This window comes from Microbacterium galbinum, from assembly GCF_023101185.1.
GTDB lineage: Bacteria > Actinomycetota > Actinomycetes > Actinomycetales > Microbacteriaceae > Microbacterium > Microbacterium galbinum.
The window spans coordinates 3314179-3369162 of record NZ_CP078077.1; the positions used below are offsets into that span (position 1 = coordinate 3314179).

A 54984-nucleotide genomic window follows, 5' to 3' on the forward strand; every position below is an offset into this window, starting at 1 on the left:
TCGCGACCCTCGAGAAAGAGAGCTCATGACCTCTGCGGCTGCCTCGCGAGGCCGGTGAGCACTCCGCCTGCGAGTGACAGCACCGCGGCGGCGGCGAAGACGAGCCAGAATCCTCCCACCAGCGCCACGAGTCCCGCCCCGAGCACCGGACCGATCAGCTGGCCGAGAGCGGCCGTGACGTTCACGATGCCGAGATCGCGGGCGTGGTCCTTCTCATCGGGCAGCAGATCGGCGGCGAACGCGAGGCCGACGGTCGAGAACGCGCCGTAGCCGAGCCCCATGAGGGCGGCGGCGACCATCGTCATCTCGAAGGTCGGCACGAGCGCGATCGCCACACCGGATGCCGCCTGCACGACCGTGGCGATCACGGCGAGCCGGCGCCGGTCGCCCGTGCGGTCCGACAGGATGCCGGTGAGAACGGATGCCGCGACCACGAACAGCGTGTAGACAACGATGAGCAGCAGCAGGTTGTCCTGCGCCGTCGACGACGGCTGACCGAGTCCGTGCAGCAGAAAGAAGAGGAACAGCGCGGTCCCCAACGCGTTGCCGATGTTGGTCACGAGGCGCCCGGCGAGCATCCACGCGAAATCGCGATCGCGCAGCGAGGCGAGGGACCGACGGTCGCGGGTCGTCGGCCGCACGGCCTCCGACGCGGAGGGATCGGGGAGCAGCAGGGCCACCGCAGTACCGACCGCCGCGATCACGGCGGCGAGCAGCAGATAGCCCGAGACGATGTCGAGCCCGAGGAGAACGACGAGGCCGACGCCCAGCACGATCCCGACGGCCTGACTCGACCCGACCGCCGCGGATGCCGCGCCCCGCTGGGTCGTGGGCAGTTGGTCCGCGATCATCGCGGTGAAGGCCGCCGACGACACCGCGACACCGATCGATACACCGACCCACGCCCCGCCGACCGCCCAGGGCCCCTCAGAGAAACCGGTGAGCACCAGGAAGGCGGCGGTCGTCCACACGCCCGCGAGCGCCCACGGACGCCGTCGAGGGCGCCCCGGTCGAGCACGATCCGACAGCGCCCCGGCGAGCGGGCCGGCGACGATGCCCGCGAGTCCGCCGATGCCGAGGACGAGCCCCGAGGAGACCACTCCCCGGATCCAATCGTCTTCGGGGGTGTCGAGCTGCAGCGGCAGGAGGAGCTGCACGGGCGTGAGCTGCACGGTCCAGATGGCGAGCCAGGCGAGGGTGAACAGCGACATCCATCGCGCGCCGACCCGCGTCGCCGCGGTCATTGCACGCTCCGCTCGATCGCCACCGCGGTGCGCGTGCGGGCGATGGCGTCGCGGTACCAGTCGTACGAAGCCTTGGGTGTGCGCTCCCCCGTGGTGAAATCGACGTGCACGAGGCCGAAGCGCTGGGTGAATCCGTCGGCCCACTCCCAGTTGTCCAGGAGCGACCAGACCGTGTACTCCTCGACGGGAACGCCCGCGGCCATCGCCTCGCCGACCGCCGCGATGTGTTCGGCGAGGTAGTCGATGCGTTCGGCGTCGTCGATGCGGACCGCGCCGTCGGGCTCGGGGAACGAGGCGCCGTTCTCGCCGATGATCACCGGCGGCATGTGCGGATGCCGGCGATGGAGGTCGACGAGCAGATCGCGGAGCGCCCCGGGCACGATCGGCCACTCCGGGCCGAAACCGGTGACGGGCGCCTCGGGCGTCGGCACGATCTCGAACGGCAGTGGCCCCGCCGGATCGGCCGCGGTCACCGTCGTCGGGTTGTAGAAGTTGATGCCGTAGAAGTCGATCGACGCCGCGATGCGCGCGAGTTCACCGTCGAGCACGGGCATCGGCGGCAGGCCGAACGCCTCGAGGTCGGGGTACTCGCCCGCGAGCAGGGGTTCGCTGAACAGCCCGTTGTGGAGCGTGTCGTACATGGTCGCCGCCACGAGGTCTTCCCGCGATGCGGTGAGCGGCAGCACGCGGGTGTGATTGTTGACGAGGCCGACGGCCGTCGCGCCCCGCGACCGCAGCGCCTCGGCGGCGTAGGCGTGCGCCAGGAGCTGAGGGTGGACGGTCGGCAGGGCGTGGAAGAGCAGCGGTCGCGCGGGGGCGAGCGCCCCGGTGCCGTAACCCTGCAGCGTGGTCATCGCCGGTTCGTTGAGCGTGTACCAGTGGGTCACCCGATCGCCGAGCCGATCCGCCACGATCGCGACATAGTCCGCGAAGCGTTCGGCCGTATCGCGGACGAGCCAGCCGCCGTCGGACTCCACCGCGCTCGGCATCTCCCAGTGGTACAGCGTCGGGAACGGGGTCGCGCCGACCTCGAGCAGCGCATCGACGAAGCGGGAGTAGTGATCGAGCGCGGCGGTGCTGGCCGGGCCGCGCCCGTCCGGCTGCACCCGCGCCCACGGAATCGAGAAGCGATAGCGGTCGATGCCGAGGTCCGCCACCAGGGCGACATCCGCCTCCGGATGCCGATAGCTGTCACACGCGCGTTGCGGCGTCGAGGCGTCTCGCACCGCACCCGGCACATCGACGAAGTCGTCCCAGATCGAGCGCCCTCCCCCGTCGTCGGAGGGAGAGCCTTCGATCTGGATGGCGGACGTCGCCGCGGACCAGCGGAGACCTGAGGGCAGAACGGTATCGCGGGAAGCAGAACTCATGTCGCTCCTTGGCGTCTGTGTCGGGTGATCCTGATTCTGCACCCGGTACCGCGTTTCGCGCGACCGAGTTCCGCGATCGCCTCGTCGTGTCGGAGTCCGGACGCCACTCGAGGGGCGTCGTTTCGCGTGATCCGCCCGACTGCTGGTAGAGTTGCTTCTTGGCTTGCGTGTGGGTTCTTCCCTCACGACCGTCGTGCAGCAGCCCTCTTCTGCTGCCGGCACTCCGAATCACTCCTGTACAGAAAGCGTCCACACGTGGCAAACATCAAGTCGCAGATCAAGCGCAACAAGACCAACGAGAAGGCTCACGAGCGCAACAAGGCCGTGAAGAGCGAGCTCAAGACCCTCGTTCGTCAGACCAAGGCAGCCGTCGCCGCAGGCGACAAGGCAGCCGCCGAGGCGACCCTCAAGAAGGCCGCCGTCAAGCTCGACAAGGCCGTCAGCAAGGGTGTCCTGCACAAGAACCAGGCGTCGAACCGCAAGTCGGCCATCGCCAAGTCGGTCGCCGCTCTCTGAGCCAGCACCGCTGAGAAAGGCCCGTCCCGTTCGCGGGGCGGGCCTTCTTCGTGTCGGTGACGCGTGCGGGCTTCTCCCCTGACGCGACGGAGCCGAGTGGCGGACTACTCCTCGCCGAACGGGCGACGGGTGGCGATGACCGTCACCATGCGCTCGAGCGCGAAGATCGGGTCGCGCGATGCGCCCTTCACCTCGGCATCCGCCCGTGCCGTCGCCTGGATCGCGAGCCCGAGCGAGCGCTCGTTCCACCCGGCGAGATCGCGTCGTGCACGATCGACCTGCCAGTCCTTCATGCCGAGGCGCTGGGCGAGCTGACGGCTCGGTTCCCGGTTTCCGGCGACACGCGCCATGGTGCGCAGCTTCATCGCGAAGGCCGCCACCATCGGCACCGGATCGGCGCCCGACGACAGCGCGTGCCTCAGCGAGATGAGCGCCTCGCCGTAGCGACCCGCGATCGCCGTGTCGGCGACGACGAAGGCGGAGACCTCGACGCGGCCGCCGTAGTACTTGGTGACGATGTCGTCGGTCACATCGCCCTCGACATCGCCGATGAGCTGCTGGCAGGCCGCGGCGAGTTCGGTGAGGTCGTCGGCGAAGGCCGAGACGAGCGCCCGCAGCGCGGAGGGCTGGATGCGCTTCTTCGCGGCCTTGAACTCACCCGCGGCGAAATCGACGCGGTCGCCGTCGCGCTTGATGGCGGGGCAGGCGATCTCGATGCCCTCGCCCGTTCCGGCGCGCAGAGCGTCGAGAAGCTTCTTACCGCGCACGCTGGCTCCGGTGTGCCGGAGGATCACGGTCGCGCCGTCCTGCGGCTGGTCGAGGTACGACACGGCCTCCTGCAGGAAGGCATCGGAGCAGCGCTCGACGCCCGAGACCCTCACGAGCCGCGGCTCGCCGAAGAGCGACGGCGACGTCATGGCGAGCAGGGTGCCGGGTGCGTAGTCATCGGCGCGGATGTCGCTGACCTCGAGGGCCGGGTCCTCCGCGCGCAGATAGTCGCGGATGCCGGCGATCGCACGCTCGGCGCAGATCTCCTCGGGCCCGGACACCAGCACGAGCGGGGCGGGACGCGGTTCTCGCCAGGAGACCTGGGGGATCTTCGACGGCTTGGCGGCGGTGCGGGAAGAGGATCGCGGAGCTGCCATGGATCCAGCCTACTCGGGGGCACCGACATCGGATTCCGTCCAGACCGCGATCCGGCCGTCGTCGATCCCCAGCAGGATGCGTCCCTGTCGATCGGTGCGCAGCACGTGCGCCCCGACCGCCGTCAGCAGGTCGAGCGTCTCCGCGCGCGGATGGCCGTAGTCGTTGTCGATGCCCGCGCTGAAGACCGCGATCGCCGGACGGATCGTCTCGTAGATCGCGGGATCCTGATCGGCACTGCCGTGATGGGCGACCTTGACCACGTCGTAGGGTCCCGCGAGACGGGCGTTGCGCGCGAGCATCCGCTGCGCTTCGGCCGACAGGTCGCCCAGGTAGAGCGAGAGCGGCACGCCACCACCGGAGACCTCCATCACGACACTCGCGTCGTTGCCGGAGGGGAACACCGCCGACTCGCGGAGCGGCCAGAGCACCCGCCAGGTCGATGCGCCGAGCGTGCCGCGCATCCCCGCCGTCGCCTCGGTGACAGCCGCACCACCGGCCCCCAGCCCGTCGAGGATCCGCTGTTCCTCCGCCTCGACGACGGGTCCGTGGAGCACCGCGTCGACCCGTCCGCGCACGGCGTCCGCTCCCCCGACATGATCGAGGTCGAAGTGCGTCAACACGAGGAGGTCGATGCGGTCGATGCCGAGCGACCGCAGGCAGTCGCCGAGCGGGCCCGGCTCCGGACCGGTGTCGATCAGTGCGACTTCTCCTTCCGAGCGCACGAGCAGCGCATCCCCCTGACCCACGTCGCACGCCGCGATCGACCAGCCGGATGGCGCCGCCATCGCAGCGAGCGGCCCCTGCAGAGCGAGATGCGCGCCGCCCAGCGAGAGTGCCACGATGAGCACCACCGCCGCGACGCGGTACGTCCAGGAGAACCACCGGCCTCGGCGGCCGCCGACGCCGCTCGTTCCTCGCCGCCCGCGCACGATGATCCCCAGGGCGGCGCTGAGCACTGCGACGAGCACGGCGCTGCCGATGCCGGGAACCAGGGATGCCTGCGCGAGCGGCAACCGCGCGCTCACCGTCGCGGTCACCGAGATCCATGCCGCGGGCAACCAGGCGGATGCCGCGAGAAGATCGGCGAGCATCGGGAACGGCGCGGCGAGGCAGGCGAGAAGACCGATCACGGTCGCGATCGGCGCCGCGGGAGCGGCGAGCAGGTTGGCGGCGATCCCCACCAGGGACTGCTGCTCGGCGAACAGCGCGATGATCGGGCCGCAGGCCAGTTGGGCGGCGAGGGGCACCGAGATCGCGAGAGCGAGTGGCTGCGGCATCCACCGAGCGAGTCCGCGCGCGAGCGGAGGCGCCAGCAGGATGAGCGCTCCCGATGCCGCGACCGACAGGGCGAACCCGGCCGTCGCGGCCAGCCAAGGATCGGCGACGAGGATGCCGGTCGCGCACAGGGCGAGCATCCCCGCGCCCGCACTCGGACGTCCGAGGAGCACCGTGAACATCGCGACCCCGGCCATCACCGCCGCGCGGATCACGCTGGGCTCGGGGGTCACCAGCACCACGAACCCCGCCAGTGCGAGGGCGGCGACGACGACCCGCAGACGGCGCCCGCCCCCGCACAGGGCCACGAGCCAGAACGCCGCCGCGACCACGATCGCGCAGTTGGCGCCGGAGACGGCCGTGAGGTGGCTGAGGCCGCTCGTGCGCATGTCGTCGTTCAGCGCGTCGGAGACCGCCCGGGTGTCACCGACGGCGAGACCGGGCAGCAACCCCGCACCCGGCTCGGGCAGGCGCGTCGCTCGCTCGATAAACGCGCTGCGCGCGCCAGCCGCAACCGCGAAGACGCCCGAAGCCGGGCGCACGATCTCCGGCTCGCTCGCGAAGACGACGGCTGCCGAGCGCTCCCCCGGATCCGTCGCCTCCATCTGCCCCGTCACTCGGATCGTCGCACCGAGATCGACCCCCTCGGCCGGCTCGACACCGATGCGCACCGGCGCCGAGACCGCTGCTGTACCTTTCGCCGATTCGATAGAGCGAGACTGCGCCTCGAACCAGAGGCGCCCGTCCTTCCCGACCGACGCCGACGACGACACGTCCGCGACGACCTCGACCGCGAACGCCTCCCGCTCGCGAACCGCCTCGCGCGCCGGCATGGCGAGGCAGGCTGTCGTCGCCACCGCGGCCGCCGCCGCGAGCACCACGATCACGAGTCCCCCGCGCTCCGCTCCACGAGTGCGGGAACACCTCACGACGACCCCGGCCACAATGGCCGCGAGCATGCAGGCCGCAGCCACCGCGCCCGCGATCTGCGGGAGGAACACGCACAGCAGCCCCGTGGCCCATGCTCCCCCGGCGATCGGCAGCAGTCGGAGGTCGCGTCTCCTCACACCCGCACCCCGTCGCGCAGACCCTCGAGCAGCTTCTCGCCGATGCCCGGCACGGCGAGAAGGTCGTCGACGGTCTGGAAACGCCCGTTCTCGTCGCGCCACGAGATGATGCGCTCGGCCAGCGCGGGGCCGATGCGCGGAAGGGTCTCGAGCGCCGCCTGATCCGCGGAGTTCAGGTCGATCCGGTCGTCGCCCGGAGCGGTCGACCCCGAGCCCGGAGCCGTGCCGGAACCCGGTTCGGGAACGGTCGCGCCGACGACGGGCACGACCACCTGCTCACCGTCGGTCACGATGCGGGCGAGGTTGATCGCGGCGAGGTCGGCCTCCTCGGTCGTACCGCCGGCCGCAGCGAGGGCGTCGACGATCCGTGCATCGATCGCGAGCACATACAGGCCCGGCTTCTCGACGGCGCCGAGGACGTGCACATAGAGCTCCCCGCCCGGCGCGGTGGCGCCCGCGTCAGCCGTCGTACCGGTCGACTCGTCTCCGATCGACACCGTCTCGACGGGGGCGGCCTGTCCGCGGAGGATCCCGAGCCCGACCGCGACCGAGAGCACGACGAGGGCGAGCACGACCGCCGCTCCGATGCTCAGGCGCAGGCGCCGGGGCGCAGACGGAGGATCCACGGGCGGAGCATCCACAGGCAGGGCGTCATCGGGAGGTGCTTCGGTCAGCGGCATCCGCCCACGCTAGGCCGCCCGATTCCGCTGCCCCGCCCCGCTTCCCGCACACCGTGGACAACTCCGCACATCGGTCAGCCGTGCAGAACCACACCCGCCGGAACGCCGAGACCGCCGCCCGGCATCCGGACGGCGGTCTCGACCGAGCGAGCGGATCAGCCCTTGACGACGAAGCTCACGATCTTGGGCGCGCGCACGATGACCTTGACGATCTCCTTGTCGCCGATCGCCCGGATCACGCGCTCATCGCCGCGGGCGAGAGCCTCGAGTTCTGCCTCGCCGATGCGTGCGGAGACCTCGAGCTGAGCGCGCACCTTGCCGTTGACCTGCGCGACGGCGGTGATGGTGTCTTCGACCAGCAGCGCCGGGTTCGCCGAACGCCACGTGACGAGACCCACGGACGGCTCGTGTCCGAGGATCTCCCACATCTCCTCCGCCGTGTGCGGGGCGATGAGGTCGAGCATCACGGCGACGGTCTCGGTGGCCTCGCGCACCGCCGGGTCGGCAGCGCCGTTCGCACCGTTGTCGATCGTCTTGCGGATGGTGTTCACCAGCTCCATCAGGCGGGCGACGAGCACGTTGAACTTGGTCTGCTCGACGAGCGCCGGCGCTTCGGAGAGAAGCTTGTGCGTCGTGCGACGCAGCGCGGCGTCACCGCCGTCGAAGACGACGTCGACCGGGCTCGAGACCTCGCGCGCGATGCGCAGCGCCCGCGACAGGAACTTCTGGGCACCCGTCGTCGAGACGTCGGCCCAGTCCTTGTCGTCTTCCACGGGTCCCGCGAACGCCAGGCCCACGCGCAGTGCGTCGGCGCCGTGCGCGTCGAGCTCCTCCTGGAAGAGCACGAGGTTGCCCTTGCTCTTCGACATCTTCTGGCCGTCGAGGAGAACCATGCCCTGGTTGATCAGGTTCGAGAACGGCTCGGTGAAGTCGATCAGCCCCATGTCGAACAGCACCTTCGTGATGAAGCGTGCGTACAGCAGGTGCAGGATCGCGTGCTCGACACCGCCGATGTAGGAGTCGACCGGAGCCCATCGTGCGGCCTGGGCCGGGTCGAAGGCGACCTGATCGCTGTTCGGCGACAGGAAGCGCAGGAAGTACCACGAGCTGTCGACGAAGGTGTCCATCGTGTCGGGGTCGCGCAGCACGGGCTCACCGGTGGCCGGGTCGACCGTGCGCACCCAGCCCTCGGCACCGCCCAGGGGCGAGGTGCCCTTCGGCTTGAGATCGAGGCCCTCGATGCTCGGCAGACGAACCGGCAGCTTGTCCTCCGCGACCGGGATGATGCTGCCGTCTTCGGCGTGCAGCATCGGGATCGGCGTTCCCCAGAACCGCTGACGCGAGATCAGCCAGTCGCGCAGACGGTAGTTCTTCGCGGCGCGACCGGTGCCCGATGCCTCGAGCTGCTCGATCGCGCGGGCGATCGCGTTGCGCTTGGACAGGCCGTTGAGCTCGCCCGAGTTGATCAGACGCCCCTCGCCCGTGAGCGCGATGCCCGTCGACGCGGGGTTCTGGTCGTCGAGCGCGCCGGTGTCGATCGGCACGCCCTCGTCGTCGACCTCGATGACCGGCATCGCTCCCGTGATGGGCGCCGTCGTATCGACGACGACCTTGACCGGCAGGTCGAACGCGCGGGCGAAGTCGAGGTCGCGCTGGTCGTGCGCGGGAACCGCCATGACCGCACCGTGACCGTAGTCGGCCAGTACGTAGTCGGCAGCCCAGATCGGCAGCTTCTCGCCGTTGACCGGGTTGATCGCGTAGCGCTCGAGGAAGACGCCCGTCTTGGGGCGATCCGTCGCCTGGCGGGCGATGTCGGTCTCCTTCTGCACCCCTTCGAGGTACGTCTGGAAGCGCTCGCGCACCTCGGCCGGAGCATCCGCCGCCAGCTCGGCGGCCAGGTCGGAATCGGGCGCGACGACGAAGAACGTGGCGCCGTGCAGCGTGTCGGGGCGCGTCGAGAACACGGTGACCGGTTCGTCACGGCCCTCGATGCGGAAGTCGACGTCGGCACCGACCGAGCGGCCGATCCAGTTGCGCTGCATCTGCAGCACCTTGTGCGGCCAGAAGCCCTCGAGCTGGTTGAGGTCGTCGAGCAGACGGTCGGCGTAGTCGGTGATGCGGAAGTACCACTGCGTCAGCTTCTTCTTGACGACCTCGTAGCCGCAACGGTCGCAGCGACCGTCGACGACCTGCTCGTTCGCCAGCACCGTCTGGTCGTTGGGGCACCAGTTGACGGCGCTCTTCTTGCGGTAGGCGAGACCGCGCTCGTGCATCTTCAGGAACAGCCACTGGTTCCAGCGGTAGTACTCGGGGTCGGACGTGTGCAGCACGCGCGACCAGTCGAACGAGACGCCGTACGCCTGGAATCCGACCTTCTGCTGCGCGATGTTCTGATACGTCCACTCGCGCGGGTCGGCGCCCTGACGGATCGCCGCGTTCTCGGCGGGCAGACCGAAGGAGTCCCACCCGATCGGGTTCAGGACGTTGTGCCCACGGTGACGCCAGAAGCGCGCCACGATGTCGGAGTACAGGTAGTTCTCGGCGTGCCCCATGTGCAGGTCGCCGGACGGGTACGGGAACATCGCGAGCACGTAACGCCGGGGGCGCGTGTCGTCATCGCCGCCGGTGAGGAACGTCTCGTTCTCCGCCCAGTACTTCTGCCACTTGGCCTGGATGGCATGAGCCGACGACGTCTCGTCCTCGGCGGGAGCGGTGGACAGGTTCTCAGACAACGAACGCACGACCAATCTGAAAGGAAAATCGGGATCAGTTCAGGATATCGGAACCCCAGGCCCCGGGCAGGACAGCGCCCAGCGCCGCGAGCGGCGCACGCGCTTTGGTCGCGACCTCGGCGACCTCAGCTACGGCATCCGATCCCCAGGTGATCCCGCCACCGGCGCCGACGGTCGCCCGCTCGCCATCGATCACGATGCTGCGGATGACCATCGCGAGATCGACGGCGCCGTCGATTCCGATGTAGCCGAAGCACCCGGCGTAGATCCCGCGCGGGCCGCCTTCGAGCGCGTGCAGGCGCGTCATGGCCGACAGCTTCGGGGCTCCGGTCATGCTGCCCGCCGGGAATGCGGCGTCGAGGAGTGAACCGACGGTCGCACCGGGCGCCGCCGTGCCGTTGACGGTGCTCACGAGCTGGTGCACCGCGGGATAGCTCTCCACGACCCACAGCCCCTCCACGCGGATGGATCCTGCGACGCAGACGCGGGAGAGATCGTTGCGCATGAGGTCGACGATCATGACGTTCTCGGCGCGTTCCTTGGGGTTGACGGCGAGCTCGGCAGCGAGAGCGGCATCCTCGATCGGATCCGCGGATCGCGGCCGCGTTCCCTTGATGGGCCGCGTGCGGATGACGCCGTCCGCGGCGAGGAGGAACTGCTCGGGGCTCGCGCTCAGCAGCGCACGCCCCTGGATCCGAACGAAACCTCCGTGGTGCGCGGGCGTCGCGGCGCGCAGTCGCGCGTAGACCGCGACCGCATCGCCGACACCGGAAGCCGAGAAGCGCGTCGTGAGGCAGAGCTGATACGCGATTCCCTGCCGGATCAGGTCACGGCAGCGCTCGATGAGGCTCGCGTACTCCGCCGGTTCGTGCCGGGCCTCGGCCACGACACCGGCGACCGGCGCCTTCGGCAGGTCGGGAAGAGCGGATGCCGCGACCGCCGCCTCCTCGACGAAGGACTCCCACTCGGCGAAGTCTCCATCGGTCTGCACCCACACCCGCCGACGCGCATGGTCGAACGCGGCGAAACGCCGCACACGCATCCACGACGCCCGGTCATCCGCGTCGCCGCCGTCGGTCGGGGCACCGGCCGCGGCCGCCCCGGTCTCGTAGTCGTGCCAGCCCACCCATCCGCCGCGGAACGGCGGTCTTTCATCGTCGGCCGCTCCCCCGTCGGCGGGAGCACCGCGGACCTCCCCGAGCGCCACATCAGCGGGCAGCGCCGACGGCTCGCCGACACCGACGAAGCTCCACCCGTTCGCCGTATCGGGACCCGCGTCGAGCCAGAACACCTCCGGCGACGAGGCCTCGAGAACACGGAAGACGTCGACGGGCTCGACCCAGACGGAAAGGGGACGAGCGGGTGGACGATGGGGCACCTTGTCAGCCTAGAACCTGGCCGCTCCCGTATTCTCGTGCTGTGGATGACCTCTTGACCTGGCTGTTCGAATTCATCCGTTCGATCGACCCCGTCACCCGCACTCTCATCGCCGGCGTCGCCGTCATGCTCGAGACCAGCGTCCTCATCGGACTCATCGTGCCCGGCGACACCGTCGTGATCATGGCCTCGATCGGCGTTCGAGGTCCGGTCGAGGCGACCGCGATGGTGATCGCCGTCGTCATCGGCGCGCTGATCGGCGAGAGCATCGGTTTCGCCCTGGGTCGCTGGCTCGGCCCCCGCATCCGCACGTCGTGGCTCGGGCGCCGGATCGGCGAGAAGAACTGGGTGCGTGCCGAGCGCTATCTGCAACGCCGCGGCGGAATCGCGATCTTCCTCTCGCGATTCCTGCCCGTGCTGCACTCGCTCGTGCCCCTCACGGTCGGCATGAGCGCATACTCCTACCGGCGTTTCCTGGCGTGGACGGCTCCCGCCTGCGTGATCTGGGCGGTCGCGTACGTCAGTGTCACCTCTCTCGCCGCGCTGACCTTCGACGAGATGGTCGATCGCGTGCACTACGCCGGATACGTCTTCGTCGGCATCATCGTCGTCTTCCTCGTCGTGGTCTACCTCGGCAAGAAGCTCCTCGAGCGCTCGGAAGCCCGCCACCTCGAGGCCCACGACGCGGAACCCGAGGCGGACGTGAAAGACTGAGCCAATGGCTTCCGCACCCCCGGCGCCCCGGATCCACTGGTTCGCCCGACTCGAACACCGCTTCCACGTGTGGCGTGAAGTTCGTGCGCGCAAGCGGGGTCGCACCGCGACGGTCGTGCCGTTCCCGGGCTATGGCGGACCCGGCTGGGTGCGCGTCGTCGGGCGCGTCCTGATCGTGCCGCCGCAGCGACGCGGTAAGGACGGGGAGCTCGCGAGCATCCGCGGCTGGCGAAGCTTCGTCGGGATCCCGGTGAGCTTCGCGAAGGTCTCGGTGCACGTCGGCGACACGGTTCACCAGGTCGTCGCCGACCGCGGCGGGGTGGTGGACGCCGTGATCCACGCGGATCTCGACGCCGGATGGCAGACGTTCCGCGTGTCGACGGAAGAGCAGGAGCCGGTCGAGGCGACCGCCTTCGTCGTCGGCGAGTCCACCACGTTCGGGGTCGTCTCCGACGTCGACGACACCGTGATGGTGACCGCTCTGCCGCGTCCGTTCATCGCGTTCTGGAACTCCTTCGTACTCGACGAGCACGCCCGCATCCCCGTGCCCGGCATGGGCGTGCTCCTCGACCAGTTGCTGCGCCAGCACCCCGGTGCTCCGATGGTGTACCTGTCGACCGGCGCATGGAACATCGCGCCGACGCTCCGGCGCTTCCTGAGCCGCCACCTCTTCCCCGCGGGTTCCATGCTCCTCACCGACTGGGGCCCCACGCACGACCGCTGGTTCCGCAGCGGCCGTGAGCACAAGCTCACCAACCTGCGTCGGCTCGCCGACGAGTTCCCGCACGTGCGCTGGCTGCTCATCGGCGACGACGGGCAGCACGACGAGGCCATCTACTCGACCTTCCTCGAGGAGCATCCCGATTCCGTCGCCGGCGTGGCGATCCGTCGTCTGCTCCCCGCGGAGGCCGTTCTCGCCGGCGGGCGCACGGATGCCGAGCCGCACGGCGACGAGGACGTGCCCTGGGTGAGCGCCGAGGACGGCGCCGGGCTCCGCGACCGGCTCGGCGACGCCGGCATCCTGGACTGACATGCCCCTCCCCCTGGACGAGGTCGACTGGCGCGTGCGGGAGCACGCCCACCAGGAGCGCGCCGACGCCCTGACCGCCGAGCACCGCTCACGGGCCGCGGCCGGGGAGAAGCATCCCGTGTGGGACTTCCTCTTCACCTACTACTCGTACAAGCCCGCGCAGTTGCGTCGCTGGCATCCCGGCGCGGGCGTCGAGCTCGCCGATGCCCCGGAGCGCGCGGGCTGGCGCTGGTACGCCGCGGGATCGGCTCCCGGCAGCGTCGTGCCCGATGCTCCGGCTTTCGCGCGCGAGAAGCCGGAACTCGCGGGACTCGTCGAACGGATGCTGCGCCGCACCGCCTCACGCCCCGGACAGTTCGGCTGCTTCGGTCTGCACGAGTGGGCCATGGTCTATCAAGCGGACGAGCACCGCCATCCCGTGCCGCTCCGGCTGGGACGAGAGGGCACCGACGCGGTGGTCGAGGCGCACGATCTGCGCTGCACGCACTTCGATGCCTTCCGCTTCTTCACCCCTGAGGCCGTGCCCCTCAACCGCTCGGCGCTCACGCGCGAAGAGCAGCCGCTGTTCGAGCAGCCGGGCTGCCTGCACGCGGGGATGGACCTCTACAAGTGGGCGACAAAGCTCGGTCCCCTTGTTCCGGGTGAGCTGCTGCTCGATGCGTTCGAGCTCGCACGCGACATCCGCCTGCTCGACATGCAGGCCGCCCCTTACGACCTCTCGGCCTGGAACGTCGAGCCGGTGCCGATCGAGACGAGCGAGGGCAAGGCAGAGTACGTGCGCCGCCAGCGGGTCTTCGCCGACCGCGGTGTGGCATTGCGCGCGGCGCTGCTCGATGCGTGGCTCGGCGATGCGGAGACCGCGGCCGCGTAAGGCGAGCTCAGCCGGCGGGCGTGCAGTCCTCGCACACCGACCAGTCGGCGGTGTCAGCGGCCAGCTCGAGGCGCAGCTCCCTGACGCGGGTCGCCGCGTCGGCGAGTCGCTCGGCCGGCAGGTCGCCGGACTCCACGGCGGCGACCAGTCCCGCGACCATCCGACCGGCGGTCTCGGGCGTGGACCCCGCGATCATGAGCACGAGGTCGTTGCCCGCGGCGATCGCAGCGACGCCGTTCGCCACCGGATCCGCGTAGGCGGGGTCACCCGACGAGAGCAGCATGCCCAGATCGTCGGTCACCATGACGCCCTCGAAACCGAGTTCCTCGCGAGCGATCCGATGCCACTCGGCCGACATCGACGCGGGCGCGGGATCGACCGCGGTGTAGGCGAGGTGTCCGAACATCAGCAGCGAGGCACCCGCATCGATCCCGGCGGCGAACGGGGGCTCGTCGGCCGTGCGCCACTGCTCCTTCGACATCGGCGTCGTCGGGATCGCGTGATGCGAATCCCCCTCCGCCGCTCCGTGTCCCGGGAAGTGCTTAAGAGTCGAAGCGAGGAACCCCTCCTGCGCCGTCGTCGCCGCCGTGACGCGCTCCGAGGCCGACGACGGGTCGGTACCGAGAGCCCGCCCATAGATGAAGGATGCGGAATCCGCGGTGATGTCGGCGACGGTGCCGAAGTTGACATTGACCCCGGCGCGGGCGACCAGTGAGGCCCGTGCCGTGAAGGCATCCGTCGTGTCCTCCACCGGCGCGGACTTCAGGGTCGTCGATGCCGCGAACGCGTCGGACGGCAGACGCGAGACGATCCCGCCCTCCTGGTCGATCGCGATCAGCGGAGGAAGCGACTCGTCGACCGTCAACGCGGAGGTGAGCGCGCGCAGCTCCGGCTCGGTGGCGGGGATGTTCGACCCCATCAGGATGAAGCCGCCGAGTCCCTGCTGCATGTACGCGTGGAGAGCCGCGGGATCCGTCACCGGGATGTGTCCCATCACGACGCTCGCCGCCTGCTCGGCGACGCTCATGCCGCGCACCTCGGCCTTCGCGCGCGCAGCGGGACCGAGAGCCGCGGGGGTCGCGGCATCCGTCTGCTGCCTCTGGGTGGCCGGCCGCGCGGTCTCCGAGGGCGTCTGCGCCGCCGCGGGTGCCGCGACCGCCGCCACCGCGAGGGCGGCGACGGTCGCGAGCATCCAGCGACGCAGCGCTCTCATCCGATCAGCTCAGCGCCTCGGCGATGGGCAGGGCGGCGTCGGCCGCTCCGTTGCCGAACCGGATGGTGCGCCCGAACGTCGACGGCTCGACGAGCGCGGCAGCGATGACCGCGGCGACGTCCGCACGCGACACCTCGCCCTTGCCGTCGGGGTCGAGCACGATGCGACCGGTCGGGTCGTCGAACGTGAGGGTGCCGGGGCCGAGGATCGTGCCGTCGAGGTCGGTGGAGCGCAGGTGCTCGTCGGCCGCCCACTTCGCATCGGCGTAGGCGAAGAAGCCGTCGCTCTCGGGCACGCCGTGGTCGGCGGTCGAGCCGATCCACGACACCATCACGTAGCGGCGGACTCCCGCGACCTCGGCCGCGTCCATCGAGCGGATCGCGGCATCGCGGTCGACCGCATAGGTGCGCTGCGCGTCTCCCCCACCGGCGCCGGCCGACCAGACGACCGCGTCGTGATCGCGGATCAGATCGGCGATCCCGGCGACATCGAGCGACTCGATGTCGGCTACGAGCGGACGCGCGCCCGTGGCCTCGACATCGGCGATGTGCTGGGGGTTGCGGATGACGGCGGTCACCTCGTCGCCGCGGGCGACCAGGAGCGGGGCGAGCAGCAGGGCGATACGGCCGTGCCCTCCGAAGACGATGATGCGGGACATGCGATTCTCCTCACTCCGGCAGCTGAGAGCTGTCGATCACGAAAGCTTGCGGATGGCTCGGAAGGTAGCGTACGACCACACCCTGACCGCCCGGTATGTACGCATCGCGATCGGGGAAGACGGCCGGGCTGAAGAAGTTGCTCTCGAGGGTGTACTCCACCCCGTCGCCCGTGGTGAAGGTGACCCAGTCGCCGTCGAGCGTTCCCACGGTCGGGCGGCCGTTGTCGTAGATGTACGCGCGCGTGACCGGCACACCGGTCAGGCTCAGGATGCCGATGACGAGGTTCGCGAGCATCACGAAGGCGAGGATGCGGAACAGCACGCGCACGGTCGTTCCTCCGATGTCGCGGCGTGTCGCGCCACCCTCCGGGAGGAGGCCCTCGCGCTCCCGCACATGGCGCAGCGCCGCACCTGGACTCGTGCGTTTCGCCGAGATCGCGAACAGTCCGAGGATCGAGAAGCCGGCGATGAAGACCATCGCGTAGGCGTGGGAGGCGGGGAAGTTCAGCAGCCAGAACAGGGTGTCGAGGGGGTTCATCGCCCGGCCTCCTTCTCGATCGTCACGGCCACGGTCTGCGGATCCTCCCGGCGGTAGAACGCCCAGATCGGGGCGCCGACCTGCAGATGCGGGATCGCCTGCGGGTACACGAACACCGTGGTGTCGGCCTCCCAGGTCTCCCCTCCCTCGGGCGCGAGCAGCACCCGCAGCGCGAGTTCGGACTGGCCTTCACGACGGCGCCCGGTGGGCCGGATCTCGAGAACGGATGCCGGGACCTGCGTACCGGTCGTGCGCGCCGGCACCTGGCGCGGGTCGATCAGTCCGCGGTCGATGCGCCACTGCAGCAGCGCCTCGCTCACCGCCGGATCGGACGGATCAACGAGTTCGAGGGCGTCGTGGTCGCCGGGCCGGTACCGCACCGCGAGGGGTTGGCCGACCTGCAGCGCCCCCACATCGGCGAGCGGCACGAGGGTGCGCAGCTGTGCCACGAAGTCGTCGCCATCGGTCGGGGTCACGCGGAGGAAGATGTCGTACTGAGGCACGTCATTGATGGTCGTTCCCGTGGTCTCGACCTCGACGATGCGTCCGATACCGATCCGTGCGTCACCCGCGCGTGCGAGTCGTCGGCGGGCGGGGCCGAGCATCACGCCCCCGAAGGTGAGGAGAAGCCCCCAGGCCACGCCGATCATGATCGGGGCACCGAGGCTGTCGCCCCCGAAAGGGAGGATCGACTGCCGCTGATCGATTCCGAAGAGCCCCTCGCCCGTCCAGATCACCAGCCAGGCGGTGAGCAGCAACCAGACGATCAGCAGTGCGAGGCGAAGCATGCCTTCAGCGTATCGAGGGAACGTTCGCCAGCGCTCGCCGCACTCCGGTCGCGGCAGAGCGCCCTGCACGGTTCGCCCCGATCGTGCTCGCCGAGGGCCCGTAACCCACGAGCTGGATCCGGGGATCGGCGACGGCCGTCGTTCCCCGGCCGCCACGATCGAGCTGGATGCCACCCGCGGCGCTGCGCAGGTGCAGCGGGGCGAGGTGACCGATCGCGGGCCGGAACCCGGTCGCCCAGAGGATCACGTCGACGCGCTCGAACGATCCGTCGGCCCAGCGCACGCCGTCGGGTTCGATCCGCGTGAACATGGGTCGCCGTGCAGAGTATGCCCCCAGGCGCTCGGCTTCTCGCTCCTGTTCGCGGAGCATGAGCCCGGTGACGCTCACGACGCTCTGCGGCGGCAGCCCCTGCGCGACGCGCTGCTCGACGAGTGCGACCGCCGCCGCGCCCGCCTCGGGCGTGAAGTCGTCGGTGCGCCAGACCGGCTCGCGCCGCGTCACCCAGATGGTGTCGGTGATCGGGGCGAGCGCGCCGAGGAACTGGACAGCGGATGCCCCGCCCCCGACCACGAGCACGCGCTTCCCTCGGAAGTGCTCGGGGCCGGGGTAATCGATCGTGTGCAGCTGCTCGCCGAGGAACGTCTCCATGCCCGGGTAGTGCGGCAGGAACGGATGCGTCCAGGTGCCGGTCGCGTTCACCAGGGTGCGCGAGCGCCACTGCCGCTCCCCCGCCCGCGTCACGAGCACCCCGTCCTCGTCGTCCACGCGATCGACCGTGGCGGGGCGGATGATCGGAAGGACATGGGCGCGCTCGTAGGCGGCGAAGTAGGCGGGGACGACGACGTTGGCGCGCTGGCCGTCGCGCGGCGGCGGAGTGTCGCCCGGGAGCTCTGCGACCCCGTGCACGTCGCGCATCGTCAGGGCATCCCATCGGTGCTGCCAGGCTCCGCCCGGCTCGGCGTCGGAATCGAGCACCACGTGCGAGATGCCGAGCCGCGTCAGGTGGTACGACGCCGACAGTCCGGCCTGACCCGCGCCGATCACGATGCTGTCGAGGATGCTCACGCTGACGTGAACGTGCGGGCACCCGCCGTTGTTCCCCCGGGGCTCTCGTACCTGTTCCGCATCACGACGCGCCCGGGCGGCTCGCGCCGATTGGTGTTGAGCTCGCGACCTGTAGTACGCTTTTCGAGTTGCCCCGGTCAGTCCGGAGCGATTCTGGGCCTGTGGCGCAGCTGGTAGCGCACCTGCATGGCATGCAGGGGGTCAGGGGTTCGAGTCCCCTCAGGTCCACCGAAGATGAGAAGCCCCGCGAGAGATCGCGGGGCTTTTCTCATGCCCGGCGCGGCGACGATGATAGCGGGAGTGACAAGAATCCTGTTTCCTGTAGGATTCTTGCGACCATGACCCTCGCAACGACGCAGGAGCCCTCATGAACGCTTCCCCTACCACCCCCACGAAGAAGAACTCGATGCTCGGCGTCGGCGCCGCAGCCCTCGTCGGCTCGGCCCTCGAGTGGTACGACTTCTACCTGTACGGCACGGCCGCAGCTCTGGTCTTCAACCGGATCATCTTCGTCAACTCCGACCCCGTCGTGGCCACGCTCGCCGCCTTCGCGACCTTCGCCGTCGGTTACCTGATCCGCCCCCTGGGCGGTCTCATCTTCGGCCGGATGGGCGACACCCTCGGACGCAAGCGCGTGCTCGTGCTGACCCTGCTGATCATGGGCGTCGCGACGTTCCTGATGGGGCTCACCCCCTCCTACGAGCAGATCGGCATCTGGGCACCGATCATGCTGATCGTCCTCCGCCTCGTGCAGGGCATCGGTGCCGGAGCGGAGTTCGGCGGGGCGGCCATCTTCTCGGTCGAGCACGCCGACCCGCGACGCCGCGGCCTGCACGGCGCCTGGCCGTCGGCCGGCGTCTACCTCGGTCTGCTGATGGCCTCGGGTGTCTTCGCCGTCGTCACCCAGCTGCCCGAGGATCAGTTCCTCGCCTGGGGCTGGCGCATCCCGTTCCTGCTCAGCGCCGTCGTCGTGATCGTGGCGTTGATCATCCGTCTCCGCCTCGCCGAGAGCCCCGCATTCGTCGCGATGCAGGCCGAAGAGCACGCTCCCGTCTCCCCCGTGAAGACCGTCTTCGCGCAGGAGAAGACCGGCATGCTCACCCTCTTCCTCGCTCAACTGCCCCAGAACGTCGTCTCGTCGATCAACCTCGCCTTCATCACCGCGTACCTGGTCGGAAACCTGCAGCTGTCGGCATCCGTCGGCCCCGTCGCCACCACGATCGGCACGGCCGTGACGATGGTGCTGCTGCCCGCGTTCGGCGCCCTTTCCGACCGGATCGGCCGACGTCCGGTGATCCTGTTCGGCATCGTCTTCTCGGGGATCTTCGCGTTCCCTTACTTCTGGCTCATCGGCGGCGGAGAGGCACCGGCACTCGTCGTCATGGCGATCGTGCTGAGCTTGGGCCTCGGGGTGGGCGCGATGTTCGGCCCCCAGGCGGCCTACTTCGCCGAGCTCTTCACCGGCGGCGCTCGGTTCACGGGCCTCGCGTTCTCGCGGGAACTCGCCGGTGCCGTCAGCGCGGGCACGACACCGCTGATCGCCGTGGCCCTCGTCGCGGCGACCGGCGGTGCGACCTGGGCGGTCTCGCTGTTCATCGTCGCGGCCTGCGTCGTGGGAGCGATCGCGGTCTTCTTCGGCGGCGAGACGCGTGGGCGCCGGATGAGCGCGACGACCGTCGCCGATCTGAAGGCGTCCACCGGGTCGTTCGAGCGCTGACGCTGCGGGTCGTCGCTCGGATGCTGTGAGCGATGCCGTGCGGCGACGAGCACGAACGACCAACCGAAGTCAACGACCTCGACCGCCACGCCGTCGGGCGGGACGATGATCTCCCGCACTCGAGACAGGAGATCAGATGAGCACCCCCGATTCGCCCGAGACTGACGACCCGCGCACCTACGACGGCCCGGATTCCGACATCGCCGCAGGGAACATCACCGACGCGGACTTCACCACCGACGCTCCGGAAGGCACCTCTGCCGAGGAGGAGACGGACGCGGACGGCGGAGCATAGGAGGGCTTCGGCTCTGCCTGCCGTACGGGGCGTGCTGAGCGCAAGGGGGAAGACGATGTCGGCGGCACGCCCTAACGTTCACGTTGTGAACGATCCTGATCAGCACCCCGACGACGTCCTCTGGGCGTGCGTCGAAGACGGATTCCATGTTGGCAGTCGCGGTGGGGACTTCCTCGGTTACGTCGACCGGCGGGCGGACGGGCAGTACGCCGCTTTCGATGCGCGATCGCGGGAGATCGGCGCGTTCGCGTCGCTTCACGAAGCGACGGATGCCGTCACCGCTTCGTCGACGCCGAGCACGCCCCTGTCCACCGCGGGCGACGAACTCGTCGGAGGTGACAGATGAGCGCCGACCTGATCTCCGTCGTCTACACGAGTACCGCGTCGCAGCCGTTCCGCAGCTCCGCTCTCGAAGACCTCCTCACGACCTGCCGACGCCTGAACACGCAGAGAGGTGTCACCGGCATGCTCCTCTACCGCGACGGGCGGTTCATCCAGATCCTCGAGGGGGCGCCCGACGTCATCGATCGTCTCATCGAGACGATCCGTCGCGACCATCGCCACCACGACCTCCGGATCCTTCTCCGCGACGGGATCGCGGAGCGTCGCTTCAGCGACTGGACCATGGGTTACCGGCCCCTCCGCGATTTCTCCGGCGGCATCCCCGAGGGGTATCGGGATTCGTTCGACGACCTCGACGAGGGGGCGGATGCCGAGACCGCTCGGCGCGCGCTGGCCGAACTGACGCTGTGGTTCCGCGTGCGGTCGGTCCCCTCCGTCCCCTCCGTCACCGGTGCATAGCGTCGTACCCGGATCGGAACGACGGGAACTCGAGCGGCCCGACGACCCTGCGAAGGAGTGCGCCGTCCAACACATGGCCCGAATCGCGGTGAGCCCCCGCATCCGGCGGCGGCTCCACACCGAGCAGATCGGCGATGTAGGTCACGACCTCGCCGAGCCGGACCGGCTCTTCGTCGACGGCGTGCAGAAGCACGGGTGGAGAGGCCATGCGCAGAAGCGTGTCGATCGTGCGGACGAGATCGCTCTCATGGATGCGGTTGGTCCAGCGCCGATAGTCCACCTCCGCGTGCTCCCGCACGCGGCGGATCAAGAAGTCCCTGCCCGGGCCGTAGATGCCCGCAGGGCGGAGCACGACCGCAGACAACAGCTCCTGCGCGGCGAGCTCTCCATCGCGGATCGCCTGCGCGCGCTCGGTCTGCGGGTGCGGCAGCGTGCGCTCCGTCAGCACATGGTCGGGCTCCTCGCCCGCGAAGACGCCCGTCGAGGACACGAACACCGTGCGCTCCGGGATCGCCGGCAAGGCGCGGACGATATGGCCGAGCGCTACGCGGTACGCGTCGACCCCCTCTCCCGGTGGAAGGGTGACAACCAGCGAATCGATCGCCGGGAGCTCGACGGGCAACGGCGACGCGACGTCTGCCTCGATACCGATCACGCCGGCGGGCAGGTCGGATGCCGAGCGGCGAAGCGCGAACACCTCGCTCCCGTCCGAGATCAACGAGGGGGCCAGCCGAGCGCCGAGCTTGCCGAATCCGACGAGCAGGGTGCGTCGAACCGGCCTCGTCTCGTGAGCGGGGAAGGTGTTCATCCCTCCAACCTGCCACAGAGCGTCAGGGGCGGTTGCTAGGTTGGACACTCACGGTGCGCGAGCGCCGGCGAACGGGAGGAAACCGATGGGACTGTTCCGACGACCGGAGATGCCGAAGCCCGCCGAGCCGGGGCTCTGGTCCCGAGGGTTCGGTGTCGTCGCGACCCGCAGCCTGCAGACCCTGATCGTGCTCGCTCTCGTCGCCGTCGGCGTGCTCGTGATCACGCAGCTCTCCCTCGTCTTCATCCCCGTGACGATCGCGCTGATCCTCGCGAGTGCGATCCATCCGCTCGTCGCCCTGATGCGCCGTCGCGGGATGCCGTCGATCCTCGCCACCTGGATCGCCTTGATCGGCATCCTCGCCGTGCTCGGCGGCGTCGTCTGGGTGATCGTGCTCACCGTGCGATCGCAGTGGGACGACCTCGTCGACTCCGCCACCGACGGCATCGCACAGGTCACCGACTGGCTCGGCACCCTCCCGTTCGACTTCGGGGCCATCGACCTCGACGACGTCTGGGCCAACGCGCAGGACTTCCTCACGAGCGCCTCGTTCGGTCAGGGCGCCCTGGCCGGTGTCTCGGCCACCGCGAGCTTCTTCACCGGCCTCGCGCTGATGATCGTCGTGCTGTTCTTCTTCCTCAAGGACGGCCCCCGCATCTGGGAGTTCCTGCTGCGCCCCTTCACCGGCGAGAGCTACGAGCGGGCGCGCCGGATCGGTGACAAGACCGTCGACGTGTTCGGCGGCTACATCCGCGGCACGTCGATCGTCGCCGCGGCCGACGCGCTGGGTATCGGCATCGGCCTCGCGATCCTGCAGATCCCGCTCGCGATCCCGCTCGCCGTGATCGTCTTCCTCACCGCCTTCATCCCCCTGGTCGGCGCGACGGCCGCCGGCATCCTCGCCGCTCTCGTGGCCCTCGTGACGCACGGCCCGGTGGCGGCGCTGATCGTGGTCGGCATCGTGGTGCTCGTCAACCAGCTCGAGGGCAACTTCCTGCAGCCGGTCGTCATGGCGCGGTCGCTGAAGCTGCATGCCCTCGTCATCCTGCTGGCCCTGACCGCGGGCACGATCCTCGGCGGCATCGTCGGCGCCGTGCTCTCGGTACCGCTCGCCGCGGTCGCCTGGGGAATCATCACCGTGTGGGACGGACCGCACACGCCTGCTCGCCCCTTCCGCAAGAAGCGGTCCGAGACCGTCTGACGCGCGCCTCGACAGCCGACGAAGCACTCCCCGTCCTTCGTCGGATGCCCCGTGCCGGGCGATGTGGGGAGATGGAGGAACGCAAGGACGACACCGGGAATCCTGCGTTGCTCTCCCCTCCACCCGGCACGAACGAAGGATCCCCTCATGGCTGTCACCGTCCGCTCCGACCTGGTGCTCTCCCACGCCGTCGTCACCTCCGATGTGACCGGCAACTTCGACGACGTCGACATCGAGTCCTGGCTCAAGAACCTGCCCACCCACGAGTACCAGCGCTGCGCGCCCGGCGACCACAAGGCGGCCGGCTACACGGTCGACGACGACGGCACGCCCATGTCGATCAACGTCGAGGTCATCGGCACCGGCCTCGTGATCCAGCAGTACCGCTACGAGGTCGCGAGCAAGCACTACTGCAAGATGGTGTCGATCTCCGACATCCTCACCCCGACCGGTTGGACCACCACGCAGGTGATCTGGGAGCTGGGCATGGAGCAGCTGGAGGGCGACCAGCTGCGCTACGTCAACACCGTCACCTCGCACCCGACCGAGGAGTTCCTCGAGTTCATCACGGCCAGCGGCGCGACGTTCGAAGAGGCCGCCGCGGCACGCCAGAAGGCCTCCTGCCAGCACTGCGAGCTCGAAGCCCCGCACTACGCGCAGAGCATCATCGCGTACGCGAAGAGCAACCCGGCCACGGCCGCCGCCTGAGCGTTCCCGCTCTCACCCGATCCGAGAGAAGGCATCCCATGACCTCCGCCGTCCGTTTCACGCATCCGGGCCCGCCCGAGGTGCTGCGTCTGGTGCCGGTCGCGCGGCCCGAACCGGCCGCCCACGAGGTGCGCATCCGCGTGCATGCGGCGGGGATCAACAACGCCGACCTGCTCGAGCGCCGGGGCCACTATCCGGTCCCTCCGGGGGCGCCGGAAGGCCCCGGCCTCGAGTGCGCCGGCGTGATCGACGCGGTGGGCGCGGATGTCGACGGCTGGAGCATCGGCGACGAGGTGTGCGCCCTGCTCGCCGGGGGCGGCTACGCCGAGGAGGTCCTCGCGCCGGCGACGCAGGTCATGCGGAAGCCGCGCTCTCTCACGATGGTCGAGGCAGCGGGTCTTCCCGAGGTCGCCTGCACGGTGTATTCCAATCTCGGCATGATCGCCGGTCTCACCGCCGGGCAGACCGTGCTCGTGCACGGCGGGGCGGGTGGCATCGGCTCGTTCGCGGTGCAGTGGGCGAAAGCGATCGGCGCCAGAGTCATCGCGACGGCCGGCAGCGCCGCGAAGACGGCGGCGGCCCGCGCGTTCGGTGCCGACGTGGCCATCAATTACCGCGATGAGGACTTCGCCGCGGCCACGCTCGTCGCCACGGACGGACGCGGCGTCGACGCCATCCTCGACATCGTCGGTGCTCCGTACCTCGAGCGCAACATCGAGAGCCTCGCCCTCGACGGCCACCTCGTGATCATCGGAGGGACGACCGGGCCGACGACGCTCGACCTGTGGGAGCTGATGTCGCGCCGGGCGAGCGTCTCGGCCACGCTCCTGCGTGCACGGCCGGCCGCGCAGAAGGCCGCGATCGTCGCCGGCGTCATCCGCGATGTCCTCCCGCTCGTCGACAGCGGTGCGATCCGCGGCGCCGTGGATGCCGTCTTCCCGCTCGCCGAGGCCGGCCGTGCGCATGCGCTGCTGGAGAGCGGGACGACCGTCGGCAAGGTCGTGCTCGATGCGACCGCCGAGCGGCTCTGACGGCACGCGCATGGACCGCCCGCCCGAAACGAAGCCCGCGACGGGTGACCGCCCCGTCCCGAACGATCCTGCGCACGACCGCATCTGGGCGCCGCTCGCCGTCCCGATCTTCCGCGCACTCTGGATCACCGCGCTCGTCAGCAACATCGGCACCTGGATGCAGACCGTCGGCGCGCAGTGGTTCATGGTCGAGCAGCACACGCATCCTCTGCTCATCGCTCTGATCCAGACGGCATCCGCCGCGCCCGTGCTGCTGCTCGGCATCCCGGCCGGGGTGCTCGGGGAGTTCCTGAACCGCCGATCGCTGCTCATCTGGATGCAGACGCTGCAGGTCCTTCTGAGCGCTGCCCTGGTGACTCTCACCGCGACCGGCGAGATGACGCCGTACCTGCTGCTGATCATCACTCTGCTGCTCGGCGGGGCGACCGCGGTGCAGCTGCCGGCGTACCAGGCGCTTGCGACCGAGATCGTGCCGGTGCGGCTGGTGCCGATGGCGGCGTCGCTGAGCGCGGTCTCGGTCAACATCGCCCGCGCGATCGGTCCCGCGATCGCCGGAGTACTGCTGTCGGGTTTCGGCGTCGCTTTCGTGTTCGGTATGAACCTCCTCTCGTTCGCCGCGTTCCTCGTCGTGCTCGTCACCTGGCGCAGCTACCGTCCGGATGCGCGACAGGCCGAGCGCTTCGTCGACGCGGCACGGGCGGGAGTCCGCTACGTCACCCGCGCCGCCGTCGTACGGCGCATGTACGTGCGGCTCGGGGCGTTCGTCGTGCCCGGCAGCGTTCTCTACGCGCTCCTCCCCCTCATCGCGACAGAGCGGCTGGGGCTCGACTCCGCCGGCTACGGTCTGCTGCTGGCGGGGATCGGCGTCGGATCGATCGGCGCGGCCTTCCTCATGCCCGTGTTCCGTTCGTGGGGAGCCAACCGCACGGTGCTCGCGGCATCCGTCCTCTTCGGCGCGGCCACCATCGGCGTCGCCCTCTCGCCGACGATCGTGCTCGCCCTGCCCCTTCTCGCCCTCGCCGGTGCCGCGTGGATCGGCGTCGTCGCCACGCTGAACGGCGCGGTGCAATCGTTCCTGCCGGTGTGGGTGCGGGCGCGGGGGCTCTCGGTGTACCAGATGGTGCTGTACGGCTCGATGGCGGCGGGCGGGCTTCTCAGCGGTGTGGTCGCCGGCTGGGTCGGTGCCACCGCGGTGACCGCCGCCGCGGGCGTGGTCACGCTGCTGGTCGCGGCCTCGCAACTCCTCTGGCCGTTGCTCGAGACCGCCGACAAGAAGCGCGAGACGTTCGCGCTCCCTCTCGCCGAAGCGTCCGTGGACGTCGATGGCACGAGCCCCACCCTCGTTCTCGTGCGCTACGACGTCACGCCCGAGAACGTCGATGCCTTCCGCGCGCAGATGCGCCTCGTCGAGCACAGCCGGCGGCGCACGGGCGCGCGCACCTGGGCGCTCTACCAGGACCGCGAGGACGGCGGCTGGGTCGAAGCCTTCGGCGTCGGCAGCTGGGACGAGCACCTGCAGCAGCACCGAGCACGACTGACCCGCTACGACCAGACGGTGATCGAGACGGCGGGCGCGCTCGCGAACTCGGTGGAGGTCGAACATCTGGTCGAGACGGCGGATGCCGCAACTCCCCGCCGCGCCCATCATGCGGGCGCCGCGCACCACTCCCCGCCCCACCCCGCCGCGCCCTCATGAGCCGGCCCTCCCGGACGCTCCGCGAGCTCACCGCCGTCACTCCCTCGCCCGGTTCCTGGGTCGCCGCGACCCAGGCGATGCTCGCTGTCGTCCTGCCCGCCGTCGTGTTCACCGCCGCCGGGGCCGCATCGCTCGGTCTGCTCGCCTCGTTCGGCGCTCTCGTCGTCATGTACCTCTCCGGACGCAGCCGTCGCGAGCGCGCGGCCAAGCTCCCCGTGATCGCGGCGGGCTTCGTCCTGGGATCCCTGCTCGGAATCCTCACCGGCGATTCCCTCACCGCGAGTCTGCTCGCGATCGGCGCTGTCGCGATCGCGTTCTCCTTCCTGAGCCTCGCCTTCGATGTCGGCCCGCCGGGAGCGATCTTCCCCGTCCTGACGACGGGGTCGATGGGGCAGCTCACGGCACCCGCCTCGTCCGGTGGGGCCGCGATGGACCCCGGCGTCGTCCTGGCGACGATCGTCGTCGGGATCCTCGCGGGCTATGCCGCGGTCGTCGCTCCGCTGCTCGTCCCCGCGGTGCGGCGACGCGATGCCCTCGCCCCGGCGGATCATGGCTGGACGTTCACCTTCACGCCGGAGTCGGCGCGCATCCTCGCACGGCTCACGGTCGGGATCCTCCTCGCCCTGCTCGTCAGCGCCGCGCTCGGTCTGCACCACGCGGCCTGGGTGCTGCTCGCGGTGCTCGGCATCCTCCAGAAGGATGCCGACGTGCACCGCGGCACGATCAGGATGGCGCAGCGCGTGCTCGGCACCGCCCTGGGCGGCGCACTCGCGCTGCTCTTCCTCCTCTGGACACCGGAGCGACTCGCGCTGCTCACGATCGTCGGCGTGCTCGTGTTCGGCTTCGTGGCGCTGGTGCGACGCAATCTGCTCTTCGCGTTGATGCTGGTGACGCCCATGGCGCTCCTGCTCGTCACGGGCGGAGACCGTGACCGCCTGCTGGAATCGGTGCTCGCGCGCGTCGGCGACACGGCGATCGGAGCGGTGGTCGCCGTGCTCGTCCTCGGTGCTGTGCTCCTGAGCCGCCGCGCGGGTCGGCGCCTTCCCGCCTCCCCGACGCACACGAAGGGGGCGGTGTGACCTTTCGGTCGCACCGCCCCCTTCGTCCGGTGCTCAGCGCAGCGGGGTGATCCCCTGCGCCCCGCGCGGGAACGTCGCGAGGATCGCCGGGTCGATGTTGAGATGCGCCGAGACGAGCTGCGGCGGAACGTGCGAGAGCCAGTTCGCGAGCGAGATCTCCTCGTACTTGTCGGTGCGGAACACCTCGAGGAACTGCAGCACGTCATCACCGGTGTTCTCGATGTAGTGACCGAAGTTCTTGCGCACGACGCCCACATCGCCCGCGCGGAAGTCGGTCGTGTTGGCGTGCGGCCCCGTGTTGAACACGGTCATACGGGCGGAGCCGCGCAGGTAGTACTGCCATTCGTCGGCGTTCGGGTGCCAGTGCAGTTCACGCATCGAACCGGGCTCGACCGTCACGAGCGCCGCGGCGACGGTGGACGAGTACTCGTAGTTGGTGGAGTCCGCGATCTGGATCGACCCGCCCGAGTTCTCGTAGAGCGGCTTCGACCGCGAGAGGCGGAAGATCACCGGCTCCATGCCCCACTCGACGCCCGCGGCGGCCTGATCGACCTCGAGGGCCGGCGGCTCGTCACCGGGGAAGATCCAGAGGTTGTGCAGCGGGATGTCGGAGAACACCTCCTGCGCCACGCCGAAGTTCTTGGCGAGCACCTCGGGAGGCGTGTGCGCGAACCAGTCGGTGAGCAGCAGCGTGTTCGATTCGGACTGGTCGCCGTCGTCGAACGCGAGCACGAACTCCGCGCCGTCCGGACCCAGTCCCTGCAGGGAGTGCGGGGTGCCGGCCGGGAAGAACCACAGGTCGCCCTCCTCCACGTCCTCGACGGCGGGAAGACCCGAGCGGCTCAGCGTCGTGACGCGCGCCTTACCCCGGGTCATCACGGCCCATTCCGCGGTCTGGTGCCAGTGCAGCTCGCGGATGCCGCCGGGCTCCAGGTACATGTTCACCCCGGCGATCTCGTCGGAGATGTGGAAGTCCTGCTTCGTGAGCTCCCGCGCCCACCCGCCGCGCTGCACGCGCCGCGGGGAGATGTTGAACGACGACCAGAAGAACGGCTGCGTGCTGATGTCGGTCGCCGGAGCGTGCATCTGATTGGGGAACTGCGACTCGATGACCTCGTTCTGCGGCCCGCCCATGGTGTTGCTCTGCGGACGGTCGGCGATGTTCACCTCGCCCTCCTGCGGCAGGTCGGGGTTCCCGAGTGTCGGGACCTCATGCCCCAGCTCGGCGTTCTCGGACGTGTCCATGCGGTACTCCTTCGTGATGGTTCCGGACGATACCGAGGAGTCTGCTCCTTGGTCCCTCGCCGGTACACACCCCCGTGACGAATCGGTTCTCGACTCTCGTCGGACGGGGTCGATCCCGCACGGCGCTTGCATGGGGGCATCCCTGGAGGTCTTCATGTCGTCATCGACCGTTCGCACGCCCCGCCCCTATCCCCTGCTCGAAAGCGCGCCCGCCGCTGCCGCGCTCGCCCTGGTCTCGGGCCTGCTCAATGCCTGGACGTTCGGGCAGATCGGCACCTTCGCGACCGTGCAGTCCGGCAATCTGCTCTCGATCGGCTACTTCGTGGCCGAGGGAGACCCGTCGAGGGTGCTCGCGGCTGCGGCATCCGTCCTGTCGTTCGCCCTCGGCTCGTTCCTCTGCACGCTCGTCGTGCTGTGGCGGGCGCGAACCGGGCGCGGGTACTCGGTCGAGGTGCTGCTGTGCGAGGTGATCGCGCTCGCCGCGCTCGCCCTCGCGAGCGTCACGGGGGCGGTGGGGCCGGAGTGGATCGCCGGCGCGATCAGCTTCGTCGCCGGGGTGCAGGGCAATGCCTTCCACCGCGAGACCGGCATGCTCTACGGCAACATCGCCGTCACCTCGGTGGTTCAGATGGCCGCGAGCCTTCTCGCTCGAGCCGCGGGGAGGACGATCGCCTCCGACGGCGAGCCCCACCTGCGTCCGGCGGCGGCCTACACCTCGGTGCTCGTGGCGTTCGCTGCCGGCGGCGGCATCGGATTCGCCCTCGATCGGGCGTGGTCGTGCGCGTCGATCGTCGGTGCCGCAGCGGTCCTCGGCATCCTCCTCCTCATCGCCCGCTCCGCGCACGGTGCGGTCGATCCCTCTCAGAACGCGCCGACCCCGTGACATCCCTCCTCGACACCTGTCTGGTCGAGTCCGGACGCGCGCTCTAACCGGCGGCGACCGGCGGAAGGGAGAGTGGAGCCATGACAGACACCCCTGAGACCGAGGGCCGCGAGCGGATCCTCACCGCCGGGACCACGGCACCCGACTTCACGCTGCGCGTCACCGCCGACCAGTCGCTGCGGCTCGATGAACTCCGCGGTGCGCCGGTGGTCCTCGCCTTCTACCCCGCCGACTGGAGTCCGGTGTGCGGGGATGAACTCTCCGTCATCAACGCCGCGCTGCCGATGCTCCACGAGCGCCGCGCGCAGGTCGTCGCCGTGTCGGTCGACAACGTGTGGTCGCACGAGGCGTTCTCCTCCGTGCACGGGCTGCACTTCCCGCTCCTCAGCGACTTCGAACCGAAGGGCGCGGTCTCCCGCCTCTACGGCGCCTACGACGACAGCACCGGGGAGAGCCGTCGGGCCCTCTTCGTGATCGACGCGGCGGGCGTGATCGCCTGGAGCTATCTCTCCCCCGTCGCCCTCAACCCCGGCGTCGACGGCGTGCTGGACGCGCTCGACGCTCTCACCCCGGATGAAAGGAGAGGATGATGTCCTCGCTCCGCATTCCCGTCTCGACCGACGACCACAGCACCGGACCGGACGACGCCTCCGTCGTGCTCGTCGAATACGGCGACTACCAGTGCCCCTACTGCGGCGAGGCATACCCGGTCGTCAAGAAGCTCCTCGCCGAACTGGGCGACCGCGTGCGCTTCGTGTTCCGCAACTTCCCGCTCGCCGAGATGCATCCCGAAGCGGTCGATGCGGCATTCGTGGCGGAGTTCGCCGCATCGCACGGCGCCTTCTGGGAGGTTCACGACCTGCTGTACGAGAACCAGACCCGACTCGGATCGCCGCTCTACGCCGAGATCTGCGCGAAGCTCGCCCTCCCCGTCGCCGATCTGCGCGCGGCGGTACAGGAGCAGCGTTACCTGGCGCGCATCCGCGCGGACGAGGAGGGCGGCATCCGCAGCGGCGTGAACGGCACGCCCACGTTCTTCCTGAACGGGGAGCGGCTCGACGGCGGCACGGCCGAGCTGCCGGACGCCCTGCGCACGGCGGTGCAGCGCGCGTCCTGAGCGTCGAGACACCATCTCCGCCTCGAGACGTCACTGCACACATGATGTCTCGAGGCGTTCGTGGTGCCTCGACGCGCGCGGTGCACACCGCGCAGTGCGCTCAGCGCGCGATTCGTCGCATCCGCAGCGCCGCCACCACCGTGACGACCGCCACGAGCACGACGAAGACCAGCAGCACGACGAGTTGCGGCACCACCGTCAGGGCGGCGCCGATCGCCAGCACCGGGACGGCGAGTCCGCAGTAGGCGACCAGGAAGATCGCGGCGAGCGTCTCGCCCCGGCGACCCGGCTCGGCGATCTCGGATGCCGTGGCCAGGGCGCACTTGAACAGCGCCCCCACACCCGCACCGGCGACCACGCCGCCGACCAGGAACAGGACGAACGACGGCAGCACGGCGCCGAGCGCGATCGCCGCGAGACCGATCCCACAGGCGAGTGCGGCGAAGAGCAGTTGCGAGCGCCGTGACACCCGGGCGAGGAGCACCTGGGCGGCGGCCGCGGAGCCGAAGACGAGGAAGACCGTGACACCGGCGACGAGATGGCGGGTCTCGCCGAAGGTGCCGACGAGCAGCGTCGGGGCGAGCGAGGTGAATAGGCCGAAGAGGGCGAACCCGGCGAAGGCCGCGAACCCCGCCGCCACGAATGCTCCGCGCGACGACGCGGGGACCGCGATCCGCTGCGGCCGGTACTGCCGGTGCTGCGGCGCGACCGTCTCGGGCACGAGCGCCACGGCGATGGCCAGACAGATCAGCACGATCGCGAACACGGTGTGCGGCAGATGCAGCGGATCGGGGAGGTAGTCCGCGAACACTCCTCCGATGAGCGGCCCGAGCGCGAGTCCCCCGAGGTTGGCCCCGCCGGCCACCGACGCCGCGACGATCGCGTTCTCGTCGGGTCGGGCCCGAGCGCGCAGCTCGCCGAGGTGCGCGGTGGCGGTCGCCGTGAGGATGCCGATGCTCACGCCGTTCACCACGCGGGCGACGAGGAGACCGGCGACATCGGTGAAGACCATGAAGAGCACGGCCGAGAGCGCCGAGACGAGGATGGCGATCACCAGCATCCGCCGGCGCCCCATCCAGTCGCTCACATGACCGAGCAGGAACAGACTCGCGACCACTCCGACCGCGTAGGCGGCGAAGACCACCGTGACCACCGACACGGGAAATCCGTCGAGCTGCTGGTACAGGGGATACAGTGGCGTCGGCACGGTCGAGTACGCCATCACCAGCAGGAAGGCGACGGCGACGACCCAGAACCCGGTCGCTCGGCTGGCAGGAGCTTCGATATCGGTCACAGCGCTCATTCTGTCAGCGCACGGCGTCGGCGGCGTCGACGATCAGCCGGGCGACATCGCCGGGGTGGGTGTGCAGCACGAGATGCGGACCGGGCAGTTCCACGAGCTCGCGCACGCCCGCCCGGTCGAGTCCGAAGCGCACCGCCTCGGGGTTGATGAGGCGGTCGGCGGTCGCCACGACGCCCCACGACGGTCGGTCGCGCCAGGCGGCGACCGTCGCGGGTTCCGCCAGCACCTCCGCGTCGAGAGGGCGCTGGGTGACGGCGAGCACGGCGGCCTCGTCTGCGGGGATGCCGAGGGCCGTGAGGAAGGGGAACTCCTCGATCCTCACCGAGATCTCCGCGGCATCCGCCTCTCCGGGCACGGGATAGGCCGCCTCGTCGAAGTACGGCATCGCCTCCGGGTCCGGGAAGCGGCGGTGCACGTCCTGCGCGCTCTCCCCCACCACGAGCACGTACCCCTCGATGAAGACGAGGCCGCGGACGTTCGCCGCATCGCCGGCGACACCCGCGACCGTGGCACCGTACGAGTGCCCGACGAGCAGCACCGGGCCATCGATCCGTTCGACGAAGGAGCGCACGTACGCGGCATCCGCGGCGAGGCTCCGATTCGAGATCGCCGGCACCCGTACCTCGAGGCCCTCGCCGAGGAGCCGCATCGCGACCGGCGACCAGCTCGCCCCGTCCGAGAACGCTCCGTGCACCAGCACGACCGTGGGCTTGATGGCCATCTCACACTCCCTTGCGCCGGATCTCCGGCTCTCTTCCCCGACGCTACGGCAGAGGAGGCTCGGCCCTTTCCGACCGCTTGTCGTCAGTGCATTGGACGACTGTCGAGTGCGCCGTGCTCGACCTCGCGGAGGAACGCACCGACGACCGCGTTGAATGCCTCGGGGTTCTCGAGGAACGGGAAGTGCGAGGAGGCGATGTCGCGCGGGAAGACGTGCACGCGAGCGCCGGGGATGCGTTCCGCCAGCCACCGCTGCGACTCCGGGGGCACATGGCTGCCGTCGCATCCGATCACGAGGGTGGGCACGCGGATGCCGCGCACCACGTCGCGCCAATCCTGGGTGCCGTGATCGATGAGCAGGGGCACCGCGGCATGCGGCGGCGTGCGGGCGACCTCGCTCATGACGAAGGACCAGAGCTCCTCGTCCACCGGGCCGGAGAACATTCCGCGCAGGAACGCCCGCACCGCGCTCTCGCCCTCCGGACCGGCGACGGCATCGGCCAGGGCCACGAGGCCGTCGACGGGCAGGATGCTCCCCGCCCGCACGCGCTCCTCCTCGCTCATCCAGGACTGCGCGATGACCGCGGCGGGCTGGTCGACGACGACGAGGGAGCGCACGCGCGCGTCACCGAAGAGTTCGAGGTACGACCAGGCGACGGACGCACCCATCGACCACCCGAGCAGATCGACGCGATCCACGGCGAGCGCCTCCAGCACATCGCGCAGGTCGGCGGCGAAGCGGGCGATGCGGTAGCCGTGGGTCGGCGCCTCCGAGCCTCCGTGCCCGCGCATGTCGAAGCTGATCACGCGGCGAGCGCCGAAGCCGGTGAGCTGGTGGCGGAACATCTCCTGCGATTGCGACCAGCCGTGCAGGAGCAGCAGGGGGACGCCGTCTCCTCCGGTGTCGTGGGCGCCGAGCACGACACCGTCGCTCGTGGTCACCTCGATGCGGCGAGCGCTCATCGGATGTGACCCGCGTTCTCCCAGTAGGCGGCGAGCTTGAGCCCGAGGTGCAGGGCGCTGCGCTGCATGCCGTCGTCGAGGGCGTCGCGCACCACCTGGGGCATGTTCTCGAGCCGGTAGTACAGCGTCGTGCGGTGGATGTGGAGCACCTCGCACACCTGTCGCACGTGCCCGGCGTTGTCGAGGAGCGCCTCGATGGTCTGCCGGCGCAGCGGGTCGGCGTCGTGCACGAGGGCGAAAGCGGCGGGCGAGTACCAGGAGAGTCGTCGGGGGTCGGTGAGCACGTCGGAGATCAGCAGCCAGGGACCGACGTCATCGGCGTGCAGGCTTCTGCCGAGTTCCGGGAGGAGCTCTGCGACGGTGGCGGTGGCGATGGCCCGCTCGGCGACGGGATGCAGATCGTTGTCGGCGTCGGAGAGCCCGGCCGCGCCGATGGCGCGCAGGAGCACTCCCGCGCGCTCTGCTTCGGCGATGACGGCGGCGTCGAGGCGCTCGGTCTCGCCGCGGCGGCCGAGGAACAGCAGCGCCGCGCCGATCTCGCCGATCAGCACGAGCGCGGACCGAGTGGCGCTCTCGACGGCGCGTCCGAGTGCGGCCCGCTGGACGACGCCCGTGTCGTGGCCGATCGCGACGGCCCGCACGAGGGTGTCGGCGTCGCGGGTGACGCCGTGCGCGCGCACCGCCATGCTCAGAGCATCGCGACGGGCGATGGGGTCGGCGGCCAGCAGCGAGCGCATCACTCCGTCCCGAGCCGTGAGTGCGGTGCTCTCGGTCTGGGCGGCGAGGACGGTGCGTACGACGTCGACGGCCGCGTCCAGGGCTCGGAACTGCTCCTCGCGCAACGGGGGCAGCCCACCGGTGATGAGCCACAGGATTCCCAGGAGGGTGTCGTCCGACCAGATCGGAACCGCGAGGCGCTCATGGGCGCCGAACTCCGCGAGGTCCACGGTCCGCGGCCTCCGGGACTGCGTCAGGCGCAGGCTCTCGACGTACGCCCGTTCCCGCGGCGGAGTGACCCGACGCAGGAGTGCACGTGCGCGGAGCTCGTCGATCTCGTCGCCCTGCGCGCTGGCGACGATGGGGCGGAATGCGGGGTCGTTGATGACGATCGAGCGGTCGAGTGTCTCGGCGAGCTCGTCGACCAGGTCCTGCAGGTTCATGCCCGCCACGCGTCCGGGTACGGTGAGGAGGTCGCCTCCGGATGCCGCGGGGTGATGGTCATGCTGCTCCTCCCGGCCCGCGTCGTCGGGCCTCGCGCCCGACGCTACGGGAGCGAGGGCGAGCGCTGGGAGGCCCGCGTCGTCCCACCCACCGCTCATGGTCATCGCGCCGCCTCCACGGCATCGGCGCCGATCCCGCCGGGCAGTTGATCGGCCAGTCGGGCGAACACGGCGGCGGTGACGGCGCCCGGCGGTGCCGAGAGCACCGTGAGCTGATACCCGGGCATGCTGCGCACCGCGAAGTTCTGGGCGTCCACCGGGATCTCCCCCACTCCCTCGACGAGGATGTGGAACGTGGCATCCTCGGGGCCGGACACGTCGTGCCGCGCCCAGATGCGCACGAAGTCGGGATCCGACGACAGTTCGGCCACGATCTCCCGCAACCGAGGAGACTGCGGTACGGCGTCGCGTCTCAGCGTGGCGACGGCTGCGCGGCTCATCGCCTCCCACTCCACGAGCGTCTCCTTCATGCGGGGCACGAACAGATGACGCAGCTGATTCCCGCCTGCAGAGAGACCGCCGTGCCCGAACACGGTCGCGAGAGGGTTGGCGGCGACGATGTCGCGGTGCGGATCGGTGACGTACGCCGGGGTGTGCGTCCAGGCGGACAGCGCGCGCACGATGCGGTCGGCCGAGTCCCGGGGAACGGGAGCGGGGGTGTGCAGCCGTCCCGAGACGAGGCGGAAGGCGTAGGCGCTCGCCTCGTGGTCGAGCCGGAGCGCCCGGCAGAGCGACAGGAGCACCTGGTCGGAGGGGCGGGCACCGCGGCCCTGCTCCAAGCGCAGGTAGTACTCCCTGCTGATCCCGGCCAGGGCGGCGACCTCGTCGCGACGGAGGCCCGTGACCCGCCGTCCGGGGGTGGGAACGATCCCCAAGTCGTCGGGCTGGGTGACGGCGCGGCGGGCGCGGAGGTACTCTCCGAGAGAGGTCGATGCATCGTCCACGGGGCGGGCTCCGGTCGTCGAGGGGGTGGGGCGTCTGCGACGCTACCCGCGCCCGAGGGAGCGCACATCACCCGCCCCGGGGGCGCACATCCCCTCCCCGCTGTCGCGTGGCCGTTCGTCATCTGTCGGATGCGCCGCACGCCGCGTTCCGCGAGACTGGCGCTGTCACAATCCACATGGAAAGGATCGGCGCGCATGACGGATCAGGACCCCCGGGGTGCGGTGCAGGCGGTCGCTTCGCCCCTCACGGCGAATGCCGTCTTCCTCGTCGTCGACGTCGCTCCCGGCGCAGCCGATCGGGTGCGAGACGTCCTCGCCGACCTCGCCGGATCGATCAAGTCCCTCGCCTTCCCCTACTCCGATTCCGCGCTCACCTGCACGGTCGGGATCGGGAGTGCGATCTGGGCCGAGCTCACGGCACTCCCCCGTCCGGCTCAGTTGCGCCCGTTCACCCCCGTGGTCGGCGCGCACCACACCGCCCCGTCGACCCCCGGAGACCTGCTCTTCCACATCCGGGCCGAGCGTGCCGACGTCTGCTTCGAGTTCGAACGTCGTCTGCTGGAGTCGCTCGGCGACGCCGTCCGCGTCGTCGACGAGACCGTGGGGTTCCGCTCCTTCGATCGGCGCGATCTCCTGGGATTCATCGACGGGACGGCGAATCCGATCGGTGCCGAACTCGACGCAGCGGTGCTGGTCGGAGACGAGGACCCCGCGCACCGCGGTGGCTCCTACATCGTCACGCAGAAGTACCTGCACCCTCTCGCCGCCTGGCGTGCCCTGCCGACCGAGACGCAGGAGGCGATCATCGGGCGAACGAAGCTCGAGAACGTCGAGCTCGACGATGCACCGTCGGGTCAGCAGTCGCACAAGTCCCTGGCGACGATCGTCGACGAACAGGGGGTCGAGCACGACATCCAGCGCGACAACATGCCGTTCGGCCGCCCGGGCCATGATGAGTTCGGCACGTACTTCCTCGGATGCTCCCGCGATCTGAGCGTCATCCAGCGGATGCTCGAGCGCATGTTCCTCGGCGATCCGCCCGGACTCCACGACCGCCTCCTCGATTTCTCCACCGCCGTCACCGGCTCCGTGTTCTTCGCCCCGCGACCGGACGTTCTCGCCGCTCTCGGGGACGGCTGACCGCCACTCGGAGAGCGACGCCGCGTCCGTTCGACGGCGTGATCAGCTTCGCCGTGCGTATCCGTCATAATCGGATCATGCACGATACATCCGATGGCGGAGCCGTCGGATCCGACCGCGCTCTCCTCGCCGGCTCCCCCGCGGCGCACGCGGCTCCTCTCCGCGGTCGCGACGACGCTCTGACGGACATCCTCGACGTGCTCACCTCCGTGCGCGACGGCGCCGGCGCCGGCGGTCCGGTTCTGGTGCGCGGCATGCCGGGCATCGGTAAGACGCGATTGCTCGCCGAAGTGCTCGCCCGCGCTTCGGTGTCCGACTGGCGCACGCTGGTCATCGCCCCGGACGTCGACGAATCGACCGTGCCTCTCGCGGCCATCCTCGAGGCGTCGCTGCGCGGATCCTCCCCGCTGCTGACACCCGCCGATCTGCAGCCGGTGCTCTCCGGCGGCGAGCACCGGTACTGGGTCACCCGTCTGCTCCTCGACCGTCTCGAGCAGGCCGCGGCCGAGCATCCTCTCCTGATCGTCATCGACGACCTGCAGTGGCTCGACACCGCATCCGTGACCACGCTCATCGCGCTCGTGCGCGGACTCGCCGACCAGCCCGTCGCGTGGCTCGTCGCCGCACGCGACGGCGTCCTCCCTTCCGCGCATGCTCGTGCGGCAGCGCACATCGCCGCGGAAGGTCTCGTCATCGAGCTCGCACCGCTCGACTCCTCGGCATCGGCGGAGATCGCCGCCGACATCGCCGGTGGTACCCCCGGTCCTGTGCTGCGTGCGGCACTCGACCAGACGGCCAACGTTCCCCTCCTCGTCGTCGAACTCGTGCGCGGGCTCCGCGAGGAGCACCTCCTGGCCCGACACGCGGGGTCCGTCGACGCGGTGGATGCCGCCGTGCCGGCGAGGTTCGGTGCGGCCGCGCGCGAACGACTCTCCTCGATCTCACCGACCGCCCGGCGATTCGCGCAGGTGGCGAGTCTGTTCGGACGCAGGTTCCGCCTGCGCGACGTGCTCCGCGTGCTGGACCTCTCGGCGGCGTCCGTCGCGCCATCGGTCGACGAGCTTCTCGCGGAGTCGATCCTCGTCGGGGACGGCGCGGCTCTCGCCTTCACCCACGACACCCTGCGGGAAGCGGCCGACGCGTCGATCGCGTCACCCATCCGCCCCGCGCTGCTCCGAGAGGTCGTGCGGGTGCGCCTGTCGTCGGGCGAGCCTGCATCGGCTGTCGCGCCCGCTCTGATCGAGGCGGCGGAGCCCGGCGACGAGGACTCCTTCGTCCTGGTCGCCGAGGCCGCTCGGGACATCTCGGCGACCGACTCCGCGTTCGCCGCCGATCTGGCGGCCGCAGCGATCCGCCTCGCGCTGCACGTCCCGCGACTGGTCGTTCGCGCCGCCGAACTCCTCCCGCTGGTGTGGACCGACGGCCGCCACGACGAGGCCCAGGCGGTCACGACCGCCCTCGCCCCCTATCTCTCCGCCGATCTGCGCGCCCGCGCTCTGCTGGCCGTCGCCCGACGCCAGACCGAGTTCTCGTTCGATCGAGCGATCGCGACCTGCGACGAGGCGCTCGGCATCCGCGGGATCGCACGCAGCACTCGAGCCGAACTCCTCGCCGTCCGCGCGCTCAACTGCGCGAACCGCGCCGACTTCGCCGGCCTGGAACAGACGCTCACCCTCGCGCGGGAGGTCGCCGATCCGGAGACCGATCATCTCGCCCTGGCGACCATCGACGCGACCGATTCGGTCTATCAGTTCAACAGCGGCCACCACGATCGGGCGGTGGAGCTCATCGACGCCGCACTCCGCCGCGCCGAGGAAGCCGGACTCGTCACATCGCGCTGGCTCCCCGAAGGCCTCTGGCCCGCGTTCCTGCACAACTCGATGGGCGATCCCGAGCAAGCCCTGCAGCTGGCCGACCTCGGGCTGTCCGAGGCACGCGCAGCGGGCAGCGCGGTGGCCGAGGCGTTCTGGATGATGGTGCGCACCCGGGTGCTCTACGACGGCGGCCGGATCGACGAGGCCCGTGTGCTGGCCGAGGCCGTGCTCGCGCTGTCCGCCGAGCTGGGGTTGGGAGACTTCGCCAACGCCACGGCCGGGGTCGTGCTCTTCCGCATCTCTCTCCACACCGGCGACGCGCAGATCCGCGCGCAGGCCAAGCCGATCGTCGAGGCACTCGCCACGAGCACGGCCGTGACGAAGGCCGGCCGCTGGCTCCTCGCCGTCGAAGCCATCGACGAGGGGCGACTCGACGATGCGGTCTCCGCCAGCGATCTCGCCCGGGCGGGGCTCGACGCACCCGTGCCTCCCATGACGACCCCGTCGGACTTCTCCGACGACATCGTGCTCGCCGACCTCGCCGTACGCACGAACGACGCCGAGACCATCGCCGCCGTGCTGAAGCGCACGAGTCGTCGCTGCGAGCTCAACCCCGGCAGCGTCTTCTCCCGCGCTGTGCACGATGCCGTGGTCGGGCGCACCCGCGCAGACCCCGCCGCACTCGACGCCGCAGCATCCGCCCTGCGCGGACTGTCGCGTCCGCTGGTGCTGGCCCGCGTGCTGGAGCTGCGCCCCCTCGTGGGCGGCGACGAACAGCAGGCACGACGAGCACTCGACGAAGCGCTGGAGATCTACGAGTCCCTCGGAGCCGTGCGTGACGCGAGTCGAGTGCTGCGCGCGCTGCGCACGCGGGGTGTCCGCCGCCGGCCGGCCCGGCGCGGGGCGCCCGAACTGCTCTCGACCCGCGAACGCCAGGTCATCGAGCGCGTGGCGCTCGGGGCCACGACCCAGCAGATCGCCGACGCGCTGTTCATGTCGCCGCACACCGTGGTCTCCCACATCCGACACCTCTACGCGAAGACCGGCGTCAACTCCCGCAGCGCACTGCGCCTCTGGTACGCGAGCGCCAGTGAGGAACGCGAGACCGCCTGACGCCGAGGTGCCCGCTCAGGCGTGCACCTGATGCCAGGTGCAGATCCGCGAGCCGTCGAGGCGGAAGCTCCCGAACCCCAGCACCTCGCACTTCTCGCCCTCCGGGAGGCGCAGGTGCAGCACCTGCTCGGTGAGCACGGTGTCTCCTGCCACCGCGACGGTGACGAGCGCCGTCGACCATTCCGCGAAGCGCGACCTGATCTCCCCGATCATCGCCAGCATCTCCCGACGGCCCGTCACGCCCCGGTTGTGCGAAGGACGGTAGACGACGTCCTCGGTGAGGAACGGCAGCAGTTCGCCCACGTCGCCCTCGTTCAGCACCGCGACGAAATCGCGGACGATGAGCTCTCGCTCCATCTGCTGGATCCCGTCCAGCGCCGCTCGGTGGATATCTTCCACGGCGATACCTCCCTTCCCGTGCCCCTCACGCTAAGAGCACGGGGCGGGCCGGGCATCCGACGTGCGTCGAAAATCCGAAGGACGGATGCCGGATCGGTGCGTCGTCGGCGTCGGTCACCCGGCGACGGCGGGAGACCGGCGCGCCATGAGGTCGTACGCATCGCGTACGGCATCCGCCGTGGTCTCGACCTCTTCGTAGTAGTGGGTGAACCCGCGCTCGTCGCGGACGACGAGCGAGACGCGGACCATCCCGGTGCGAGCGGGTGCGGCGGACGGCAGGGGGACGACTCCAGTGGGGGACATGGAACTCCTTCGTGATCGTGCGAGCCGGCGGAGTGCACACCGTCCGGCCCCACTAGGGAGACGCCGCGAACGCCGGTTCATTACGCCGACACGCGGGAATTCCTCGGCGATCGGGATCGCCACCACCGACCTACCGCCCGAGGCCGCACACGTCAACGGCCTCTTCACCGCCATCGCCGAATCCTAGGCTGAGTCACCTCACCGACGAGAGGAGCATCCGATGTCCAATCCCCCACCGATCCCCCCGATCCCGTCGCTCGGAAACGAGTCGGACGATGATCGCGATGGAGTCCCCACGCTCGAGGTCGACGGCGCGGAAGAGGTCGATACTGATGTCGACGGCGCGCAGGTCGACAGCGCCGAGGCCGATCGGATCGCCGCAGAGGGCGAGTGAACGAGATGTCCGGCGGGCGGGTGCGAACCATCGCATCCGCCCGTTCCGGATGCCGACTCAGTTGGCCAGCAACGGCGGGAGATGAGGAATCTGCACCGGGCGGGTGGCCCGGCTCGATCCGTGCATGCGCTCGACGTCGGCGAGCACCTCGAAGGCGTTCGAATAACGCATCGCGAGCGGCAGGTCTCGCACCCACACCACCTCGACCTCGGTCTCGGCGTATTCGTAGACGCACGCGACGATGTGACGCGGGTCGTTCGCAGGGAAGCGCTGGTCGTTGATCACCCATTCGGTCGGGGTGATCCGACGCAGCACGTAGCGCGGTTTTGGATCCTCTGTCATGTCGGCCCTCCAAGACTCTCTCCCCTTAAGAAAGAGTGTGCGCGCCGGTATACCGCCGGGGAAGACCCTTGACAGAATCCATGCAGGATGCCGCGCCCGGCTCTCGTGGGCGCGGCAGGGGGTCACTCCCCCGCGACGGGCTCCGGGAGGTCGATCGGCACGACGGGGCAGTCCTTCCACAGGCGCTCGAGCCCGTAGTACACGCGCTCCTCCTGGTGGAAGACGTGAACGATCAGGTCGCCGAAGTCCATGAGGACCCAGCGCGACTCGGCGCGACCCTCGCGCCGGACACGCTTGTGGCCCTCCGCGATGAGACGGTCCTCGATCTCGTCGGCGATCGCGGCGACGTTGCGCTCGCTGTTTCCCGTGACGAGCAGGAAGATGTCGACGAGCGGAAGCGGCTCCGAGACGTTGAGCGCGACGAGGTCTTCACCGCCCTTCGAGACGGCGGCTGCGGCAGCGATCTGCAGCATGGCTTCAGCGGTTTCAGGTGATTGCATCAGAACACATTCGTGGTGAAGGCGACGACGAGGACCACGCCCAGTGCGAGGGCGAGACCACCCGCAACGATCGCAAGGATGAGCATGAGTTTGTTGCCCTTTTCGGGGGCGGGCGGTCGGATGACCTCGCCGGCGGGCTTGATGGTGCTGACCGCCGAGCTGGCGGCGATCGGCGTGGGAGAAGAGGCGGGCGGCAGTTCGCCGTCGATGAGGACGGCATCGACGTCCTTGCCGTCGGCGACGCCGTGGGCGTGACCCTGGGAGCCGATGCCGCGCGGGAGTTCGTAGGAGCCGGTGACGAGGATCTCGCCGGTCGATGCGACCGGTCCCGAGAGCGATCCCTCGCCCGGCGAGGGCGTGAAGATCAGCGCGCTGGGAGACGTGTGCTGAGAGCCGCTCGAATCGCCGACCGTGAGCAGCTCGTCGAACGACGGTGCGAACGGCTTCTGCGTCTTGTCGATCACGGACGCCCCGAAGGCCGGGTTCACGGTGGGGCGCTCATCGGGAGCGATGACCTCATCGTCGTCTCCGACGTCGGCGAGCACGTCATCGGTGTCCGAGAGGGCGGGTTCCTGGTCGAGGCCCAGAACGGCATCGACGTCGTCGACGTCCTCCTGCGGCTCCTCGGCTGCCGCGTCGAGAGGCATCTCGCCCACGGTTGCGCTCGCGCCCGCGGCGCTCACGGGCGTGATCGCGACCTCCGCGTCGTCTTCATCGATGTCGTCGTCGGTCGAGACGGCCGGTGCGGCCGGTGCCGAGAACTCCGGCACAGCGGAGACGATCGGCGTCTGATCGGCCGGGGGCTGCTCCTGCGGCTCCGGCTCCTGTGCCGGCGGCTCCACCGGAGCGAGCGGCGTGGCGTCTTCGGGTTCGACGACGGGAACGGATGCCGTGCGCACGCGCTCCTGGTCACGCGCCTGGCGGCGGGTGAGTGGGGCGGCCGCGGATGCGGGAGCGGCTGCTTCTTCGGCGACGGGAGCGGGCTTCGCCGCAACGGGAGCCTCTGCGACGGGCGCGGGCTTCTGCTCAGCAGGCTTCTGAGCGGCGGGCTTCTGCGCGGCGGGCTTCTGCGCGGCAGGCTTCTCGACGGCGGGCTTCTCGACGACGGCGTCGGGCTCCCGCGTCTGCGCGGGCGCGGCAGCCGCCTCCTCGTCGGTGATGACGGGCGTCGATCCGGTCAGTCGGATCTCACGCAACTGCTTGCGTGTCAGCGGACCCTGGCCGTGCTGATCCGATGTAGTCATGACTTGCTCCGATACAGATGATGCTTCGCGATGTACTGGACGACCCCGTCGGGAACGAGATACCAGACCGGCTGGTCGTCCCGGACCCGCTCTCGGCAGGCGGTCGACGAGATCGACAGGGCCGGCACCTCCAGCTGGCTGACGTTGTCGCTCGGGAGGCCATCCGTGCTCAGGACGTGTCCTGGCCGGGAGACCGCGACGAAGTGGGCCAACTCCCACAACTCATCATGGTCCCTCCAACTGAGAATTTGCGCCACGGCATCCGCTCCCGAGATGAAGAAGAGCTCCGCATCCGGTCGGTCCCGTTTCAGATCCCGCAGGGTGTCGATCGTGTACGTCGGCCCTTCGCGATCGACGTCGACGCGGCTGACGGTGAACTGCGGGTTCGATGCCGTCGCGATCACGGTCATCAGGTAGCGGTGCTCGCTCGGGGTGACGTCCGACTTCTGCCAGGGGCGCCCGGTCGGGACGAAGACCACTTCGTCGAGATCGAAGGAGTGCGCGACCTCACTGGCGGCGACGAGGTGACCGTGGTGGATCGGGTCGAACGTTCCACCCATCACACCGATGCGCGGAGCGCGCGAGGTCACGGTCTTCATAGTTCCTTAGTGGCCGTGCCCTGCCCCGTGGCCGTCCTTGCCGTGCTTCGCAGCCCAGGCCTCGGCCTTGGCCGAGTGACGGTTGGCGACGTTGCGGTACGACAGCGTCACGAGACCGAGGAAGGCGAAGATGATCGCGGCGATCACACCGAAGATCACGGTCTCGAGGGCAACGTTGCCGTGGTGCTCGGTTTCCGCAGCGGCCATCGCGACCTGTGCGATGAGGTTCATCGTTTCTCCGTTTCGTGACCTGAGTCAGTGCAGCGCCATCCAGTCTATCCCTCAGCCGCGCGTCTGCCCCGACCCACGCGCCAGCCATTTCGTGCTCGTGAGCTCGGCGAGACCCATCGGGCCCCGCGCATGCAGCTTCTGCGTCGAGATGCCCACCTCGGCGCCGAAGCCGAACTCGCCGCCGTCGGTGAAGCGGGTCGAGGTGTTGACCATGACGACCGCGGAATCGACCTCGGCGAGGAAACGCTCGGCGTTGCGGGTGTCGGTCGTGATGATCGACTCGGTGTGACCTGTGCTGTAGCGGCGGATGTGCGCAAGAGCCTCGTCGAGGTCGTCGACCACCTTGATCGCGATGTCCAGGCTGAGGTACTCGGTCGCCCAGTCCTCCTCCGTGGCCGGGATGACGTTGGACACGAGCCCGGCGACCATGTCGTCGCCGTGGATCGCCACGCCCTCGCTCTGCAGCGCACTGGCCACGAGGGGCACGAGACGCGGCGCCGCCTGACGATGCACGAGAACGGTCTCGACCGCGTTGCAGACGCTCGGCCTCTGCACCTTCGCATTGACCACGATGTCGCGGGCCCAGTCGTCCGGCGCCGACTCGTCGAGAACGATGTGCACGTTCCCGGCCCCCGTCTCGATGACCGGAACGGTCGATTCCGTGACGACGGTCTCGATGAGCCCTGCGCTCCCGCGCGGAACGAGCACGTCGATGTAGCCGCGTCCGTGCATGAGCGCCGTGGCTCCGTCCCGACCGAAGTCGTCGACGGTCTGGATCGCCTCGGCGGTGACGCCGGATCGCACCAGCGCCTCCCGCATGACCTCGACGAGAACTGTGTTCGACTCACGCGCGGCGCTGCCGCCCCGGAGAACGGCCGCGTTTCCCGAACGCAGTGCGAGAGCGGCGATGTCGACCGTGACGTTCGGCCGCGCTTCGTAGATCGCGCCGACCACGCCGAAGGGCACTCGGATCTGCTCGAGGGCGACGCCGTTCGGCATCCGATGCCCGCCCACCACGCGACCCACCGGGTCCGGGAGCGCGGCGACCTGGCGAACGGCGGCGGCGAGAGCCGCGACGCGCTTGTCGTCGAGGCGCAGACGGTCGATCAGCGAGTCGCCGATCCCGTTCTCGTTTCCGCGCGCGATGTCGAGCGCGTTGGCGGCGATGATGCGCTCGGCGTCGCGCTCGAGTCCGAGGGCGATCTCCTCGAGAACGCGCTCCTTGTCGCCACTGGTCAGAGCGGCCGTCGCGCGCGACGCCTCCTTCGCGCGCTCGAGGCGCACCTGCGGGGTCTGATCGGTCATCCGCCCAGTCTAGGGCGCACCGATCCCGCTCAGACGGCGGGCTCGAACCAGGTGCCGACCTCGGCGCCCGAGAGCGCCCGATCCACCAGATCGGCACTCGTCACGAGCACGCCGATCCCCGACGCGGCCGCGAGCCGGGCGGCGGAGACCTTGGTGGCCGCTCCCCCGGTGCCGACGCTGTTCACGACCGTCGCCCCGAACTCGAGTCCGCTCAGATCGGCATCCGCGGCGATCACGTCGATCGGCTCGGCACCGGGATCGGAGGGCGGGCGCGTGTAGAGCGACTCGATGTCGCTGAGCAGCACGAGAGCGTCGGCTTCGATCAGCTGAGCGACGAGGGCTCCCAGGCGGTCGTTGTCGCCGAAGCGGATCTCCTGGGTCGCCACCGTGTCGTTCTCGTTGACGATCGGGAGCACGCGCAGCCCGAGAAGGCGCTCCATCGCGCGACGGGCGTTACTGCGCGAGGTGGGGTTCTCGAGATCACCGGTCGTCAGCAGCACCTGGCCCGCGACGATGTCGAACGGACGCAGTGCCTCCTGGTAACGGTAGACGAGGATGTTCTGACCGACGGCCGCGGCCGCCTGCTGGGTCGCGAGATCGGTGGGGCGGGCGTCGAGACGCAGGAACGGGATGCCGGACGCGATCGCACCGGACGAGACGAGGACGACCTCGGTGCCCCGCCCGTGCGCGGCCGCGAGGGCCTCGACGAGAACGGGGATGCGCCAGGACGCCTCACCGCTGATCGACGACGATCCGACCTTGACGACGATGCGCGCAGCCGTGGCGAGGTCTGCACGCGAGCGTGCGGTCACTCGCCCTCTTCGCGATAGGCGGCGAGGCGCTGGGCCTCGACCTCCGCGCGCGCCGCGGCCTTGGCATCCATTCGCTCGTAGTAGTTCTCACGACGCTCCGACGTCGTGCGTCGGGCGTTCGGCGCGAGACGCGGGTCGGTCCCTCGCGGGGCCGTCATGAGTTCGGCGGCCGAGGTCATCGTCGGCTCCCAGTCGAAGACGATGCTGTCGCCCTCGCCGATGACGACGGTCGATCCCTGCACCGCGCCGAGGCGGAAGAGCTCGTCCTCGACGCCCAGCTTCTCGAGCCGGTCCGCGAGATAGCCGACGGCCTCCTCGTTCTGGAAGTCGGTCTGCTGCACCCACCGCACGGGCTTCTCGCCGATGATGCGGTAGACGTTGCCGTAGGTACCGCCCTCGACCCGGATCGTGAACTCCTTCTTGGAGCCGCGCGGACGGATGACGACGCGCTCACGGGGCACCTCGACGGCGGCCTGCTCGGCGCGCACCTTCTCGACGAGCTCACCGAGAGCGAAGGTCAGCGGACGCAGACCCTCGTGCGAGACGGTGGAGATCTCGAAGACGCGGAATCCGCGCTCCTCGAGATCGGGGCGGACGAGCTCGGCGAGATCACGCGCCTCGGGCACGTCGATCTTGTTCAGGGCGACGAACTGCGGGCGCTCCAGCAGAGGGGTCTGCCCCTCGGGCACCTCGTAGGCGGCCAGTTCGGCGAGGATGACGTCGAGATCGGAGAGCGGGTCGCGCCCCGGCTCGAGCGTGGCGCAATCGAGCACGTGCAGCAGCGCGGAGCAGCGCTCGACGTGGCGCAGGAACTCCAGCCCGAGACCGCGTCCCTCGCTGGCGCCCTCGATCAACCCGGGCACATCGGCGACGGTGTAGCGCGCGTCGCCGGCCTGCACGACACCGAGATTCGGGTGCAGCGTCGTGAACGGGTAGTCGGCGATCTTCGGCCGTGCGGCCGAGATCGCGCCGATCAGGCTCGACTTGCCGGCCGAGGGGTATCCCACGAGTGCCACGTCGGCGACGGTCTTGAGCTCGAGGACGACATCGCCCTCGTACCCCGGCGTACCCAGCAGCGCGAAGCCCGGCGCCTTGCGCTTGGGCGACGAGAGAGCAGCGTTGCCCAGGCCGCCCAGGCCGCCCTTCGCCACCACGAAACGCTCGCCCGGGATGATCATGTCGATCAGCACGTCGCCGTCGGTGTTCTTCACGACGGTTCCGACGGGCACCGGAAGCTCGAGGTCCTCCCCCATGAACCCGGCACGGTGATCGCCCATGCCGAATCCGCCGTTGGGCGACGAGCGGTGCGGAGAGTGGTGGTACGAGAGCAGCGTGCCGGTCTGCGGGTCGGCGACGAGCACGATGTCGCCGCCGTCTCCGCCGTTGCCGCCGTCCGGGCCACCGAGAGGCTTGAACTTCTCGCGGTGCACCGAGACACAGCCGTTGCCGCCCTTACCCGCGCGCAGGTGCAGCGTCACGGTATCGACGAACGTGACCATGTGTCGGTCTCCTCAGGTGGTAGATGTCGCCCATCGGAATCGGTGGGCAGATACACGGACGGGGCGAGCCGAAGCCCGCCCCGAACCGGATGTCTGTTGCTGTGCGGCGATTACTCGCCTGCAGCGACGATGTTGACGACCTTGCGGCCGCCCTTCGCGCCGAACTGCACCGCACCGGCGGACAGCGCGAACAGGGTGTCGTCGCCGCCACGGCCGACGTTCACGCCGGGGTGGAAGTGGGTGCCGCGCTGACGGACGATGATCTCGCCGGCGTTGACCTGCTGGCCGCCGAAGCGCTTGACGCCGAGGCGCTGAGCGTTGGAATCACGACCGTTACGGGTGGAGCTTGCGCCCTTTTTGTGTGCCATGTCCTGGTCTCCTCGGTCTTACTTGATGCCGGTGATCTTGACGCGCGTGAGCTCCTGACGGTGGCCCTGACGCTTCTTGTAGCCGGTCTTGTTCTTGTACTTCTGGATGATGATCTTCGGGCCGCGGAGGTTGCCGATGACCTCGGCGGTGACCTTGACCTTGGCCAGCTTGTCGGCGTCGGTGGTCACCGTAGCGCCGTCGACGAGCAGCACAGCGGCAAGCTCGATCTTCTCGCCCTGGGCAGCCTGCACACGGTCGAGCTGAACGATCGTGCCGACCTCGACCTTCTCCTGCCGCCCACCGGCGCGCACTACTGCGTAAACCACTTCATACCTGTTTCGTTGGGGAGCTCGCGGCTCCGAGAATCTCACGGGAAGACTGTTGCTTGCATGCGCCGCGGGGCGACGGGTGCGAATGCAAGACTCTCCGCTTCGACCGACGAGGACGACGCGGCATACGCACCAAGGGACTACTTTACCGGATGCCGGAGCCACTCGCAAAGTGAGCCGAGGGGTGTGTCCGGTCATAGGCTTGCGGGATGACCGTTCTCGTCGACGACCCGCTCTGGCCCGCGCACGGACGCCTGTGGGCGCACCTCGTCAGCGACGAGAGCCTCGACGAGCTGCACGCGTTCGCGCTCAGCCACGATCTCCCCCCGCGCGCCTTCGATCTGGACCACTACGACGTGCCGGAGGAGAGCATCCCCCGGCTCGTCGCCGGCGGCGCCCAGCACGTCGGCGGCAAGGAGCTCGTCCGGCGCCTGATCGCCTCAGGCCTCAGGATCCCCGCTCGCGACCGGCGCTGACGCCTCGCCGTTCACCGATACCGGGGTTCCGGTGAGCGCCGCGGTGCTGACCCGACGACGTCCACGACCCTGTCCCGGTGCCTTCGGCTCCGGGAGGGCGTCGAGCACCGAGTCGAGCAGCTGCTCGGCCTGGCTGCGCGGCGCGGGCTTGCGATCCGCCCCACGCTTCTTGCGGGGCTTCTTCGCGCGCTCCGGCGCCTCGACCGGCGCCTCGTCAACGACGACCGCGTCGCCGGCACCCTCGGCGGGAGCCTTCGTGGATGCCGCGATCTGCGCGAGGGCCGACTTCGCACCCTCGGGGATGCTGTGCGTCACGTTCGCAGCGGGCGGGGCGCTCTGGCTCTGTCCGCCACCGTTGCCACCGCGCTGACGGCGGCCGCTCTGGTTGTTGCCGTTGCCCCCGTTGCCGTTCCCACCGTTTCCGTTGGAGCGGTGCTTGACGACGGGGTCGTGGTGCACGATCACACCGCGGCCGGCGCAGACCTCGCACGCCTCGCTGAAGGTCTCGAGGAGGCCGAGGCCGAGCTTCTTGCGGGTCATCTGCACGAGACCGAGCGAGGTGACCTCGGCGACCTGGTGCTTGGTGCGGTCGCGGCTGAGGCACTCGATGAGACGGCGCAGCACGAGGTCGCGGTTGGACTCGAGCACCATGTCGATGAAGTCGACCACGATGATGCCGCCGATGTCGCGCAGGCGCAGCTGGCGGACGATCTCCTCGGCGGCCTCGAGGTTGTTCTTGGTGACCGTCTCCTCGAGGTTGCCGCCGGAGCCGACGAACTTCCCGGTGTTGACGTCGACGACGGTCATGGCCTCGGTACGGTCGATCACGAGCGAACCGCCCGACGGCAGCCAGACCTTGCGGTCGAGCGCCTTCTCGATCTGCTCCGTGATCCGGAACGCGTCGAAGGGGTCGGCGGCGTCCTCGTACGACTCGACGCGCTCGAGGAGGTCGGGGGCGACGCTCTCGAGGTAGGAGCGGATCGTGCGCTGCGACTCCTCGCCCTGGATGAGCATCTTCGTGAAGTCCTCGTTGAAGACGTCGCGGACGATCTTGACGAGCAGGTCGGGTTCGGCGTGCAGCAGCGCGGGAGCCTGCTGACTCTCGACCTGCTTCTGGATGTGCTCCCACTGCGAGGTCAGACGCTGCACGTCGCGCGTGAGCTGGTCCTCCGTCGCGCCCTCCGCGGCCGTGCGCACGATGACGCCGGACGACTCCGGCAGCACCTCCTTGAGGATGCGCTTGAGACGCGCGCGCTCGTTGTCGGGCAGCTTGCGGCTGATGCCGTTCATCGAACCGCCGGGGACGTACACGAGGTAGCGGCCCGGGAGCGAGATCTGGCTGGTCAGGCGGGCGCCCTTGTGGCCGACCGGGTCCTTGGTGACCTGCACGAGCACGCGGTCGCCCGGCTTGAGGGCGAGCTCGATACGACGGGGCTGGTTGCCGGTCTCGACGCCGTCCCAGTCGACCTCGCCGGAGTAGAGCACGGCGTTGCGGCCACGGCCGATGTCGACGAAGGCGGCCTCCATGCTCGGGAGCACGTTCTGCACGCGACCGAGGTAGACGTTGCCGATGAGGGAGGCGTCCTGGTTGCGCGCGACGTAGTGCTCGACGAGGACCCCGTCCTCGAGGACGCCGATCTGCGTGCGGCCGTTCTTCGATCGGACGACCATCTTGCGGTCGACGGATTCGCGGCGGGCGAGGAACTCGGCCTCGGTGACGACCGGACGGCGGCGACCGGCGTCGCGTCCGTCACGGCGGCGCTGCTTCTTGGCCTCGAGACGCGTGGAGCCCTTGATCGCCTTCGGCTCGGTGATGTATTCGACGACGCGCTGGCGCTGACGGGGAGCATCGCGCTGGTCGTCACCCTCGGATCCGCCCCGACGGCGGCGACCGCGGCGACCACCGTCGGCATCGTCGAGCTCGCGCTCGGGAGCCGGGCCACGACCGGGGCGTGCCGGCAGCGGCACGATCTCGGGGGCGTAGAAGTGCAGCTGGGTGGAGACCTGCGACACGAACACCTCGGGGAGCAGACCCAGCGACACGGCGGTGACCGCGGCGGGCTCCTCGGGAGCGGCAGATGCCTCGGGAGCGGCGGGCTCCTCAACCGAAGCCTCCTCGGCGGCGGACTTCTCCTCAGCCGAGGGCTCCTCTGCCGCGGACTCTTCCTCGGCCCCGGGCTCTTCCTCGGCCGCGGACTCGTCCTCGGCCACGAGGGTCTCCTCGACCTGTGCGACCTCTGCGGGAGCATCCGACTCGGCCGGGGCCTCGTCTTCCGGAGTCTCGCCCTCGGGAGTCGGGGACTCCGTCAGCTCTTCCGCGGCGTCAGCCGAGAAGTCGAGGGTAGGGGTGTTGTTGTCATTGTTCTCATCGGCCATCTCTGGCTTGCTCCCTGCGCGGATCACCGGAGTGTTCCGCGAAACTCATGCGGCACCCGCGGGTGCCGCGAACTCACTCGATCTGCGACCGGCTCGTAGCTCTGGTCGCGTGGGGCATGGGCCCCGAAGTCTGCGTCGACACGTGTCACGGCTGGGCCGCTCATCGCGTCACAGGCCATTATCGCACCAAGTTCCGCAGAATGCGGCATCCGTGCGCGTCCGGAGATTTTCTCCGGCCCCGTTCTCGCCCGATCCATAGCCGTCGCTGAGATAATCCTCAGATGAGCGAGCAGCGCACCCGCCCCGTCATCTTCGCCGTCTGGCTGATCATCGCGAGCGTGATCGGCTGGTTCGCCGCCTTCCAGCTCACGGTCGAGAAGTTCGTGCTCCTCGCCGACCCGGACGCCGCGCTGTCGTGCGATCTGAGCGCCTTCATCCAGTGCGGCAAGAACCTCGAGTCCTGGCAGGGATCGGTGTTCGGCTTCCCGAACCCGATCCTCGGCCTCACCGGGTGGATGGCACCGCTCGTCGTCGGTGTCGCGATCCTCGCCGGCGCCCGCTTCCCGCGCTGGTTCTGGGCCCTCTTCGGCGTCGGCATCACCTTCGCCTTCGGCTTCGTCTGCTGGCTCATCTCGCAGAGCATCTACGACCTCATCGTCCTTTGCCCGTGGTGCATGGTCACGTGGGCCGTGACCATCCCGACGTTCTTCGCCACCATGCTGCATCTCACCCGCAACGGCACCTTCACCCGCCACGAAGGGGCGCAGCAGCGGGCCGACAAGCTCATGGCGTGGGTGCCGCTGGCCACGGTCATCGCCTACGCGATCATCGTGCTGATGGCGCAGACCAAGGGCATCGACTTCCTCGGCGAGATGGTGCGCATCATCACCGGCGGCTGACTCCGCACACGAGAAAGGCCCGTCCGCTTCCGCAGCGGACGGGCCTTTCTCATGGAGTGCGACTCAGTCGAACCAGATGCCGAGCTCGCGTGCGGCGCTCTCGGGGCTGTCCGAGCCGTGCACGAGGTTCTGCTGGACCTTGAGGCCCCAGTCGCGGCCGAAGTCGCCGCGGATCGTGCCGGGGGCTGCGGTCGTCGGGTCGGTCGTGCCGGCGAGGGAACGGAATCCCTCGATCACGCGGTTGCCGGCGAGGCGGATCGCGACCGACGGCCCCGACAGCATGAACTCGAGGAGCGGCTCGTAGAACGGCTTTCCCTCGTGCTCGGCGTAGTGCGCGGCGAGCAGGTCGCGGTCGGGCTCGACGAGGCGGATGTCGACGAGCGCGTAGCCCTTCGCCTCGATGCGGGCGAGGATCGCGCCGGTGAGGCCGCGAGCGACGCCGTCGGGCTTGACGAGGACGAGGGTTTCTTCGGTGGCCATGTCATTCACTCTCTGTCTGAGTCTCGGTCGAGGGCTCGGTCGGGCGTTGTGCATCCACCCGCGCCCCCTTGATGGTCGCATACGCCCACATGCCGCCGAAAATCAGGACGACGAACAGGATGGACGGAACCAGGATCGCGGACAGGGCGATGATGACCTGCACGATCCACCCTGCGGTGATGGCCCAGGGCCGGGTGATCATCCCGGCGATGGCGATGCAGACCAGCGCCATCACGATGCCGCCCACGATCCCCCACCACTGCGGGATGGCCGGCGGGAGCGAGCGCAGTCCGAAGATCGTGAGTCCGACGAGGAACACGACGATCGACTCGAAGCCGAGCACGACCGGCGCGAGCTTCTGCACGAGGGTACGAGGCGGACGGGGCGGGCGTGGAGCGCGTCCGCCGGCGGCGCTGGAGGTCATGCGCGCCACCCGGACTTCCAGTCCTCTTCCTCGGCGAGGGCGATCGCCTCGCCCGCGAGCACGACCGATCCGGCGATGACGACCGCTCGGCGGTCGTTGGACGCGGCCCACTCCCGCGCGGCATCGGCCGCATCGGCGAGGGTCGGATGCACGGTGGCGCGCTGTCCCGTCTGCTCGACGAGGTCGGCGATCACATCGGCGTCCGACGCGCGATCGGAGTCGGGGGCCGTGGCGAAGACGTGCGCCGCCGCAGGAGCGAGCTGCGCGACGATGCCCGCGGCGTCCTTGTCGGCCAGGACCCCGAGCACCACACCCCACTCGTCGAAGTCGAAGCTGTCGTCCAGCGCCTGCACGAGCGCTTTCGCACCGTGCGGGTTGTGGGCGGCGTCGACGACGACGGTCGGGGCGACACCCAGCAGCTGCAGGCGGCCGGGCGACGTGGCGCCCTGCAGACCCTCCGACATGATGTCGTCGGCGATCCGCTGCGCCGCTCCACCGATGAGCGACTCGACCGCCGCGACGGCGAGGGCGGCGTTGTGGCCCTGGTGGGCGCCGTAGATCGGCAGGTACTCCTCGACGTAATCGCCGGCCAGGCCGCGGATGGTGAGCAGCTGCCCGCCGACCGCCAGCTTCTGCTCGGCGAGGCCGAAGTCGTCGCCCTCGAAGGCGATCGTCGCTCCCCGCTCGGCGGTGACTCGGCGCAGTACCTCGGCTGCCTCGGCCGGCTGCTGTGCCGAGACGACGGCTGCGCCGTCCTTGATGATGCCGGCCTTGACCTCGGTGATCTTCGCGATCGTGTCGCCGAGGCGGTCCGCGTGATCGATGTCGATGGGCGAGAACACGGCGACGTCGCCGTCGGCCGTGTTGGTCGAATCCCATTCGCCGCCCATGCCCACTTCGAGCACGAGCACGTCGACCGGAGCATCCGCCACGGCGACGAAGGCGAGCACCGTCAGCAGCTCGAAGAACGTCAGCGGCGCGTCGCCCGCGGCCTCGAGCTCGGCGTCGACGATCTCGACGAACGGGGCGATCTCGTCCCAGGCGTCGGCCACGGCGGCGTCGTCGATCGGCTCGCCGTCGATCATGATGCGTTCGGTGAAACGCTCCAGATGCGGGCTCGTGAAGAGTCCCGTGCGCAGACCGTGCGCGCGCAGCAGACTCTCGATCACCCGGGCGGTCGACGTCTTACCGTTCGTCCCGGTGATGTGCACGACGCGGTAGGTGCGCTGCGGGTCGTCGAGGAAGGCGAGGATGCGCGCGGTGCGCTCCTTGCGCGGCTGCACCCAGCGCTCGCCCGCGCGCCCCAGAAGGGTCTCGTAGACGGCATCCGCCCGTTCGCGAGCACTCATGCGGCACCGCCGATCCGGGAGACGGCGATCGTGAAGGCCGCACGGTTCGCGTACGTGCCCTTCGCGATGTCGGCGATGAACTCGGCCCCTGCGACGGGGCTGTCCTCCCGGTGCAGCGAGTGCTCGACGGCCAGCGTCTCCCCCGCCACATCCGCGATCTCGAACGCGGAGGCGACGGCATCCGCGTCCTCCTCGCTCGCGAACCGCAGGTCCAGGCGGATGCGGTCGCTCACGTCGAAGCCGGCGTTCTTGCGCGTCTCCTGCACGGCGCGGATCACGTCGCGCGCCAACCCCTCGGCCTCGAGCTCCGGGGTCGTCTGCGTGTCGAGCAGCACGAAGCCTCCGGTGGGCACGATCGCGAGGGCCTCGCCCTCGGGGCGACCCGTCGTCTCGAGCACCAGCTCGTACTCGGCCGGTTCCAGGGCGATGCCTCCGGCCGTGACCACACCGTCGACCTCCGACCAGTCGCCGGAGCGCGCGGCCTGGATGGCCTTCTGCACCTCTTTGCCGAGGCGCGGTCCGGCCGCTCGCGCGTTCACGCTGAGGCGGTGGTCGATGCCGTAGTCGTGGG

Annotated in this window: 58 protein-coding genes and 1 tRNA gene (2 of these 59 cut by a window edge); 23 read left to right on the top strand and 36 right to left on the bottom strand. The window is 69.8% G+C overall.

Annotation, left to right across the window (positions count from 1 at the left end; all coding sequences use genetic code 11):
* Positions 1–29 carry the 3' end of an alpha/beta fold hydrolase gene (locus KV396_RS16050; RefSeq protein WP_247956334.1) on the top strand. 697 nt of this gene lie to the left of the window's left edge, so only the last 29 of its 726 coding nucleotides appear in the window; its start codon lies beyond the left edge, outside the window; the stop codon is at positions 27–29.
* Here KV396_RS16050 and KV396_RS16055 read toward each other — a convergent pair.
* Positions 24–1244 (bottom strand): MFS transporter, encoded by a 1221-nt coding sequence (locus KV396_RS16055; RefSeq protein WP_247956335.1) that lies wholly within the window; start codon positions 1242–1244, stop codon positions 24–26. The genes KV396_RS16050 and KV396_RS16055 overlap by 6 nt on opposite strands.
* The gene (locus KV396_RS16060) at positions 1241–2614 is read right to left on the bottom strand and encodes a glycoside hydrolase family 1 protein (RefSeq protein ID WP_247956336.1); all 1374 of its coding nucleotides are present in this window, start codon (positions 2612–2614) and stop codon (positions 1241–1243) included. The genes KV396_RS16055 and KV396_RS16060 overlap by 4 nt, the downstream gene beginning before the upstream one ends.
* Before the next feature lie 255 nt (positions 2615–2869).
* Between KV396_RS16060 and rpsT the strand changes: the two genes are divergently transcribed.
* Positions 2870–3130, top strand: a complete 261-nt coding sequence (gene rpsT / locus KV396_RS16065; protein ID WP_247622209.1) for a 30S ribosomal protein S20 — start codon at positions 2870–2872, stop codon at positions 3128–3130.
* Between the two features lie 104 nt (positions 3131–3234).
* Here rpsT and holA read toward each other — a convergent pair whose 3' ends face one another.
* From holA to KV396_RS16090, 5 genes are all read right to left on the bottom strand, one after another.
* Positions 3235–4275: a DNA polymerase III subunit delta gene (holA, locus tag KV396_RS16070; protein WP_247622208.1), complete on the bottom strand. Its 1041-nt coding sequence runs from the start codon at positions 4273–4275 to the stop codon at positions 3235–3237.
* A 9-nt stretch (positions 4276–4284) separates the two neighbouring features.
* Positions 4285–6618 carry a ComEC/Rec2 family competence protein gene (locus KV396_RS16075; protein ID WP_247956337.1) on the bottom strand — a complete coding sequence of 778 codons (2334 nt, stop codon included), beginning with the start codon at positions 6616–6618 and terminating at the stop codon, positions 4285–4287.
* Complete coding sequence (locus tag KV396_RS16080) at positions 6615–7298, bottom strand: ComEA family DNA-binding protein (RefSeq protein WP_407665546.1); 684 nt, start codon at positions 7296–7298, stop codon at positions 6615–6617. The genes KV396_RS16075 and KV396_RS16080 overlap by 4 nt, the downstream gene beginning before the upstream one ends.
* Before the next feature lie 155 nt (positions 7299–7453).
* Positions 7454–10030, bottom strand: a complete 2577-nt coding sequence (gene leuS / locus KV396_RS16085; RefSeq protein WP_247956339.1) for a leucine--tRNA ligase — start codon at positions 10028–10030, stop codon at positions 7454–7456.
* 34 nt (positions 10031–10064) lie between these two features.
* Positions 10065–11408 (bottom strand): anthranilate synthase component I family protein, encoded by a 1344-nt coding sequence (locus tag KV396_RS16090; RefSeq protein WP_247956340.1) that lies wholly within the window; start codon positions 11406–11408, stop codon positions 10065–10067.
* 41 nt (positions 11409–11449) lie between these two features.
* Between KV396_RS16090 and KV396_RS16095 the strand changes: the two genes are divergently transcribed.
* From KV396_RS16095 to KV396_RS16105, 3 genes are read left to right on the top strand one after another with little or no spacing between them, the layout of a single operon-like run.
* Positions 11450–12121, top strand: a complete 672-nt coding sequence (locus KV396_RS16095; protein ID WP_247956341.1) for a DedA family protein — start codon at positions 11450–11452, stop codon at positions 12119–12121.
* Between the two features lie 4 nt (positions 12122–12125).
* On the top strand, positions 12126–13151 hold the full coding sequence (locus tag KV396_RS16100) for an App1 family protein (protein ID WP_247632027.1): 1026 nt from the start codon (positions 12126–12128) through the stop codon (positions 13149–13151).
* A gap of 1 nt (position 13152) precedes the next feature.
* On the top strand, positions 13153–14022 hold the full coding sequence (locus KV396_RS16105; protein WP_247956342.1) for a 3-methyladenine DNA glycosylase: 870 nt from the start codon (positions 13153–13155) through the stop codon (positions 14020–14022).
* Positions 14023–14029: 7 nt separating this feature from the next.
* On the opposite strand, the gene KV396_RS16110 is transcribed toward KV396_RS16105, so the two are convergent.
* Genes KV396_RS16110 through KV396_RS16130 form a run of 5 tightly spaced genes read right to left on the bottom strand, consistent with a single transcriptional unit; the run spans position 14030 to position 18285 of the window.
* Positions 14030–15235: a glycoside hydrolase family 3 N-terminal domain-containing protein gene (locus tag KV396_RS16110; protein WP_247956343.1), complete on the bottom strand. Its 1206-nt coding sequence runs from the start codon at positions 15233–15235 to the stop codon at positions 14030–14032.
* Positions 15236–15239: 4 nt separating this feature from the next.
* The gene (locus tag KV396_RS16115) at positions 15240–15893 is read right to left on the bottom strand and encodes an NAD(P)H-binding protein (protein WP_247956344.1); all 654 of its coding nucleotides are present in this window, start codon (positions 15891–15893) and stop codon (positions 15240–15242) included.
* A gap of 10 nt (positions 15894–15903) precedes the next feature.
* Positions 15904–16431, bottom strand: a complete 528-nt coding sequence (locus KV396_RS16120; RefSeq protein ID WP_247956345.1) for a hypothetical protein — start codon at positions 16429–16431, stop codon at positions 15904–15906.
* Positions 16428–17219: a hypothetical protein gene (locus KV396_RS16125; RefSeq protein ID WP_247956346.1), complete on the bottom strand. Its 792-nt coding sequence runs from the start codon at positions 17217–17219 to the stop codon at positions 16428–16430. The genes KV396_RS16120 and KV396_RS16125 overlap by 4 nt, the downstream gene beginning before the upstream one ends.
* 4 nt (positions 17220–17223) lie before the next feature.
* The gene (locus KV396_RS16130; RefSeq protein WP_247956347.1) at positions 17224–18285 is read right to left on the bottom strand and encodes an NAD(P)-binding domain-containing protein; all 1062 of its coding nucleotides are present in this window, start codon (positions 18283–18285) and stop codon (positions 17224–17226) included.
* Positions 18286–18440: 155 nt separating this feature from the next.
* Here KV396_RS16130 and KV396_RS16135 point away from each other — a divergent pair.
* The 5 genes from KV396_RS16135 (at position 18441) to KV396_RS16155 (ending at position 21098) form a co-directional block, all read left to right on the top strand.
* Positions 18441–18513, top strand: a tRNA-Ala gene (locus KV396_RS16135).
* Positions 18514–18652: 139 nt separating this feature from the next.
* Entirely contained in the window at positions 18653–20002 is a 1350-nt protein-coding gene (locus KV396_RS16140; RefSeq protein ID WP_247956348.1) for an MFS transporter, read from the top strand.
* A 136-nt stretch (positions 20003–20138) separates the two neighbouring features.
* Positions 20139–20297 (top strand): hypothetical protein, encoded by a 159-nt coding sequence (locus KV396_RS16145; protein ID WP_247956349.1) that lies wholly within the window; start codon positions 20139–20141, stop codon positions 20295–20297.
* Positions 20298–20382: 85 nt separating this feature from the next.
* Positions 20383–20643 (top strand): hypothetical protein, encoded by a 261-nt coding sequence (locus tag KV396_RS16150; RefSeq protein ID WP_247622191.1) that lies wholly within the window; start codon positions 20383–20385, stop codon positions 20641–20643.
* A complete protein-coding gene (locus KV396_RS16155; protein ID WP_247956350.1) occupies positions 20640–21098 on the top strand; it encodes a BLUF domain-containing protein in 459 nt (152 codons plus the stop codon). The genes KV396_RS16150 and KV396_RS16155 overlap by 4 nt, the downstream gene beginning before the upstream one ends.
* Here KV396_RS16155 and KV396_RS16160 read toward each other — a convergent pair.
* The gene (locus KV396_RS16160; protein WP_247632017.1) at positions 21085–21906 is read right to left on the bottom strand and encodes a Rossmann-fold NAD(P)-binding domain-containing protein; all 822 of its coding nucleotides are present in this window, start codon (positions 21904–21906) and stop codon (positions 21085–21087) included. The two genes, KV396_RS16155 and KV396_RS16160, sit on opposite strands and share 14 nt — an antisense overlap.
* Positions 21907–21991: 85 nt before the next feature.
* Between KV396_RS16160 and KV396_RS16165 the strand changes: the two genes are divergently transcribed.
* The 5 genes from KV396_RS16165 to KV396_RS16185 all read left to right on the top strand — a co-directional run bounded on the left by KV396_RS16165 (position 21992) and on the right by KV396_RS16185 (position 27621).
* Positions 21992–23107 (top strand): AI-2E family transporter, encoded by a 1116-nt coding sequence (locus KV396_RS16165; RefSeq protein ID WP_247622188.1) that lies wholly within the window; start codon positions 21992–21994, stop codon positions 23105–23107.
* A 147-nt stretch (positions 23108–23254) separates the two neighbouring features.
* Positions 23255–23815, top strand: a complete 561-nt coding sequence (locus tag KV396_RS16170; RefSeq protein ID WP_247956351.1) for a hypothetical protein — start codon at positions 23255–23257, stop codon at positions 23813–23815.
* A gap of 38 nt (positions 23816–23853) precedes the next feature.
* Positions 23854–24846 (top strand): NAD(P)H-quinone oxidoreductase, encoded by a 993-nt coding sequence (locus KV396_RS16175; protein WP_247956352.1) that lies wholly within the window; start codon positions 23854–23856, stop codon positions 24844–24846.
* Between the two features lie 10 nt (positions 24847–24856).
* On the top strand, positions 24857–26542 hold the full coding sequence (locus KV396_RS16180) for an MFS transporter (protein WP_247632015.1): 1686 nt from the start codon (positions 24857–24859) through the stop codon (positions 26540–26542).
* Positions 26539–27621: an FUSC family protein gene (locus tag KV396_RS16185; RefSeq protein ID WP_247632014.1), complete on the top strand. Its 1083-nt coding sequence runs from the start codon at positions 26539–26541 to the stop codon at positions 27619–27621. The genes KV396_RS16180 and KV396_RS16185 overlap by 4 nt, the downstream gene beginning before the upstream one ends.
* 33 nt (positions 27622–27654) lie before the next feature.
* On the opposite strand, the gene KV396_RS16190 is transcribed toward KV396_RS16185, so the two are convergent.
* Positions 27655–28866 carry a cupin domain-containing protein gene (locus KV396_RS16190; protein WP_247956353.1) on the bottom strand — a complete coding sequence of 404 codons (1212 nt, stop codon included), beginning with the start codon at positions 28864–28866 and terminating at the stop codon, positions 27655–27657.
* 130 nt (positions 28867–28996) lie between these two features.
* On the opposite strand from KV396_RS16190, the gene KV396_RS16195 reads away from it, so the two are divergent.
* The 3 genes from KV396_RS16195 (at position 28997) to KV396_RS16205 (ending at position 30866) form a co-directional block, all read left to right on the top strand.
* The gene (locus tag KV396_RS16195; protein WP_247956354.1) at positions 28997–29749 is read left to right on the top strand and encodes a YoaK family protein; all 753 of its coding nucleotides are present in this window, start codon (positions 28997–28999) and stop codon (positions 29747–29749) included.
* A gap of 80 nt (positions 29750–29829) precedes the next feature.
* Positions 29830–30339 (top strand): redoxin domain-containing protein, encoded by a 510-nt coding sequence (locus KV396_RS16200; RefSeq protein WP_247956355.1) that lies wholly within the window; start codon positions 29830–29832, stop codon positions 30337–30339.
* Entirely contained in the window at positions 30339–30866 is a 528-nt protein-coding gene (locus KV396_RS16205; protein WP_247956356.1) for a DsbA family protein, read from the top strand. The genes KV396_RS16200 and KV396_RS16205 overlap by 1 nt, the downstream gene beginning before the upstream one ends.
* 100 nt (positions 30867–30966) lie before the next feature.
* Here KV396_RS16205 and KV396_RS16210 read toward each other — a convergent pair whose 3' ends face one another.
* The 5 genes from KV396_RS16210 to KV396_RS16230 all read right to left on the bottom strand — a co-directional run bounded on the left by KV396_RS16210 (position 30967) and on the right by KV396_RS16230 (position 36016).
* Positions 30967–32169, bottom strand: a complete 1203-nt coding sequence (locus tag KV396_RS16210; RefSeq protein ID WP_407665547.1) for an MFS transporter — start codon at positions 32167–32169, stop codon at positions 30967–30969.
* 4 nt (positions 32170–32173) lie between these two features.
* Positions 32174–32890 (bottom strand): alpha/beta fold hydrolase, encoded by a 717-nt coding sequence (locus KV396_RS16215; protein ID WP_247956358.1) that lies wholly within the window; start codon positions 32888–32890, stop codon positions 32174–32176.
* Between the two features lie 83 nt (positions 32891–32973).
* The gene (locus tag KV396_RS16220) at positions 32974–33852 is read right to left on the bottom strand and encodes an alpha/beta fold hydrolase (RefSeq protein ID WP_247956359.1); all 879 of its coding nucleotides are present in this window, start codon (positions 33850–33852) and stop codon (positions 32974–32976) included.
* Entirely contained in the window at positions 33849–35177 is a 1329-nt protein-coding gene (locus KV396_RS16225; RefSeq protein WP_247956360.1) for a PucR family transcriptional regulator, read from the bottom strand. The genes KV396_RS16220 and KV396_RS16225 overlap by 4 nt, the downstream gene beginning before the upstream one ends.
* Positions 35174–36016, bottom strand: a complete 843-nt coding sequence (locus KV396_RS16230) for a helix-turn-helix domain-containing protein (RefSeq protein ID WP_247956361.1) — start codon at positions 36014–36016, stop codon at positions 35174–35176. Before KV396_RS16230 ends, KV396_RS16225 begins: the two co-directional genes overlap by 4 nt.
* Positions 36017–36211: 195 nt before the next feature.
* Here KV396_RS16230 and KV396_RS16235 point away from each other — a divergent pair, with 195 nt between their 5' ends.
* Positions 36212–37156 carry a Dyp-type peroxidase gene (locus KV396_RS16235; protein WP_247956362.1) on the top strand — a complete coding sequence of 315 codons (945 nt, stop codon included), beginning with the start codon at positions 36212–36214 and terminating at the stop codon, positions 37154–37156.
* 77 nt (positions 37157–37233) lie between these two features.
* Positions 37234–40083, top strand: coding sequence for a helix-turn-helix transcriptional regulator (locus KV396_RS16240; protein WP_247956363.1), 2850 nt, complete (start codon positions 37234–37236; stop codon positions 40081–40083).
* Positions 40084–40098: 15 nt separating this feature from the next.
* Here the strand turns inward: KV396_RS16240 and KV396_RS16245 are convergent, their stop codons facing one another.
* Complete coding sequence (locus KV396_RS16245) at positions 40099–40482, bottom strand: nuclear transport factor 2 family protein (protein ID WP_247956364.1); 384 nt, start codon at positions 40480–40482, stop codon at positions 40099–40101.
* 114 nt (positions 40483–40596) lie between these two features.
* Entirely contained in the window at positions 40597–40785 is a 189-nt protein-coding gene (locus KV396_RS16250) for a hypothetical protein (protein WP_247632003.1), read from the bottom strand.
* 220 nt (positions 40786–41005) lie between these two features.
* Between KV396_RS16250 and KV396_RS16255 the strand changes: the two genes are divergently transcribed.
* Entirely contained in the window at positions 41006–41179 is a 174-nt protein-coding gene (locus tag KV396_RS16255) for a hypothetical protein (RefSeq protein WP_247956365.1), read from the top strand.
* A gap of 57 nt (positions 41180–41236) precedes the next feature.
* On the opposite strand, the gene KV396_RS16260 is transcribed toward KV396_RS16255, so the two are convergent.
* From KV396_RS16260 to rplU, 10 genes are all read right to left on the bottom strand, one after another.
* On the bottom strand, positions 41237–41521 hold the full coding sequence (locus tag KV396_RS16260) for a hypothetical protein (RefSeq protein WP_247956366.1): 285 nt from the start codon (positions 41519–41521) through the stop codon (positions 41237–41239).
* A 122-nt stretch (positions 41522–41643) separates the two neighbouring features.
* Positions 41644–42021, bottom strand: a complete 378-nt coding sequence (gene rsfS / locus KV396_RS16265; RefSeq protein WP_336640150.1) for a ribosome silencing factor — start codon at positions 42019–42021, stop codon at positions 41644–41646.
* Positions 42021–43265: a hypothetical protein gene (locus tag KV396_RS16270; RefSeq protein WP_247956367.1), complete on the bottom strand. Its 1245-nt coding sequence runs from the start codon at positions 43263–43265 to the stop codon at positions 42021–42023. Before KV396_RS16270 ends, rsfS begins: the two co-directional genes overlap by 1 nt.
* Positions 43262–43864, bottom strand: coding sequence for a nicotinate-nucleotide adenylyltransferase (gene nadD / locus KV396_RS16275; RefSeq protein WP_247622165.1), 603 nt, complete (start codon positions 43862–43864; stop codon positions 43262–43264). The genes KV396_RS16270 and nadD overlap by 4 nt, the downstream gene beginning before the upstream one ends.
* Before the next feature lie 6 nt (positions 43865–43870).
* Entirely contained in the window at positions 43871–44095 is a 225-nt protein-coding gene (locus KV396_RS16280) for a hypothetical protein (protein ID WP_247632000.1), read from the bottom strand.
* Positions 44096–44146: 51 nt separating this feature from the next.
* On the bottom strand, positions 44147–45400 hold the full coding sequence (locus tag KV396_RS16285) for a glutamate-5-semialdehyde dehydrogenase (protein ID WP_247956368.1): 1254 nt from the start codon (positions 45398–45400) through the stop codon (positions 44147–44149).
* Between the two features lie 29 nt (positions 45401–45429).
* Positions 45430–46212, bottom strand: a complete 783-nt coding sequence (gene proB, locus KV396_RS16290; RefSeq protein WP_247631998.1) for a glutamate 5-kinase — start codon at positions 46210–46212, stop codon at positions 45430–45432.
* A complete protein-coding gene (gene obgE, locus KV396_RS16295) occupies positions 46209–47711 on the bottom strand; it encodes a GTPase ObgE (RefSeq protein WP_247622161.1) in 1503 nt (500 codons plus the stop codon). The genes proB and obgE overlap by 4 nt, the downstream gene beginning before the upstream one ends.
* A gap of 110 nt (positions 47712–47821) precedes the next feature.
* On the bottom strand, positions 47822–48079 hold the full coding sequence (gene rpmA / locus KV396_RS16300; RefSeq protein ID WP_247622160.1) for a 50S ribosomal protein L27: 258 nt from the start codon (positions 48077–48079) through the stop codon (positions 47822–47824).
* An 18-nt stretch (positions 48080–48097) separates the two neighbouring features.
* Positions 48098–48406 (bottom strand): 50S ribosomal protein L21, encoded by a 309-nt coding sequence (rplU, locus tag KV396_RS16305; RefSeq protein ID WP_247622159.1) that lies wholly within the window; start codon positions 48404–48406, stop codon positions 48098–48100.
* A 212-nt stretch (positions 48407–48618) separates the two neighbouring features.
* Here rplU and KV396_RS16310 point away from each other — a divergent pair, with 212 nt between their 5' ends.
* Positions 48619–48885, top strand: coding sequence for a DUF4031 domain-containing protein (locus tag KV396_RS16310; protein WP_247622158.1), 267 nt, complete (start codon positions 48619–48621; stop codon positions 48883–48885).
* On the opposite strand, the gene KV396_RS16315 is transcribed toward KV396_RS16310, so the two are convergent.
* Positions 48850–51261, bottom strand: coding sequence for an Rne/Rng family ribonuclease (locus tag KV396_RS16315; protein WP_247956369.1), 2412 nt, complete (start codon positions 51259–51261; stop codon positions 48850–48852). The genes KV396_RS16310 and KV396_RS16315 overlap by 36 nt on opposite strands.
* 281 nt (positions 51262–51542) lie before the next feature.
* Here KV396_RS16315 and KV396_RS16320 point away from each other — a divergent pair, with 281 nt between their 5' ends.
* Complete coding sequence (locus KV396_RS16320; protein WP_247631995.1) at positions 51543–52160, top strand: vitamin K epoxide reductase family protein; 618 nt, start codon at positions 51543–51545, stop codon at positions 52158–52160.
* Between the two features lie 63 nt (positions 52161–52223).
* Here the strand turns inward: KV396_RS16320 and ndk are convergent, their stop codons facing one another.
* The 4 genes in view from ndk to ileS are tightly spaced (at most 1 nt apart) and all read right to left on the bottom strand, a layout consistent with a single transcriptional unit that may run on beyond the window.
* Complete coding sequence (ndk, locus tag KV396_RS16325; protein ID WP_067120383.1) at positions 52224–52640, bottom strand: nucleoside-diphosphate kinase; 417 nt, start codon at positions 52638–52640, stop codon at positions 52224–52226.
* 1 nt (position 52641) lies between these two features.
* The gene (locus KV396_RS16330; RefSeq protein WP_247622155.1) at positions 52642–53064 is read right to left on the bottom strand and encodes a DUF4233 domain-containing protein; all 423 of its coding nucleotides are present in this window, start codon (positions 53062–53064) and stop codon (positions 52642–52644) included.
* Positions 53061–54413 (bottom strand): bifunctional folylpolyglutamate synthase/dihydrofolate synthase, encoded by a 1353-nt coding sequence (locus KV396_RS16335; protein WP_247956370.1) that lies wholly within the window; start codon positions 54411–54413, stop codon positions 53061–53063. Before KV396_RS16335 ends, KV396_RS16330 begins: the two co-directional genes overlap by 4 nt.
* A protein-coding gene (gene ileS / locus KV396_RS16340) for an isoleucine--tRNA ligase (protein ID WP_247956371.1) crosses the window boundary here: on the bottom strand, positions 54410–54984 show its 3' portion. It continues 2776 nt past the right edge of the window; the window shows 575 of its 3351 coding nt (coding positions 2777–3351); its start codon lies beyond the right edge, outside the window — the gene reads right to left on this strand; its stop codon occupies positions 54410–54412. The genes KV396_RS16335 and ileS overlap by 4 nt, the downstream gene beginning before the upstream one ends.

Coding starts and splice junctions, on each gene's coding strand:
- KV396_RS16055 (WP_247956335.1), bottom strand. CDS start 1,244: ATGACCGCGGCGACGCGGGTCGGCGCGCGATGGATGTCGCTGTTCACC.
- KV396_RS16060 (WP_247956336.1), bottom strand. CDS start 2,614: ATGAGTTCTGCTTCCCGCGATACCGTTCTGCCCTCAGGTCTCCGCTGG.
- holA (WP_247622208.1), bottom strand. CDS start 4,275: ATGGCAGCTCCGCGATCCTCTTCCCGCACCGCCGCCAAGCCGTCGAAG.
- KV396_RS16080 (WP_407665546.1), bottom strand. CDS start 7,298: ATGCCGCTGACCGAAGCACCTCCCGATGACGCCCTGCCTGTGGATGCT.
- KV396_RS16100 (WP_247632027.1), top strand. CDS start 12,126: ATGGCTTCCGCACCCCCGGCGCCCCGGATCCACTGGTTCGCCCGACTC.
- KV396_RS16105 (WP_247956342.1), top strand. CDS start 13,153: ATGCCCCTCCCCCTGGACGAGGTCGACTGGCGCGTGCGGGAGCACGCC.
- KV396_RS16110 (WP_247956343.1), bottom strand. CDS start 15,235: ATGAGAGCGCTGCGTCGCTGGATGCTCGCGACCGTCGCCGCCCTCGCG.
- KV396_RS16115 (WP_247956344.1), bottom strand. CDS start 15,893: ATGTCCCGCATCATCGTCTTCGGAGGGCACGGCCGTATCGCCCTGCTG.
- KV396_RS16120 (WP_247956345.1), bottom strand. CDS start 16,431: ATGAACCCCCTCGACACCCTGTTCTGGCTGCTGAACTTCCCCGCCTCC.
- KV396_RS16125 (WP_247956346.1), bottom strand. CDS start 17,219: ATGCTTCGCCTCGCACTGCTGATCGTCTGGTTGCTGCTCACCGCCTGG.
- KV396_RS16140 (WP_247956348.1), top strand. CDS start 18,653: ATGAACGCTTCCCCTACCACCCCCACGAAGAAGAACTCGATGCTCGGC.
- KV396_RS16145 (WP_247956349.1), top strand. CDS start 20,139: ATGAGCACCCCCGATTCGCCCGAGACTGACGACCCGCGCACCTACGAC.
- KV396_RS16155 (WP_247956350.1), top strand. CDS start 20,640: ATGAGCGCCGACCTGATCTCCGTCGTCTACACGAGTACCGCGTCGCAG.
- KV396_RS16160 (WP_247632017.1), bottom strand. CDS start 21,906: ATGAACACCTTCCCCGCTCACGAGACGAGGCCGGTTCGACGCACCCTG.
- KV396_RS16165 (WP_247622188.1), top strand. CDS start 21,992: ATGGGACTGTTCCGACGACCGGAGATGCCGAAGCCCGCCGAGCCGGGG.
- KV396_RS16170 (WP_247956351.1), top strand. CDS start 23,255: ATGGCTGTCACCGTCCGCTCCGACCTGGTGCTCTCCCACGCCGTCGTC.
- KV396_RS16175 (WP_247956352.1), top strand. CDS start 23,854: ATGACCTCCGCCGTCCGTTTCACGCATCCGGGCCCGCCCGAGGTGCTG.
- KV396_RS16180 (WP_247632015.1), top strand. CDS start 24,857: ATGGACCGCCCGCCCGAAACGAAGCCCGCGACGGGTGACCGCCCCGTC.
- KV396_RS16185 (WP_247632014.1), top strand. CDS start 26,539: ATGAGCCGGCCCTCCCGGACGCTCCGCGAGCTCACCGCCGTCACTCCC.
- KV396_RS16190 (WP_247956353.1), bottom strand. CDS start 28,866: ATGGACACGTCCGAGAACGCCGAGCTGGGGCATGAGGTCCCGACACTC.
- KV396_RS16195 (WP_247956354.1), top strand. CDS start 28,997: ATGGGGGCATCCCTGGAGGTCTTCATGTCGTCATCGACCGTTCGCACG.
- KV396_RS16200 (WP_247956355.1), top strand. CDS start 29,830: ATGACAGACACCCCTGAGACCGAGGGCCGCGAGCGGATCCTCACCGCC.
- KV396_RS16205 (WP_247956356.1), top strand. CDS start 30,339: ATGTCCTCGCTCCGCATTCCCGTCTCGACCGACGACCACAGCACCGGA.
- KV396_RS16210 (WP_407665547.1), bottom strand. CDS start 32,169: ATGAGCGCTGTGACCGATATCGAAGCTCCTGCCAGCCGAGCGACCGGG.
- KV396_RS16215 (WP_247956358.1), bottom strand. CDS start 32,890: ATGGCCATCAAGCCCACGGTCGTGCTGGTGCACGGAGCGTTCTCGGAC.
- KV396_RS16220 (WP_247956359.1), bottom strand. CDS start 33,852: ATGAGCGCTCGCCGCATCGAGGTGACCACGAGCGACGGTGTCGTGCTC.
- KV396_RS16225 (WP_247956360.1), bottom strand. CDS start 35,177: ATGACCATGAGCGGTGGGTGGGACGACGCGGGCCTCCCAGCGCTCGCC.
- KV396_RS16235 (WP_247956362.1), top strand. CDS start 36,212: ATGACGGATCAGGACCCCCGGGGTGCGGTGCAGGCGGTCGCTTCGCCC.
- KV396_RS16240 (WP_247956363.1), top strand. CDS start 37,234: ATGCACGATACATCCGATGGCGGAGCCGTCGGATCCGACCGCGCTCTC.
- KV396_RS16250 (WP_247632003.1), bottom strand. CDS start 40,785: ATGTCCCCCACTGGAGTCGTCCCCCTGCCGTCCGCCGCACCCGCTCGC.
- KV396_RS16255 (WP_247956365.1), top strand. CDS start 41,006: ATGTCCAATCCCCCACCGATCCCCCCGATCCCGTCGCTCGGAAACGAG.
- KV396_RS16260 (WP_247956366.1), bottom strand. CDS start 41,521: ATGACAGAGGATCCAAAACCGCGCTACGTGCTGCGTCGGATCACCCCG.
- rsfS (WP_336640150.1), bottom strand. CDS start 42,021: ATGCAATCACCTGAAACCGCTGAAGCCATGCTGCAGATCGCTGCCGCA.
- KV396_RS16270 (WP_247956367.1), bottom strand. CDS start 43,265: ATGACTACATCGGATCAGCACGGCCAGGGTCCGCTGACACGCAAGCAG.
- nadD (WP_247622165.1), bottom strand. CDS start 43,864: ATGAAGACCGTGACCTCGCGCGCTCCGCGCATCGGTGTGATGGGTGGA.
- KV396_RS16280 (WP_247632000.1), bottom strand. CDS start 44,095: ATGAACCTCATCGCACAGGTCGCGATGGCCGCTGCGGAAACCGAGCAC.
- KV396_RS16285 (WP_247956368.1), bottom strand. CDS start 45,400: ATGACCGATCAGACCCCGCAGGTGCGCCTCGAGCGCGCGAAGGAGGCG.
- obgE (WP_247622161.1), bottom strand. CDS start 47,711: ATGGTCACGTTCGTCGATACCGTGACGCTGCACCTGCGCGCGGGTAAG.
- rpmA (WP_247622160.1), bottom strand. CDS start 48,079: ATGGCACACAAAAAGGGCGCAAGCTCCACCCGTAACGGTCGTGATTCC.
- KV396_RS16310 (WP_247622158.1), top strand. CDS start 48,619: ATGACCGTTCTCGTCGACGACCCGCTCTGGCCCGCGCACGGACGCCTG.
- KV396_RS16315 (WP_247956369.1), bottom strand. CDS start 51,261: ATGGCCGATGAGAACAATGACAACAACACCCCTACCCTCGACTTCTCG.
- KV396_RS16320 (WP_247631995.1), top strand. CDS start 51,543: ATGAGCGAGCAGCGCACCCGCCCCGTCATCTTCGCCGTCTGGCTGATC.
- ndk (WP_067120383.1), bottom strand. CDS start 52,640: ATGGCCACCGAAGAAACCCTCGTCCTCGTCAAGCCCGACGGCGTCGCT.
- KV396_RS16330 (WP_247622155.1), bottom strand. CDS start 53,064: ATGACCTCCAGCGCCGCCGGCGGACGCGCTCCACGCCCGCCCCGTCCG.
- KV396_RS16335 (WP_247956370.1), bottom strand. CDS start 54,413: ATGAGTGCTCGCGAACGGGCGGATGCCGTCTACGAGACCCTTCTGGGG.